The sequence below is a fragment of the Rhodocytophaga aerolata genome, from assembly GCF_030503435.1.
GTDB lineage: Bacteria > Bacteroidota > Bacteroidia > Cytophagales > 172606-1 > Rhodocytophaga > Rhodocytophaga aerolata.
This window is the reverse complement of the sequence record NZ_JAUKPO010000033.1, coordinates 1-57,671: the sequence shown is the minus strand read 5'-3', so window position 1 is coordinate 57,671 and position 57,671 is coordinate 1. Positions and strand designations below refer to the sequence as shown.

Annotated in this window: 45 protein-coding genes, 1 tRNA gene and 1 pseudogene (1 of these 47 running past the window's edge); 26 read left to right on the top strand and 21 right to left on the bottom strand. The window is 40.5% G+C overall.

Translation table 11 applies throughout. From position 1 onward, the window contains the following. The 3 genes from Q0590_RS30410 to Q0590_RS30400 all read left to right on the top strand — a co-directional run. Positions 1-778 carry the 3' portion of a bifunctional 5,10-methylenetetrahydrofolate dehydrogenase/5,10-methenyltetrahydrofolate cyclohydrolase gene (locus Q0590_RS30410; protein ID WP_302041425.1) on the top strand. It extends 107 nt beyond the left edge of the window, so 778 of the gene's 885 nt are visible here — the last part of the coding sequence; its start codon lies off the left edge, out of view; the stop codon is at positions 776-778. A gap of 194 nt (positions 779-972) precedes the next feature. Beyond that, positions 973-1,554: a 7-carboxy-7-deazaguanine synthase QueE gene (locus Q0590_RS30405; protein WP_302041424.1), complete on the top strand. Its 582-nt coding sequence runs from the start codon at positions 973-975 to the stop codon at positions 1,552-1,554. Positions 1,555-1,609: 55 nt separating this feature from the next. After that, positions 1,610-3,535, top strand: coding sequence for an OmpA family protein (locus tag Q0590_RS30400; protein WP_302041423.1), 1,926 nt, complete (start codon positions 1,610-1,612; stop codon positions 3,533-3,535). Between the two features lie 6 nt (positions 3,536-3,541). On the opposite strand, the gene Q0590_RS30395 is transcribed toward Q0590_RS30400, so the two are convergent. Then, positions 3,542-3,715 carry a hypothetical protein gene (locus Q0590_RS30395; RefSeq protein WP_302041422.1) on the bottom strand — a complete coding sequence of 58 codons (174 nt, stop codon included), beginning with the start codon at positions 3,713-3,715 and terminating at the stop codon, positions 3,542-3,544. 144 nt (positions 3,716-3,859) lie between these two features. On the opposite strand from Q0590_RS30395, the gene Q0590_RS30390 reads away from it, so the two are divergent. The 9 genes from Q0590_RS30390 (at position 3,860) to Q0590_RS30350 (ending at position 13,695) form a co-directional block, all read left to right on the top strand. Beyond that, the gene (locus Q0590_RS30390; protein ID WP_302041421.1) at positions 3,860-4,570 is read left to right on the top strand and encodes a hypothetical protein; all 711 of its coding nucleotides are present in this window, start codon (positions 3,860-3,862) and stop codon (positions 4,568-4,570) included. Positions 4,571-5,062: 492 nt separating this feature from the next. After that, positions 5,063-6,484 (top strand): anthranilate synthase component I family protein, encoded by a 1,422-nt coding sequence (locus Q0590_RS30385; RefSeq protein WP_302041420.1) that lies wholly within the window; start codon positions 5,063-5,065, stop codon positions 6,482-6,484. 27 nt (positions 6,485-6,511) lie between these two features. Then, a complete protein-coding gene (locus tag Q0590_RS30380; RefSeq protein WP_302041419.1) occupies positions 6,512-7,870 on the top strand; it encodes a TrpB-like pyridoxal phosphate-dependent enzyme in 1,359 nt (452 codons plus the stop codon). A gap of 45 nt (positions 7,871-7,915) precedes the next feature. Continuing rightward, a complete protein-coding gene (locus Q0590_RS30375) occupies positions 7,916-8,491 on the top strand; it encodes an anthranilate synthase component II (protein ID WP_302041418.1) in 576 nt (191 codons plus the stop codon). 60 nt (positions 8,492-8,551) lie between these two features. Then, positions 8,552-9,538, top strand: coding sequence for an anthranilate phosphoribosyltransferase (gene trpD / locus Q0590_RS30370; protein ID WP_302041417.1), 987 nt, complete (start codon positions 8,552-8,554; stop codon positions 9,536-9,538). Between the two features lie 70 nt (positions 9,539-9,608). After that, complete coding sequence (gene trpC, locus Q0590_RS30365; RefSeq protein ID WP_302041416.1) at positions 9,609-10,403, top strand: indole-3-glycerol phosphate synthase TrpC; 795 nt, start codon at positions 9,609-9,611, stop codon at positions 10,401-10,403. A 217-nt stretch (positions 10,404-10,620) separates the two neighbouring features. After that, on the top strand, positions 10,621-11,268 hold the full coding sequence (locus Q0590_RS30360; protein ID WP_302041415.1) for a phosphoribosylanthranilate isomerase: 648 nt from the start codon (positions 10,621-10,623) through the stop codon (positions 11,266-11,268). A 199-nt stretch (positions 11,269-11,467) separates the two neighbouring features. Next, on the top strand, positions 11,468-12,670 hold the full coding sequence (trpB, locus tag Q0590_RS30355; protein ID WP_302041414.1) for a tryptophan synthase subunit beta: 1,203 nt from the start codon (positions 11,468-11,470) through the stop codon (positions 12,668-12,670). A 149-nt stretch (positions 12,671-12,819) separates the two neighbouring features. After that, positions 12,820-13,695 carry a LytR/AlgR family response regulator transcription factor gene (locus Q0590_RS30350; protein WP_302041413.1) on the top strand — a complete coding sequence of 292 codons (876 nt, stop codon included), beginning with the start codon at positions 12,820-12,822 and terminating at the stop codon, positions 13,693-13,695. Positions 13,696-13,863: 168 nt separating this feature from the next. On the opposite strand, the pseudogene Q0590_RS30345 reads toward Q0590_RS30350, so the two are convergent. Continuing rightward, positions 13,864-14,639 (bottom strand): annotated as a pseudogene (locus Q0590_RS30345) (IS5 family transposase). Positions 14,640-14,717: 78 nt separating this feature from the next. Between Q0590_RS30345 and Q0590_RS30340 the strand changes: the two are divergent. The 3 genes from Q0590_RS30340 (at position 14,718) to Q0590_RS30330 (ending at position 18,062) form a co-directional block, all read left to right on the top strand. Continuing rightward, positions 14,718-15,992, top strand: coding sequence for a TraB/GumN family protein (locus Q0590_RS30340; protein ID WP_302041412.1), 1,275 nt, complete (start codon positions 14,718-14,720; stop codon positions 15,990-15,992). Between the two features lie 123 nt (positions 15,993-16,115). Next, the gene (locus Q0590_RS30335) at positions 16,116-17,111 is read left to right on the top strand and encodes an ABC transporter substrate-binding protein (RefSeq protein WP_302041411.1); all 996 of its coding nucleotides are present in this window, start codon (positions 16,116-16,118) and stop codon (positions 17,109-17,111) included. Between the two features lie 69 nt (positions 17,112-17,180). Beyond that, positions 17,181-18,062, top strand: coding sequence for an inositol oxygenase family protein (locus tag Q0590_RS30330; RefSeq protein ID WP_302041410.1), 882 nt, complete (start codon positions 17,181-17,183; stop codon positions 18,060-18,062). A 60-nt stretch (positions 18,063-18,122) separates the two neighbouring features. Here Q0590_RS30330 and Q0590_RS30325 read toward each other — a convergent pair whose 3' ends face one another. Beyond that, a complete protein-coding gene (locus tag Q0590_RS30325) occupies positions 18,123-19,211 on the bottom strand; it encodes an SPL family radical SAM protein (protein WP_302041409.1) in 1,089 nt (362 codons plus the stop codon). Between the two features lie 318 nt (positions 19,212-19,529). Here Q0590_RS30325 and Q0590_RS30320 point away from each other — a divergent pair, with 318 nt between their 5' ends. Then, positions 19,530-21,152 carry an ABC-F family ATP-binding cassette domain-containing protein gene (locus Q0590_RS30320; protein ID WP_302041408.1) on the top strand — a complete coding sequence of 541 codons (1,623 nt, stop codon included), beginning with the start codon at positions 19,530-19,532 and terminating at the stop codon, positions 21,150-21,152. Positions 21,153-21,628: 476 nt separating this feature from the next. Further along, complete coding sequence (locus Q0590_RS30315) at positions 21,629-21,982, top strand: T9SS type A sorting domain-containing protein (protein WP_302041407.1); 354 nt, start codon at positions 21,629-21,631, stop codon at positions 21,980-21,982. Positions 21,983-22,077: 95 nt separating this feature from the next. Here Q0590_RS30315 and Q0590_RS30310 read toward each other — a convergent pair whose 3' ends face one another. Next, positions 22,078-23,010, bottom strand: a complete 933-nt coding sequence (locus Q0590_RS30310; protein WP_302041406.1) for a Ppx/GppA phosphatase family protein — start codon at positions 23,008-23,010, stop codon at positions 22,078-22,080. 111 nt (positions 23,011-23,121) lie between these two features. On the opposite strand from Q0590_RS30310, the gene Q0590_RS30305 reads away from it, so the two are divergent. Together Q0590_RS30305 and Q0590_RS30300 are read left to right on the top strand one after the other, a co-directional pair. Continuing rightward, complete coding sequence (locus Q0590_RS30305; RefSeq protein WP_302041405.1) at positions 23,122-24,687, top strand: acyl-CoA carboxylase subunit beta; 1,566 nt, start codon at positions 23,122-23,124, stop codon at positions 24,685-24,687. 60 nt (positions 24,688-24,747) lie between these two features. Beyond that, complete coding sequence (locus tag Q0590_RS30300) at positions 24,748-25,983, top strand: BaiN/RdsA family NAD(P)/FAD-dependent oxidoreductase (RefSeq protein WP_302041404.1); 1,236 nt, start codon at positions 24,748-24,750, stop codon at positions 25,981-25,983. Between the two features lie 58 nt (positions 25,984-26,041). On the opposite strand, the gene Q0590_RS30295 is transcribed toward Q0590_RS30300, so the two are convergent. Continuing rightward, positions 26,042-26,737: a YiaD family glycine zipper/OmpA-like lipoprotein gene (locus tag Q0590_RS30295; RefSeq protein ID WP_302041403.1), complete on the bottom strand. Its 696-nt coding sequence runs from the start codon at positions 26,735-26,737 to the stop codon at positions 26,042-26,044. A gap of 216 nt (positions 26,738-26,953) precedes the next feature. Here Q0590_RS30295 and Q0590_RS30290 point away from each other — a divergent pair, with 216 nt between their 5' ends. Continuing rightward, the gene (locus Q0590_RS30290; protein ID WP_302041402.1) at positions 26,954-27,691 is read left to right on the top strand and encodes a PPK2 family polyphosphate kinase; all 738 of its coding nucleotides are present in this window, start codon (positions 26,954-26,956) and stop codon (positions 27,689-27,691) included. 88 nt (positions 27,692-27,779) lie between these two features. Here Q0590_RS30290 and Q0590_RS30285 read toward each other — a convergent pair whose 3' ends face one another. From Q0590_RS30285 to Q0590_RS30265, 5 genes are all read right to left on the bottom strand, one after another. Next, positions 27,780-28,229, bottom strand: coding sequence for a MarR family winged helix-turn-helix transcriptional regulator (locus Q0590_RS30285; protein ID WP_302041401.1), 450 nt, complete (start codon positions 28,227-28,229; stop codon positions 27,780-27,782). Between the two features lie 74 nt (positions 28,230-28,303). Beyond that, the gene (locus tag Q0590_RS30280) at positions 28,304-28,648 is read right to left on the bottom strand and encodes a tRNA-binding protein (protein ID WP_302041400.1); all 345 of its coding nucleotides are present in this window, start codon (positions 28,646-28,648) and stop codon (positions 28,304-28,306) included. An 84-nt stretch (positions 28,649-28,732) separates the two neighbouring features. After that, positions 28,733-29,026: a hypothetical protein gene (locus Q0590_RS30275; RefSeq protein ID WP_302041399.1), complete on the bottom strand. Its 294-nt coding sequence runs from the start codon at positions 29,024-29,026 to the stop codon at positions 28,733-28,735. Between the two features lie 457 nt (positions 29,027-29,483). Then, on the bottom strand, positions 29,484-33,137 hold the full coding sequence (locus Q0590_RS30270; RefSeq protein WP_302041398.1) for an AAA family ATPase: 3,654 nt from the start codon (positions 33,135-33,137) through the stop codon (positions 29,484-29,486). 121 nt (positions 33,138-33,258) lie between these two features. Next, positions 33,259-34,491, bottom strand: a complete 1,233-nt coding sequence (locus tag Q0590_RS30265; RefSeq protein ID WP_302041397.1) for an exonuclease SbcCD subunit D C-terminal domain-containing protein — start codon at positions 34,489-34,491, stop codon at positions 33,259-33,261. Between the two features lie 237 nt (positions 34,492-34,728). On the opposite strand from Q0590_RS30265, the gene Q0590_RS30260 reads away from it, so the two are divergent. Continuing rightward, positions 34,729-35,214, top strand: coding sequence for a siphovirus Gp157 family protein (locus Q0590_RS30260; RefSeq protein WP_302041396.1), 486 nt, complete (start codon positions 34,729-34,731; stop codon positions 35,212-35,214). Between the two features lie 63 nt (positions 35,215-35,277). Here the strand turns inward: Q0590_RS30260 and Q0590_RS30255 are convergent, their stop codons facing one another. Continuing rightward, positions 35,278-39,198 (bottom strand): S8 family serine peptidase, encoded by a 3,921-nt coding sequence (locus Q0590_RS30255; RefSeq protein ID WP_302041395.1) that lies wholly within the window; start codon positions 39,196-39,198, stop codon positions 35,278-35,280. 146 nt (positions 39,199-39,344) lie between these two features. Between Q0590_RS30255 and Q0590_RS30250 the strand changes: the two genes are divergently transcribed. The 3 genes from Q0590_RS30250 (at position 39,345) to Q0590_RS30240 (ending at position 41,760) form a co-directional block, all read left to right on the top strand. Further along, positions 39,345-40,724 (top strand): UDP-N-acetylmuramate--L-alanine ligase, encoded by a 1,380-nt coding sequence (locus Q0590_RS30250; protein ID WP_302041394.1) that lies wholly within the window; start codon positions 39,345-39,347, stop codon positions 40,722-40,724. A 77-nt stretch (positions 40,725-40,801) separates the two neighbouring features. Next, positions 40,802-41,614 (top strand): 3'-5' exonuclease, encoded by an 813-nt coding sequence (locus Q0590_RS30245; RefSeq protein ID WP_302041393.1) that lies wholly within the window; start codon positions 40,802-40,804, stop codon positions 41,612-41,614. 74 nt (positions 41,615-41,688) lie between these two features. Further along, positions 41,689-41,760 (top strand) — tRNA-Arg (locus Q0590_RS30240). Between the two features lie 205 nt (positions 41,761-41,965). Here Q0590_RS30240 and Q0590_RS30235 read toward each other — a convergent pair. Then, on the bottom strand, positions 41,966-42,748 hold the full coding sequence (locus Q0590_RS30235; RefSeq protein WP_302041392.1) for a hypothetical protein: 783 nt from the start codon (positions 42,746-42,748) through the stop codon (positions 41,966-41,968). Positions 42,749-43,627: 879 nt separating this feature from the next. Here Q0590_RS30235 and Q0590_RS30230 point away from each other — a divergent pair. Next, on the top strand, positions 43,628-44,338 hold the full coding sequence (locus Q0590_RS30230) for a hypothetical protein (protein ID WP_302041391.1): 711 nt from the start codon (positions 43,628-43,630) through the stop codon (positions 44,336-44,338). Positions 44,339-44,409: 71 nt separating this feature from the next. Here Q0590_RS30230 and Q0590_RS30225 read toward each other — a convergent pair whose 3' ends face one another. The 5 genes from Q0590_RS30225 to Q0590_RS30205 form a co-directional block, all read right to left on the bottom strand. Then, positions 44,410-45,279 carry a hypothetical protein gene (locus Q0590_RS30225; RefSeq protein WP_302041390.1) on the bottom strand — a complete coding sequence of 290 codons (870 nt, stop codon included), beginning with the start codon at positions 45,277-45,279 and terminating at the stop codon, positions 44,410-44,412. Next, complete coding sequence (locus Q0590_RS30220) at positions 45,276-45,452, bottom strand: hypothetical protein (protein WP_302041389.1); 177 nt, start codon at positions 45,450-45,452, stop codon at positions 45,276-45,278. Before Q0590_RS30220 ends, Q0590_RS30225 begins: the two co-directional genes overlap by 4 nt. Continuing rightward, positions 45,452-46,549, bottom strand: coding sequence for a toxic anion resistance protein (locus Q0590_RS30215; RefSeq protein ID WP_302041388.1), 1,098 nt, complete (start codon positions 46,547-46,549; stop codon positions 45,452-45,454). The genes Q0590_RS30220 and Q0590_RS30215 overlap by 1 nt, the downstream gene beginning before the upstream one ends. A gap of 5 nt (positions 46,550-46,554) precedes the next feature. Beyond that, positions 46,555-46,917 (bottom strand): hypothetical protein, encoded by a 363-nt coding sequence (locus tag Q0590_RS30210; RefSeq protein ID WP_302041387.1) that lies wholly within the window; start codon positions 46,915-46,917, stop codon positions 46,555-46,557. 312 nt (positions 46,918-47,229) lie between these two features. Continuing rightward, positions 47,230-49,323 carry an outer membrane protein assembly factor BamB family protein gene (locus Q0590_RS30205; protein WP_436714351.1) on the bottom strand — a complete coding sequence of 698 codons (2,094 nt, stop codon included), beginning with the start codon at positions 49,321-49,323 and terminating at the stop codon, positions 47,230-47,232. 103 nt (positions 49,324-49,426) lie between these two features. On the opposite strand from Q0590_RS30205, the gene Q0590_RS30200 reads away from it, so the two are divergent. After that, positions 49,427-49,714, top strand: a complete 288-nt coding sequence (locus Q0590_RS30200; RefSeq protein ID WP_302041386.1) for an acylphosphatase — start codon at positions 49,427-49,429, stop codon at positions 49,712-49,714. Positions 49,715-49,762: 48 nt separating this feature from the next. Here the strand turns inward: Q0590_RS30200 and Q0590_RS30195 are convergent, their stop codons facing one another. From Q0590_RS30195 to Q0590_RS30180, 4 genes are all read right to left on the bottom strand, one after another. After that, the gene (locus Q0590_RS30195; RefSeq protein WP_302041385.1) at positions 49,763-50,944 is read right to left on the bottom strand and encodes a Gfo/Idh/MocA family protein; all 1,182 of its coding nucleotides are present in this window, start codon (positions 50,942-50,944) and stop codon (positions 49,763-49,765) included. Between the two features lie 80 nt (positions 50,945-51,024). Beyond that, a complete protein-coding gene (locus Q0590_RS30190) occupies positions 51,025-52,125 on the bottom strand; it encodes a Gfo/Idh/MocA family protein (protein WP_302041384.1) in 1,101 nt (366 codons plus the stop codon). Between the two features lie 208 nt (positions 52,126-52,333). Next, positions 52,334-55,441 (bottom strand): carbohydrate-binding domain-containing protein, encoded by a 3,108-nt coding sequence (locus Q0590_RS30185; RefSeq protein ID WP_302041383.1) that lies wholly within the window; start codon positions 55,439-55,441, stop codon positions 52,334-52,336. Positions 55,442-55,992: 551 nt separating this feature from the next. Further along, complete coding sequence (locus Q0590_RS30180) at positions 55,993-57,525, bottom strand: PorP/SprF family type IX secretion system membrane protein (protein ID WP_302041382.1); 1,533 nt, start codon at positions 57,523-57,525, stop codon at positions 55,993-55,995. Between the last annotated feature and the right edge of the window lie 146 nt (positions 57,526-57,671).

The window sequence follows — 57,671 nt, the reverse complement described above, 5'->3', positions numbered from 1 at the left end:
AGCCGTTCTCGTTGGCAACGATGGAGCCAGCGAAACATATGTAAACCACAAAGTAAAAGATTGTGAGGAGGTTGGCTTCCGGTCGTCCCTGTACCGCTACGAGGCATCTATTTCTGAAGACGAACTGCTGCAAATTGTGGATGCCATAAACCAGGATGCGGAAGTAGATGGACTAATTGTACAACTGCCTCTTCCTAAGCACATTTCTGTAGATAAAATAATTGCCAAAATATTACCTGAAAAAGATGTGGATGGTTTTCACCCGGTTAACTTGGGCCGGATGGTGAAAGGATGGCCTGCCTATATGCCAGCAACCCCTAATGGCATTGTTGAATTGATTAGAAGAAATAGTATTGACACGGCTGGCAAACATTGTGTAGTGATTGGGCGAAGCCAGATTGTAGGATTACCGATCAGTATACTCATGGGGCGCAACGGTTATCCCGGCAACTGTACAGTTACTTTATGTCATAGTAAAACAAATGATATACCCGCCGTAACCAGGCAGGCAGATATACTGATTGCTGCCATTGGCATACCAGGTTTTGTAAAAGGTGATATGGTGAAACAAGGGGCAGTTGTTATAGATGTAGGAACTACCCGTGTCACAGATGCCACAAAAAAAGCCGGTTTTAGTTTAAAGGGGGATGTTTTATACGATGAAGTTTTCGACAAATGCAGCTATATAACCCCAGTACCCGGAGGTGTTGGCCCTATGACCAGAGCATCTTTACTTCAGAATACCTTATTGGCTGCACAAAAGAAGGTGTATGTATGAGGAATGATTAGTGACGAATGAATAATTTTAATTCTTACTCATTCGTCAGTATTCAACAGGAAACTCTGTTGATTTTTAATTCTTGAGAAGGAATTTTTACTAGTTAATTTTATGTTCCAATATAAGTGAATAGCATACATAATCCATTGACCAATTCAATTCTAGTACCTACGCAAGCGACAACCTTGCCTTTAATGGAGGCTTTCTATACCATTCAAGGGGAGGGGTTCTATCAGGGAAATGCCGCCTATTTTATCAGGTTAGGTGGCTGTGATGTAGGGTGCCATTGGTGTGATGTAAAAGAATCGTGGGATATGGATGCACACCCCAAAGTAGAAATAAAGCAAATTGTGGAGGAAGCAGCGAAGTATCCTGGGCGTATGGCTGTCGTAACTGGCGGAGAACCACTTATGCACAACCTGGATTTGCTTTGCGAAACCTTGCATACCTATGGTTTCCGAAACAATATTGAAACCTCTGGTGCGTATCCGCTTTCCGGCAAATGGGACTGGATTTGTTTTTCACCTAAAAAATTCAAAGTTCCTCATCAGGGAATTTATGCCCAAGCTCATGAGTTGAAGGTAATTATCTATAACAAAAGTGATTTTGCCTGGGCTGAAGATTTTGCTGACCGGATGAATCCGGCATGTAAGCTTTTTCTGCAACCCGAATGGAGCCGTTCTAAAGAAATGCTTCCTCTGATTGTGGAGTACATCAAAAGCAACCCGAAATGGGAGGTATCTTTGCAGATACATAAGTATATGAATATTCCTTAGTTGTATATTTATAAATGGGTAGTTAGCAAAACTATCTTTTTATTAGCCATTCAGCATGCACAAAAAATATCTTCTTTATCTATGCCTTAGCTGGATACTTTATATTCCGGTTTTCGCCCAGAACACTTCACCAGCTATTTCTGACAAAGCCCGCAAATACTACGAACAGGCCGAACCCTTGATGCTTGCCCGCAAATTCGATCAGGCCATTGCCGTATTAAACAAGGCTGTAGAAAAAGAACCAGCGTATGCAGAAGCATACTACCGGCTTGGAAATATTCACGAACTGTTACAGAATGATACCAAGGCGCAGGAAAATTATGCCAGGAGTGTAGAACTAAAACCCAATCATAAACCGTTTATAGCTGCTTATTATGCCTTGGGGAACATTGCCCTGCGCAAAGGTGAGTATGAACAGGCCAAAAATTATTATGAAAGTTTTATAGAATTGAAACCTGCCCGCCCTGCCCAATTTGCCGAAGCCAGGCGTAATTTAGCTAACTGCCTTTTTGCCTTGGAAGCCAAAAAACATCCGTTGCCATTCAGTCCCAAACCTTTGAGCAAAACAGTCAATAAGTTTGCTTTGCAATATTTTCCTGTACTTACGGCTGATCAACAAACCTTGATCTTTACGGCCCGCGACACACTGGCTACCAACGATGACGAAAATTTGTATGTAAGCTACCTGAAAAATGGCGAGTGGACTTCACCTGTTTCTTTATCTACTGGTATAAATACGCCTGAAAATGAAGGCACTTGCAGTATTTCAGCCGATGGACGTACGCTTGTTTTTACCTCTTGCAAAGGTCGGGAAAGTTTTGGTAGCTGCGATCTGTTTGTTACCTATAAAGTAGGGGATGACTGGAGTATGCCTATTAATTTGGGCGGAAAAGTTAATACCTCTTCCTGGGAATCGCAGCCTTCTCTGTCGGCTGATGGACGGACGCTGTATTTTACTTCTGACAGGCGTGGAGGCTATGGAAAACGGGATATCTGGATGAGTCAGATGGGCGAAGATGGAGTTTGGGGCGTAGCGGCTAACCTGGGTACGGAAGTAAATACCCCGGATGATGATTTGTCTCCCTTTATCCATGTGAATGGTGCGACATTATTCTTCTCCTCTAAAGGACATCTGGGGCTTGGAGGGTTTGATTTATTTGCCACAGAAAGAACAGGCCAAAATACCTGGGCCAGGCCAAAAAATCTTGGCTTTCCTATTAATACACATGATGACCAGGTATCTTTATTTGTCACTGCCGATGGAAAAAAAGGCTATTATTCCCACGAAGAAAAACGGGGAAGACAATACCTGAGCAGTATTCTGCATGAATTTGACATTCCTGAGCAGATTGCCGTAGCCCATACCAGTAATTATCTGAAAGGTACGGTGTATGATGCCAAAACCAAGCAACGCATAGGAGCTAAAATTGAGTTATTCAACTTGAATACCGGTAATATGGATGCGCTCATGCAGGCTGACCGTAAAACCGGCGAATACCTGACTGTACTCACGCAGGGCTCCTCTTATGCATTGTATGTAAATAAAGAAGGCTATTTATTTAAAAGCCTGTATTTTGATGTAAACCAGAAGAAGGAATTTGAGCCATTGGTGTTAGATGTATACTTAGAGCCTGTCAGGTCAGGAGCAAAAGATATCTTAAATAACCTGTTCTTTGCCACCGGGGAGTACAAGCTGGAAGATAAATCTAAAACGGAACTGGACAAGCTGGTGAAATTCCTGAACGAAAACAAAACCCTTCGTATGGAAATATCCGGCCATACGGATGATGTAGGAAAAGATGCCGATAATATGGAGCTTTCTAAAAAAAGGGCTAAGAGTGTATATGATTATTTAGTAAGTGCCGGCATCCAGGAGAGCCGGCTTACCTTTGCGGGTTATGGCGAAACACAATTTGTAGCGCCCAATACATCAGATAAAAACAGGCAGCTCAATCGAAGAATCGAATTTAAAGTGCTGTAAGGGCTTTTATCTGCGGATCTTATTAAAAATCCAGAATACAAGCAGAATTACCAGTACAAGGCCGATAAGCCCTGTCCACATGCCGGCTTCAAAAATACCTCCTACCACATCGCAACTTGTCAGAGAAAAGGTAAGGAGAAAAGCAAGCAGAAAATTTATTAATAAGTTATTGTATTTCATGTTTTTGCAAGTTTGAGTTAAATAAATAAGAATACGGTTTCTTACGCAGAATCCTGTAATAAGTTTATTTCCCATCATCGAGTAAAAGGCCTTAAGAAGGAAACAACCTTAGTTTTTAGTATATTTATTCCCAATTCTGAAGACATGAAAAAACACATTCTCTATGCAGGCTTGCTCCTTTCTATTGACTTAAACGCACAATCAGTTTCCAGTGGACTTGATGCTCAAACTAATATAGATGCGCTTGGTACAGACAATCTGAATGGGATGGTCAGGAAATTCGATACACGTTATGAAGGGGTTAGAGGAACACCTTACCTGGTCAATTACTGGAATAATGGCACAATTGTGTTAAAAGGCGGCAAAAAGCTATCCGAAGTTCCTGTAAAAGTCGACTTGTTTGGTTACGAAATTATTTCCAAACGTGTGTCTGGCGATTCTATTATTGTAAAGGCTGCTACCATTGATAAAGTTATGCTAACAGATGTTTTAACCGGGCAAGTACATACCTTTAAAAAATGGGCAGATTTAGGAATGGCAAAAGCCGGCTATGCTGATATCATGTATGATGGGAAATATCTGCTAATAGCCGACCGCAAAAAAACACTAGTCAAAGCTAATTATCAGGGTGGCTATAGTGCTAATCGGCCCTACGATGAATTTATTGACGAGGTGAGTTTTTTTGTGAAAAAGCCAGACCAGAATCTGGAAAAAATAAAGCTTAGCAGAAAAGCTATTCTGGAAGTATTTCCAGACCATCAGGCTGAACTTAAATCATTTATCTCCAAAAATCAGATTGATTTCCGTGAAGTGAGCCAGGTAATAAAAATCTTCCATTTTTACGATACCTTGTAACCATCACTTGATGGTAAATAAAAAAGCTTGCTTCATAAGGCAAGCTTTTTTATTTATTGTGAGTTGTAATCTGTCTTTTCTGCCCATCGGTTATTTCCAATAAAGACAATGGTTTATACCCATTAATTAAATATTAACACATTAAAAATTCAGCTATAGTGCCATTAGATGCATAATCGTATTTAAGAGATAAAAGAAATGAGTAAATTTTTTTTGTAAATACTTTCCATTTGTTTGTTGTATTCAAATAGAGTGATATATTTGCTAAAATTTAATTGAAAATGATAAATCAGATACACAATACTGCATGGTGGTGGCGCATTACGGAACCCGTGGTGTGAACTTGCCTATTGTGTAAATCAATATAACAAAAGAGAGGCTTGCTGTTCACACAGTGAGCCTTTTTTGTTCCTGAATTTTTATGTCTTACACCAGTTTTTCAATAACATACCTCTACCACCCAATTAGCATATATAAACCTGTACCAATCCTATGGCGTTTACTCTGAAAACAACCTATAAAAAATTACTGGCCGATACAGTAACTCCTGTAAGCATTTATCTGAAACTAAGAGACAAGTTTATCAATAGCATTTTATTGGAAAGTTCCGATTATCATGGCAACGAAAATAGCTATTCATACATTTGTTGCCAGCCTATTGCCCGCTTCGAACTTTCCGATCATACCCTAACTCAGCAATTTCCGGATGGTAGCCTTGTAAAACAAGCCGTTACAGAAAGACACCAAGTTGTGGCAGCATTAGAAAATTTCTGTAAGCAGTTTCATACCGAAGAGCATCGTTTCCCCTTCATAAACAATGGTATATTTGGGTACATAGCCTACAATTCCGTACAGTTTTTTGAAGATATCGAGTTAAGAGATCGCAAAACAGAGGAGAATGCCATACCAGACATGATTTATCAGGTATTTAAGTATGTGATGGTTATTAATCACTTTAAGAACGAACTTTACATATTTGAACATGCGCCCGAATCCAGTCAGGTAGAGGCAAGTACCGAAGGAATAGACTACATCATCTCTCTTATACAAAATAAGAATTTTCCTTCCTACACGTTTCATCTCCAGGACGAAGAAACTACAAACCTGACTGATCAAGAATTTTTAGATGTTATTGCTTCCGGAAAATACCATTGTCAGGTTGGCGATGTATTCCAGATTGTACTTTCCCGCCGCTTTTCCAGAAAATTCACTGGTGATGAGTTTAATGTATACCGGGCACTGCGGTCTGTCAATCCCTCTCCTTACCTGTTTTACTTTGATTTTGGCAGTTTTAAAATATTTGGTTCCTCACCGGAAGCACAGATTACCATACAAAACCGGAAAGCCACCATTTATCCAATTGCCGGTACTTTCCGCCGCACAGGCAATGATGTGGAAGATGCTGAACTAGCCCAGAAACTATACGACGATCCGAAGGAAAATGCGGAACATGTAATGCTGGTGGATCTGGCACGTAATGATTTAAGCCGTAACGGGAGGCACGTGAATGTAGATACGTTTAAGGAAATCCAGTATTATTCTCATGTTATACATCTGGTTTCCAAGGTGAGCAGCACCATGGATGAAAAATCTTCAACTGTACAAATGGTAGCTGATACGTTTCCGGCCGGTACTTTATCCGGTGCACCCAAACACCGGGCTATGCAGTTGATTGACAAATATGAACCTACGAACCGCGGGTATTATGGCGGTTGTATTGGATTTATGGGCTTCAATGGTAACTTTAACCATGCCATTATGATCCGTTCATTTTTAAGTAAAAACAATACCTTATATTACCAAGCCGGTGCTGGTGTCGTTGCCAAATCAGTGATTGAAAGTGAACTGCAGGAGGTAACGAATAAATTAGGGGCTCTCCGGAAAGCCCTGGAAATGGCTACCGAAATAAAATAAATGATCTTTACCTAACTATACAAAACCATGGAACGCAAGATTATACTTTCTGAAAAAGAGATGCCAGAGTATTGGTACAACATCGTGGCCGATATGCCAAACAAGCCGTTGCCACCATTGCATCCTGGTACCAAGCAACCCATTGGCCCTGAAACCCTAGCCCCCTTATTTCCCATGGAGTTAATAAAACAGGAAGTAAGTACTGAAAAGTGGATAGACATACCAGAAGAAGTGCGGGATATTTACACTTTATGGCGGCCCACTCCGCTGTACAGGGCATATAATCTGGAAAAAGCCTTGGATACGCCTGCTAAAATTTATTATAAATACGAAGGCGTAAGTCCTGCTGGTTCACACAAACCGAATACGGCCGTGCCTCAGGCATATTACAATAAACAAGAGGGAGTAAAAAAGATATCCACAGAAACTGGAGCAGGTCAGTGGGGCACGGCTCTAAGTTTTGCTTGCCAGCTGTTTGGCATTGAATGCGAGGTGTATATGGTAAAAGTTAGTTATAACCAGAAACCCTACCGCCGCATTGTGATGAATACCTATGGCGCCAAAGTACATGCGTCTCCCTCTGAACTAACTCAGGCCGGAAAACAGATTCTTTCTCAAAACCCTGATTCTCCAGGTAGTTTAGGTATTGCTATTTCAGAAGCAGTGGAAGTGGCAGCCAATGATCCAGGGACTAAATATGCCTTAGGCAGTGTATTGAATCATGTGTTAATGCACCAGACCATCATTGGTTTAGAAGCGCTAAAGCAGATGGAAAAAGCAGGCGACTTGCCTGATATCGTAATAGCTCCCTTTGGCGGAGGATCTAATTTTGCTGGTATCTCCTTTCCCTTCCTGCGATTGAATTTTGAAGAAGGCAAAAGCATCCGGTGTATTGCTAGTGAGCCTGCTTCCTGCCCGAAGCTTACCCGTGGTGTGTTCCGCTACGATTTTGGTGATACGGTAGGAATGACCCCCTTAATTCCCATGTATACCTTAGGTCATAACTTTGTGCCCTCTCCGATACATGCCGGAGGATTGCGGTACCATGGAGCTGGAGCCATTGTGAGTCAATTACTGAAAGATCAATTGATAGAGGCCCGTTCACATTTCCAGAAAGAATGTTTTGAAGCCGGATTATTATTTGCCCGTACCGAAGGAATTGTACCTGCGCCAGAAGCTAACCATGGCCTGGCGACTGTTATTCAGGAAGCGAAACAAGCCAAAGAAGAAGGCAAAACCAAAACGATTCTTTTTAACCTTTGCGGACATGGTAACTTTGATATGGCAGCTTATGAGGCATATTTATCAGGTAAACTGGTAGACGAAGAACTTACATCCGACCAAATAGAAAAATCCATAGCCCAGATAGATCATCTGCAAGTTTAAAGCAAAGTCGGAATTTCCCGGCTTTCGACAACGAGTATTACTGTTATGAAAATTTTAGTTTTAGACAATTACGATTCATTTACTTATAACCTGGTCCATCTGCTGAAAGAATTAGGAGATGACCTGGAGATTGAAGTTCACCGGAATGATAAAATTTCGCTGGAGGAAGTAGAAAAATTCGACAAAATTCTATTATCTCCCGGGCCAGGCCTGCCATCTGATGCCGGAATTATGCCTGCCCTAATTAAAAAATATGCTCCAACCAAAAGTATATTAGGCATTTGCCTGGGGCATCAGGGAATTTCTGAGATATTTGGTGCGAAGCTGGAGAACATGCAAGAGGTTTTGCATGGCGTAGCTACCCCTGCAATTGTGCAGTCTGCTGAGGAAGTATTATTCAAAAATATTCCTGCATCCTTCAATACCTGCCGTTACCACTCCTGGACTGTAGTACCAGAGTCTGTTCCCACTGCTGAATTGGAGGTAACCGCTGTTGATTCCAATGGAAAAGTAATGGCAATCCGACATAAACAATTCGATGTAAAAGGGTTGCAATTTCATCCGGAATCTATTTTGACTGAACATGGCAAACAGATGATAAAAAACTGGCTCGATAGCTGAGTATATGCAAGCTGACACCAAACTAATAAATTGAATACCTAACATTTGAACATTCAATCTATGAAAGAAATCCTCAATCATTTGTTTGAGTACAAAACCCTTACAAAAGACCAGGCAAGAACGGTACTTACAGATATTACCCAGGGGAATTATACGCATGTACAGATTGCTTCCTTCCTGACTGTGTATATGATGCGTAGCATCACCGTTGCAGAGCTCGAAGGTTTCCGGGATGCTATGCTGGAACAATGCCTGGCCTTAGATTTTTCTGCCTATGATCCTATGGATGTTTGTGGCACTGGTGGAGATGGAAAAAACACCTTTAATATCTCAACCTTAGCCTCTTTTGTAGTGGCAGGTGCAGGGCAAAGGGTCGTAAAACATGGCAATTATGCGGTGTCTTCTACCTGCGGATCATCTACAGTCATGGAATATCTGGGTTACAAGTTTACCAATGACAAAGACATACTCCGCCGGAAGATAGAAGAAGCCGGTATCTGTTTTTTACATGCCCCTTTATTTCATCCGGCGATGAAATATGTAGCTCCGGTAAGGAAAGAACTAGGTGTAAAAACCTTTTTCAATATGTTAGGACCTATGGTGAATCCTGCTTTTCCGCAAAAGCAAATGGTAGGCGTTTTTAGCCTGGAACTTGCCCGCTTGTATGCCTACTTATATCAGCAGACAACCAAGCAGTTTGCCATTGTACATGCCTTAGATGGCTACGATGAAATTTCGCTGACAGGTAATTTTAAAATGATTTCTACCAAAAAAGAGCAAGTATTAAGTCCGGATCAATTAGGTTTGCCAACAGTAGCTGCCAGTGATTTATTTGGGGGGGAAACTGTAGAAGAAGCTGCCAGAATTTTTACCGACGTATTGCAGGGTAGAGGGACGCTTGCTCAAAATTCTGCTGTAATTGCCAATGCAGCCATGGCTTTGTACGGAGCTAATCCGGCAATTAGCTTGGAAGAGGCAATAGCTACTGCCAGAGAAAGCCTGGAAAGTAAAAAAGCCCTCCGTAGCTTCGAAAAATTGATGGTATAAATTATTGATTTACTTGTAGATAATTAATGTAATACTCTCTAAACCTTATTCATACAGGCACATATATTCCATGAACATTCTAGATCAGATTGTAGCCCACAAACAAAAAGAAGTAGCCGAGCGGAAAAGTCTTTATCCGGTAAAGCTGCTGGAAAAAAGTATCTATTTTGAATCACAGCCTGTATCGCTGAAAAAATATTTATTACGTCCTGATAAGGTAGGCATAATTGCAGAGTTTAAGCGGAAATCTCCTTCTAAAGGAATGATTAACCCCTATGTGGCCGTGGAACGGACGTCGGTTGGGTATATGCAGGCAGGAGCCTCTGCACTTTCTATTCTTACGGATACGGCTTTTTTTGGCGGAAAGAATGAGGATTTAATCACCGCCCGCAAATTTAACTTTTGTCCCATCCTGCGAAAAGATTTCACGATTGATGAATATCAGATTATTGAAGCAAAATCCATTGGGGCCGATGCCATTTTGCTGATTGCCGCCATTCTTTCTCCGGAGCAAATACGTTCATTAGCAGCTGTTGCCAAATCTCTGAAAATGGAAGTATTGCTGGAAGTGCATGATCAGCAGGAATTGGAACGTAGCCTTACACCCGATGTAGATGCGTTAGGCGTGAATAACCGGAATCTCAAAGATTTTACAGTAGATATAAATCTGTCTAAGACCTTAGCACCCATTATTCCAGACGACTTTGTGAAAGTATCTGAAAGTGGCATTTCTGAGGCCGAAACGGTAGCTGATCTGGCTACTTATGGATACAAAGGATTTCTGATGGGCGAAACATTCATGAAAAACAGCCGTCCGGAAAAAGCCTGTGCGGCATTCATCGACCGATTGAGAGTGTTGATTTAACTGCACCTGCCTGGAATAAGTGATAATCTGTTGGTTGCCTTAACAATCAAAAACCTTGATAATCCAGGATTAGCTATATTTGCTACTAATGGATGCTGTTTTGACTTTGTTAAGAGGATGTTTGTATGAAATTGTAGTTTTGTGATGAAAAATGATATTTTTTTTATAACTTTATAACGGAGTTATCGACAATATATCTCAAGTAAACCTTTCAACTATGACAAAACTGAAAGTTTGTGGGATGCGGAATAAAGAAAATATCCAATCCCTTCTGGAAGTGCAGCCGGATTATATGGGTTTCATCTTTTATGAGAAATCGCCCAGGTTTGTTGGCGAAGAACTGGATGCCGATTTCTTACTTTCATTTCCCCGGAGTGTAAAAAAAGTTGGTGTATTTGTAAATGCACATCCTGATTTTATACTCAAGAATGTAAAGAAGTATGGACTGGAACTGGTACAACTACATGGAAATGAAACACCTGAAGTTTGCAGGGGTTTGCGAAGCCGGGGGCTTACTATCATAAAAGCATTTGCCCTTGATAACAATTTTAACTTTGCCAGGCTGAATAACTACAAAAGCTTCTGCGATTACTTTCTGTTCGACACCAAAAGTGAATCGTATGGCGGTACAGGCCAGGCATTTAACTGGGATATATTAAAAAATTACGATAACGAAAAACCTTTCTTTTTGAGTGGGGGAATCAGTCCGGTACATGTGGAGATGATTACAGAACTGAAGGGAATGAATATGCATGCGGTAGATATCAACAGTTTATTTGAAAACGAACCTGGCAGCAAAGACGTTGAAAAGATAAAAGTATTTGCCAAGCAACTCCGCCAAGCTTTTCAAGTTCCCCATGTATAAAAGTTAATCCATAGCCTATTTGTCTGTACTTTTACAAGTGTCATTTAAACTAAATGAATTATATTCATCAATAGCCCTTTTGTTGCAAACTTTTGTAAGTTGCAGGCTGTTGAACCAATAATACCCATACGATGCCTATACATTTGCCTCGAGAGATATTATCAACCTATTCTTATATATTTTACCCTGATTTGCTTTCATGGATCATACTTTAGAAAAAAGTGCTTTTGCTGTAGATGAAAAAGGATATTATGGCCTTTTTGGTGGAGCATATATACCAGAAATGCTATATCCAAATGTGGAAGAGTTGCGACAAAACTACCTTTCTATCATCAGCCAGCCAGATTTTCAGCAAGAGTTTCAAAATTTACTTTCCGAATATGTAGGCCGGCCTACACCGCTGTATTTTGCCAAGCGGTTGTCCGAAAAATACCAGACTCAAATCTACCTGAAGCGGGAAGATCTTTGCCATACTGGGGCGCATAAAGTAAATAATACAATTGGCCAGATATTGATTGCCCGCAAACTTGGTAAAAAACGGATTGTAGCTGAGACCGGTGCTGGCCAACATGGAGTAGCCACCGCAACTGTTTGTGCCTTGATGGGATTGGAATGTATCGTATACATGGGTAAACTGGATATGGAACGCCAGAAACCCAATGTGGAACGCATGCATATGCTGGGAGCAAAAGTGATTGCTGCTACCTGTGGCAGCCAGACGTTAAAAGATGCCACCAATGAAGCAATGCGCCATTGGATAAATAACCCAACCGATACACATTATATTATAGGTTCTGTGGTTGGTCCACATCCTTATCCAGATATGGTGACCCGTTTTCAGTCGGTCATTAGTGAAGAAATCCGCAAACAGCTTACAGAGAAATTTGGCAACCCCAATCCGGACTATGTTCTGGCATGTGTAGGGGGAGGAAGTAATGCCGCCGGCGCATTTTATCATTTTCTGGATGAACCAGAGGTAAAATTAATTGCACTGGAAGCGGCCGGGCAGGGTGTCAGCAGCGGACATTCGGCAGCTACGACGGCTCTGGGTAAACCAGGTGTATTACATGGAAGCAAAACTATTCTGATGCAAACCGACGACGGTCAGGTAACGGAGCCTTACTCTATTTCGGCAGGTTTGGATTACCCAGGGATAGGACCCATTCATGCCCATTTGTTTGAGAGTGGCCGTGCCCAGTTTTATAGTGTTACGGATGAAGAAGCTTTACAAGCTGGCTTGCTGCTTAGCCGCATGGAAGGAATTATTCCTGCCCTGGAGTCTGCTCATGCGTTAGCTTATCTGGAGAAATTACATGCAAAACCCAATGATATTGTAGTAGTAAATCTTTCTGGAAGAGGCGATAAAGACTTAGCTACCTATAGTAAAGCTTTAAGCTTATAAATTAACGTTTTACTTACTTAAAGAACGTATTTGAAATGCGCACAAAGGGAAAGTATCTCTCTTTTTGCGCATTTTATATGATATAGCTAATTTGTTGAATAAAATAGCAACCCATACTCCTTGCAAATAAGTTTATTGCCGGCTAACCTATGTTTCGTTTTCTTCAGCAACCATATCCTGTCAATGACTCAGCATTAGTAAGGTCGGTTGTACAGGCCTTACTCGTTGGTATTTTCGTTGCCTTTGTATTAATTATTTTCCAACCCTTTGGGGCTTACAACTGGCAACATGCCTACAAACTGTTGATCTTGTCAGGATACGGTCTGGTAGCTTCTCTTACAACCTTCTTGAATTTTTATGTTTTAATGCAGCTTTTTCCATCCCTGTTTATTGAAAAAAAATGGACAGTCTGGAAAGAGATTATCTGGAATGTAGTGCCAATTGTTTTGGGTGGATTTTTATGTACGGTGTATGGCTACCTAATAGGAGCTATGCCCTTTACCTTTACGCAAGTAAGCTACATGATGTCGGTGGTGTTTCTGGTAGGTTTATTTCCTGCCATTATCATGGTATTACTTAATTATGTATACCTTATCCGTAAATATGCTGTGCAACCACCGGCTGAACAAATACCCCATCCTATAGAAAATCTGCCAAAGGACGAGGTTATTACCCAGAATCAATTGATCCAACTAGTTTCGGAAAATGAGAAAGACAAGTTAGTTGTGCCGGCACATGAGTTATTGTTTATAGAAGCCAGCGACAATTACTGCACAGTTGTATATGTAGCAGAAGGAAAGGTAAACAAAATGCTTTTGAGGAGTAGCTTGAGCCGGCTGGAAAGTCAAATCCATACACCACAGATTGTCCGGTGTCACCGTTCCTACATCGCCAATTTTCAACGGATACAATCCGTATCTGGCAACGCACAAGGATATAAACTTCATTTTGAACACACCGATTACGTAGTACCAGTTGCCAGATCGTACTCGGCTGAGCTAAAGCCTTACTTTGTACTTGCCTAACGGCCCCTGGGCTTTGTTAATGGCCCCTGGTAGCAGCCATATACCCCAAATTATGGCATTTCAGCCCTTTTTCCGGCAGCAGATTTATAGGAAATATACTTTTGAGAAAAAGAATTTTCTGTATCTCTATGAAAAAAATTATCAAAAAAACAATTCTGTTTCTAGAAGCTATCTCATAAATGGTTTAAGCAAAATCATCATAGAAGCTAGTAGCACAAAGGCTTTGTAGTTCTCTTCCTTGTATTCGTACCGGACTACGCATCTTCGGTAGTTGAACAGCCAGGCGAAAAACCGCTCCACTTTCCAGCGCCGTTTGTAACGGCGAAGCTTTCTACCATCTTGAGTCTTTTTCTTCTTACGGTTGCTTCGATGAGGAGCAATCATTTCGATACCCTGCTGCTTAAGTTCTTCATCCAGTAGGTCAGAGTCATAAGCTTTATCTCCAATAAGTCGTTGGGGAAGTGCTTCAATGAATCGCTCTTCCAGCACCTTTTCTACCAATTTTACTTCGTGGGGAGATGCTGATTGGACTGTGAGAGATAGTATAACACCACCAGCATCTGTGATTGCCATGATCTTGGTGCCCTTGCCTCGTTTAGTCTTGCCCACAAAAGCGCCCCCTTTTTGGCCATGCAGAATGAGCCATCAATAAAACATTCGCTCAAGTCCACATCGCCTCTTTCTTGAAGATCTCGTGCCAGTGTTTCCACTACTTTCTGCATCACGCCCTGCTCTCGCCATTGCTGAAAACGGCGATGACAGGTCTGATAAGGCGGATAACTTGCCGGTAGATGACTCCACTGAGCACCCGTTTTTAAAATCCACAAAATGCCATCTAGCACCTCTCTTTTGTCTCGCCAGGGACGACCTTTGCCATCTGCTCTTTTAGCTCCCTCAGGAATCAAATCCTTAATTTTCTCCCATTGCGTATCAGTTAACTTCATAACCAATAAACACTTTCCTATACTATATCATCCCCATTTATGAGATAGCTTCTAGTTAGTATTCCATTCGTTCTGCTGGTGCTGGGTATTTTTGGCTATCTATTATTTGCCTTACTAGCGGTTGGTGGCGAAAGTTCTGTTCATCAGGCTTACCTGCAGCAGCATAAACAGGAAATTAATTTATCTGCTGAAGATGAATTTAGTTTGTTTGACAGTGCTTTTTACCAAAATCAGATTTTTATACTGGCCGAAGTACATGGCTTTGCTGCGCCTCAAGAGCTGGATTATAGGTTGCTCAAGCACTTAAATCAGCAAACCGGTCTCCGGTATTATTTGGCTGAAGTAGATTATAGTCAGGCGCATTTTCTTAATCAATATCTGCAAACAGGCGATGAGCCACTATTATCCTATGTATTTCAGACGTGGGTAAAAATGAATGCGCAATGGGGCAATAAAAATTACTACAACAAACTGAAAAAGATATACCAGTTGAATCAACAACTGCCTGAAGAGCGCCGGATTTCCATTGTTGGGGTAGATAAAATTCAGGATATTGCCGTAACTAACCAGTTCCTCCGGGAAATTATTGGCAAACCCACTTATGCAATCCTCAACCCCAACGGATTCGATACACTGCATACCTACCTGGAAACAGATACAATTAGTCTTCAGCAATATGGCCTGTTCAGCCAATCCCTGCTATCCTCTATCCAACAAGATTCCACGTTCAGCTCTTTACCGGATACAGAAAAGTTTGATTTGCTGCATGTACTGAGAAACATCTCTTATTTTGCCCAGCCCTCTCCACGTGACAGCATTATGTATATCAATCTCCAGGCTGTAGTTAAGGAAAAACATCTGGAACATGAGAAAATGTATGGTTTATGGGGCTACGGGCATACCTTGCCTAGTACATTTAATGGCAGAAAATCTTTTGTTCATTTCCTGAAAGAAAACATTCACTTTTCAGGTAAAGTACTAGCCATGAACACATTTGCCATTGATAGTGAAAATATGATTCCGGCACGTAGCATGCCTGAATGGCTTACAAAAACTGAAATCCCGGACAAAAAACTATCCTATATCAGCACAACCTGGGTAAACAGCAATGGTCCTCTGGCTTTTGTAAAAGGAATAAAAGATTTACAAGCCACTAGCAGAGAAAATACCATTACTTTATTTCAGATGGATGGGAATAATTCTCCGTATAAAAATTCTTCTCTCTTAATTAATACCAGAGTGCCTATTCCCGGCCAGACAATCATACCCGATCGGGAAGATCTTACCATTGCTGAGGCGTTTCCTTATGTTTTTCTTATCAGAAATTCTGCTGCCCTTCAGCCTCTGGAATAGCTAACAGCCTGCCACATTTAGCAATTGAAAAAGCTACTATGACTTCTTTTGTAAAAATTACAAGTAAATACTGGATAATTTAAAGTTAGGTTTATATATTATGGAATCATAGAACTTATTCAGATGCGTACACTACTTTTCTACTTAATGCTTGCCATTTATCTGCAAGCATGTAACCACTCAGCCAGCCAGACGGAAAATGCACAAGCAGATGCTAATACAGATAATATTCAGATTGCTGTGATACCCAAAGGGACCACCCATACGTACTGGAATAGTGTACATGCTGGTGCTTCCAAAGCAGCTAAAGAATTAGGTGTAACCATTCATTGGCAAGGCCCCTTAAAAGAAGACGACCGGCAAGTACAAATTCAGACCGTACAAAACTTTGTGAGCCGCGGTGTGGATGCCATTGCATTGGCTCCGTTGGATTCCCGCAGTTTAATTCCTTCCGTAAAGTCAGCCAGAAACAGGCATATTCCCGTAATAATTTTTGATTCCGACCTGGGGTCTGATGAGTATGAAAGTTTTGTAGCAACCGATAATGTAGAAGGTGGCCGTTTGAGTGCTAAAAGACTGGTAGAAGCAATGGGTGGCAAAGGGAAAGTGATTTTACTTCGGTATGCTGAAGGCTCAGCCAGTACAACTCACCGGGAAGAGGGTTTTCTGAAAGGGATGAAGGAGTATGGAAAAAATATGCAGATTGTTTCCTCTAACCAATATGCAGGGGTAACCATCGAGAAAGCCTTACAAGTAGCACAAAATCTGCTGAACCGGTATCCGGATGTGGAGGGAGTTTTCTGTGCCAATGAAACATCTGCCCAGGCCATGTTGCGGGCATTACAAATGGCCAACAAAGCCGGGAAAGTAAAATTAGTCGGTTTTGACGCCAACGAAACATTAGTGAATGCATTAAAAAAGGGAGACGTGCACGGGTTGGCTTTGCAAGATCCGTTTGTGATGGGTTATCTGGCTGTGGCAACCGCTACGCAGGCAATCCGGGGTGAGCGGTACGAAAAACGGATAGATACTGGTGTGCAGATGGTAACTCAGGATAATATGAATGACGAAAAAATAAAAGCATTGCTGTACCCGGAGATAGAAAAATGGCTGCAATAAAAAAAGTTGAGCCACTGATTATCAGATATTCTAGAACTTAGTAACTTGTGATAAATTACATCATTTTATATGGAACCAAACAAAAAATATACAGAAAAAGAAATGAATCCGCTTCATAGTCTGGAGGATTGGGAGGAAGATATATTAGTAAGATATCCGGAAAATGAGGCACCAGGAAAGGCCAAAGAAGAGTACCGAAATTATGATAATCCAGAGAGAGATACCGTACGGGAGTTTTACAGATTGAATCACAAATACCAGACGTATGATTTTGTACGTGAGAAAGAGAAAGAGTTTCTGAAGTTTGATAAAAAAGAAATGCCGGTATGGTCTGCGTTAGAATACCTGAATACATTGATTGATGATTCTGACCCGGATATAGACCTGGATCAGTTGCAGCATTTACTTCAAACCTCTGAAGCCATCCGTGCAGATGGCCACCCTGACTGGTTTGTGCTCACTGGTTTTCTGCATGACATGGGCAAAGTTCTTTGCTTATTTGGAGAGCCTCAATGGGCGGTAGTAGGCGATACCTTTCCAGTAGGCTGCCAGTTTTCAGATAGAATTGTGTATCCGGAGTTTTTCAAAGACAATCCCGATTCATACAACCAGCAGTTTAATACTAAATATGGGGTGTATGAGCCTAACTGCGGCTTACGCAATGTACATATGTCCTGGGGGCACGATGAGTATTTGTATCACATGGTAAAAGATTACCTTCCCGAGCCAGCCTTGTACATGATTCGTTACCATTCTTTCTATGCTCAGCACCGGGAAAGTGCCTATGAACATCTGATGGATGACCATGACCGGGAAATGTTTCAATGGGTAAAAAAATTTAATCCGTACGACTTGTATTCTAAAAACCCTAAACCCCCGGTGGTAGCCGAGTTAAAACCTTACTACCAGGAGTTAATAGCTAAATATTTACCTGCTACATTAAAAATGTAACAAAACAAAAAAGGCAGCCCGTTGAAGCTGCCTTTTTTGTTTAAATGAATTACCTATAATTTAGGTCCAGTACAGGATAGGTGCTTTTGGAAAACGCAGCGCTAGTTGATTTTCAAAAAACTTCCGCAGGTTTTTCATGGTATCTGCTGAATACACAAACTTCTGTCCTCCAAACTTGTTATATTTTACCGACCTGTTTGCCTCATTCATATCCAGGCTGGTATTCGGATACCACTCCAGCAACACATCTTTGGAACCTGGCGTAAACCGGTGGCTGATCAACTCAAACGTCAGATCACAATCAAATTCCAACGTTTCCTGGATTCTGTTTAACAAATCAATATAATGCATTTGCCAATCTGGTATGGGCATAATAGGGGCCAGAACTATACCTACAGGATAGCTGCCTCCACCCTGCGAATGGGGTAAGGCTAATTTGCGTAGCGCGGCTAAACGGGCTGATATAGAAGCTGTACCTCCTTCCAGACGTTTAGCTACAACTTCTGCATTCAAACTGATCCGGCAACGGGTATTTCCAAAATGTGGCAAATCCAATAAGCTATCTACCTGACTATATTTGGTTACCCACCGCAGTTGGGCGTTTTTCTGCGAACCAAAATGTCGTATACTCGCAGATAAACTGCCCGTAAGATGTTCTATACTGAGTGGGTCGGTGTAGCAACTGGCCTCAAAAGTAGTTCGTTTCCCAGGTTTATGATAAGCAAAGGTGTTATCCAGGATAGATGGCAGGTTAGCAAATACACGTACGACCGGCGGACCCTGTAAACTACCAGCCAGATAACAATATTGACAATGGGCCGGGCAACCTTCAGCCAGATGAAATTGAAAATCGGCGGAAGGAGGAATAGGTTGCAATCTGAATGCACTCGGCGGTGCTACAACAACAGCCATCGTTTGTTTGGCAAGTTGATAGGTTTCCCGTTCACTCTCCCCGCGTATACCAGTTAAGCGGTTGCTCTTTAACAATTCCACTGGAAGTTGTAATTTGCTTACCCGTTCGTAAATCTGTTGCCCAAAAGGTTGCTCTAAGGCAGCAGGCGTAAATAATACCTGCTTAGGCTTCCACAAACGGGAGGAGCGGTTGTCAATATTAACTGGAGTATCTTCAAGAATAGCAGATAATGACATAATTTGTATTTTTAAGAGATAAGCTGGTAAAAGAAAATAGTGGCTAATAGACTTAGAATTGTAGATTACTAAGTGATTTGCCTAACTATTCTTTCTTAGGATAACACATAAATAGTATAAATGCTTCCTCATTAATTATATTTTTTTAATATTTTATAAAAATAATCAGCTTATTTTTATCCAACACAAGGGAAACTTGTTTAAGCAAATACTTGTAATATATACTTAACTCAAGTAGCTGTTAAAAAACGATTTACAGATTATTTCCTATTTTTGCAGCCTGATCCAAACCTATCACTTTAAAGAAAAAGCGTATTCATGATAAGTACATCTAATGTTACCCTACGTTACGGAAAGCGAACACTTTTTGAGGACGTTAATATAAAATTTACACCTGGCAACTGTTATGGCCTTATTGGGGCTAATGGTGCCGGGAAATCCACTTTTTTAAAAATATTATCCGGAGAGATTGATCCGCAGTCTGGCCTGGTACAGATTAGTCCCGGAGAACGCATGGCGGTGTTACGGCAAAATCAATCAGCCTTTGATGAGTTTCCTGTGCTGCAAACAGTGATTATGGGCCATACCCGCTTATGGGATATTATGCGGGAAAAAGATGAAATTTATGCGAAGGCTGATTTTTCTGAAGCCGATGGCGTAAAAGCCTCTGAACTGGAAAGTGAGTTTGCCGACATGAATGGCTGGAATGCTGAGTATGAAGCAGCCGAGCTATTGAGCGGCCTGGGCGTGAAAGAAGAAATACACCACTCATTAATGAAAGACATATCCGGGAATGACAAAGTACGGGTACTTTTAGCGCAGGCCTTGTTCGGAAATCCGGATATTCTGTTGTTAGATGAGCCTACCAACAACCTGGATGTAGAATCTATTATGTGGCTGGAGAATTTTCTGGCTGATTTTAAAAATACGGTAATTGTAGTATCTCACGACCGTCACTTCCTGGACCAGGTATGTACGCATATTGCCGACCTGGATTTTGGTAAGATTCAGCTCTACGCCGGAAATTATTCTTTCTGGTACGAATCCAGCCAGTTGGCAGCCAAGCAGAAACTGGATGCCAATAAGAAGGTGGAAGATAAACGCAAAGAATTACAGGAATTTATCCAGCGTTTCAGTGCCAATGCTTCCAAATCCAAGCAGGCTACCTCCCGGCAGAAATTACTGGAAAAATTAACGTTGGATGACATTAAACCCTCTTCCAGAAAGTATCCGGCAATTATGTTTAAACAGGAACGGGAAGCAGGCGATCAACTGCTGCAGGTAGAAAATCTTGGCAAAAGCCTGGAGGGCGTTCCATTGTTTCGTAAGGTTTCTTTTACAGTAAATAAGGGAGATAAAATTGCTTTCTTAAGCAAAGAAAGCCTGGCGATTTCTGCCTTTTTCGATGTTCTCATGGGAGAGAAGAAAGCAGACAAAGGTGAGTACAAGTGGGGAGTTACTACCTCGCAAGCCTATTTTCCTATAGAAAATTCTAAATTCTTCAACGTTGATTTAAATCTGGTAGACTGGCTGCGGCAATTTTCTGTAGAAAAAGATGAAAGTTTTATCCGCGGCTTTTTAGGCAGAATGCTGTTTTCCGGCGAGGAATCATTAAAGAAAGCGCATGTATTATCCGGAGGTGAAAAAGTAAGGTGTATGTTATCAAAGATGATGTTGCAGAGCGCCAATGTACTCGTGCTGGATGAACCAACCAACCACTTAGATCTGGAATCTATTACAGCCCTGAACAATGCGCTAAAAGATTTCAAAGGGACAATACTCTTTACGTCGCATGATCATCAGTTTGTACAAACAGTAGCTAACCGTATCATTGAGATTACACCTAATGGCATACTGGATAAACTAATGACTTATGATGAATACCTGGCAGATGATTATATCAAACAGCAACGTCAGAGTATGTACAATGTATTGGTATAATTGTTTTTAGGCATAAAGTCAGAATTATTGAAATAAATAAGCCGTAAAGGTGGTTTTTACAGTTTGTAATTTTGTAATATTTCCTTCATGAGAAATAAAATTTTATACATCGGTCAATTTATTAATAAATGTTCTACTATTTAGCTGTAAGTGTAAGAACTGTAGAATAATATTTTGTTTTTGCCATTTACTTAGGTAATTAACCATTTGTCTATACTACAAGTCCTTTATACAAAGGGCTTTTTTATTGCCTTATTGGGTATATATATTTGTACTATTACAAGTTTTTGATCTTAATATACCTAAAATAAAGTTGGTCTTGTTCAATTTTAGCGATTCTGTGCACAGATGTATGAATTAGTGGGAAATGCGTCAGTTTGCTGCAGAACTATGTAATAAATTTGTAGTGTAAATAATTCAAGTAGAGAGCACTACACCAAAGAATAAGCAACCAACTCAATTTAATAAATAAAAGAATGAAGAATCTTATCGTAATTTTTATCCTATTGGTTTTCTCAGCAAATACCTATGCTATTCCGGCTAATTTGCTAGATAAAGGCAAAAAGAAAAAACAACAAAAAGTAGCAACTGCGCTGATGGCGGTTGTAGAAGAAGAACCAGTAAATGATCTGTTTAACGTGCTTGCCGGCAACAAGTCGGAAGTAAATGTTAAAGTATTTGATATTTCTGGTAGAATCGTATTTGAAAAGAAAGTAAATATCGAAAGTATTTTGAGCAATAAATACAAAATAGAAGAATTGCCAAAAAGAAGTGTATTCGTTATGCTTCATAACAACACCGCATACTTTTTCCAGGAAGAAGCTAAGTAAGTTTACTTCCGAGGATAAGAAATAAAAATCCTAATCAGTATTTTATAATTTTCTCTTCAGATATCCTGGGTTCTATGGACTCAGGATATTTTTCATTATAGGTATACAGCTAATAGGCCTTCTTTTAGAGCATATGCTGAAACCCGGATTTTGGTAATATCATACTGGCTTACTAGCAGTTGTACTATGCAGGAAGCCACTACGATCATATCTACCCGCATTTCTAACATGCCAGGTATAGTCAACCGTTCCTCTTTGTTTTTTGTAAGCAACTGTTCATAAATTTCCATAAAATCTTGTAAGGGCAACTCAAATTCAGTTTTCATAAGATCTTTGGTGAGGGTATGTCGCTTAAAATATATGTCAAGCAGGGTTTCAAAAGCCCCCGAAGCTCCAATGAGTGTGTGAGGAGCATATTGATGCACAGCATTGGTCAGAGGAATTAACTGTTCCAGCAGATATTCTTGCAGTTTCATTACCGACACAACCGCAATAGGATCAGTATGCATAAACCGGTCTAACAGCCGTTGTGCGCCTATTTCAAAACTTTGCTTCCATAAAATGCCTTTCTGGTTGCAGATGATACACTCTACACTGCCGCCTCCTATATCAATGATTAAGGAGTTTTCCTCGCCAAGCTCCATAGATGACCGTACACCCAAATAGATAAGTTCAGCTTCTTCCTCTCCTGAAATAGTATTAACCTGTATGCCTGTCTGTGTAAATATATCGGCGAGCAACGCTTGTCCATTAGAAGCATTGCGGATAGCACTAGTTGCTGTAGCAAATACATTTCCGGGCAGCACACCATACTCATCCAGCTTTTGCCGGAAACCTTGTAAGCCTTGCAAGGCTCGCTGATACGCTTCTTCCGTTAAAATACCTTTGCTGATGCCACCCTTGCCTATTTTGGCCACAAATTGCTCTGCATACAAAGTGCTGAAACCGGAGGGGGCATTTTTTTTGGCTATTAACAGATGAAAGGTATTAGTGCCCATATCAATTACCGCCACTGATGTATTCTTCATAAGGATAAGGTAGATTCTCCAATTGAACTGCCAATTTATACGACAGTCTTATCGGTTAATGGTTGAAATGTATATATTTGAAGTAGTAAAAATACTATTCTTTAGAGATACATGGAGCCAAACACACCTACACACCAAGATAAATTTGCCATTCTCGATAAAAAAAACCAGGAAGCGTTACTAGGCGGAGGCCAGGTACGCATTGAAGCACAACACAAAAAGGGCAAACTTACTGCCCGTGAACGTATTCAGCTCCTGCTGGATGAAGGTTCTTTTGAAGAAATCGGCAAATTCGTGATGCACCGGAGCCGGGATTTCGGTCTGGATAAAGAGCATTATCTGGGAGATGGGGTCGTAACCGGCTATGGCACGGTAAATGGCCGGCTCATCTATGTATATGCACAGGATTTTACTGTTTTTGGAGGAGCCTTATCAGAAACGCATGCCGAAAAGATTTGTAAAATTATGGATCTGGCTATGAAAAATGGAGCCCCGGTTATTGGACTAAATGATTCTGGAGGTGCCCGTATTCAGGAAGGAGTCATTTCATTAGCCGGCTATGCCGAAATTTTTTACCGCAACACCAGAGCTTCAGGAGTAATTCCCCAGATTTCCGCCATTATGGGGCCTTGTGCAGGGGGTGCCGTGTATTCGCCAGCCATCACAGATTTTATACTAATGGTAGAAAATACGTCATATATGTTTGTTACCGGGCCAAATGTAGTAAAAACGGTTACGCATGAAAACGTAACTTCTGAAGAATTAGGTGGTGCCAGTACGCATAGCACCAAAAGTGGTGTTACGCATTTTGCCTGCGCTAACGAAGTAGAGTGCCTGAATTTTGTAAAAAAATTGCTAAGTTATGTTCCTCAAAACTGTGAGGAAGATGCACCGTCTATTGCTTACGTGCCTTCGGGCAGTGAATTGCGTCCGGAGTTAGACAGCATAATTCCATTAAATCCCAATCAGCCATACGATATACGGGAGGTAGTGGAGAAAGTAATTGATGAAGATAGCTTTTTCGAAGTGCATAAAAATTTTGCTGAAAATATTGTAGTTGGTTTTGCCAGAATTGGTGGCAGAAGTATAGGCGTTATTGGCAACCAACCGGCCGTATTAGCAGGTGTATTGGATATAAATGCCAGTACCAAAGCTGCCCGCTTCGTCCGTTTCTGCGATAGTTTCAATATTCCTTTGCTCATATTTGAAGATGTACCCGGATTTCTGCCTGGAACAGACCAGGAATGGAATGGCATTATAACCAATGGAGCCAAGTTATTGTATGCTTTCAGTGAGGCTACCGTGCCACGCATCACAGTTATTACCCGCAAAGCCTATGGAGGTGCCTACGATGTGATGAACTCCAAGCATATTGGTGCGGATATGAACTATGCCTGGCCAACGGCAGAAATTGCTGTAATGGGAGCCAAGGGTGCAGCCGAAATTATTTTTAAACGGGAGATTGCCGAAGCCGAAACTCCAGAGGCTAAACTACAGGAAAAAGTAGATCAATACACTGATAAATTCGCTAATCCCTACAGGGCAGCTTTTAGAGGCTATATTGACGAGGTAATTTACCCCAGGGAAACACGGCAAAAATTGATAAGAGCCTTTAAAATGCTCGAAAACAAAGTAGACAGCCTGCCCAGAAAAAAACATGGAAATATACCTTTGTAGCCAGGAGTTTTTTCAAGGTTGGCTTTGTTGTTCTGGTATCGTTTTTCGCTTGACATTTGTATGAAGGTAGTTGTGATCGGAGGAGGAGCTGCCGGGTTTTTTGGAGCAATTACTTGTGCTCAGCAGCATCCGCACTGTGAGGTAATTCTTCTTGAAAAAAGTAATAAAGTATTAGCTAAAGTCCGGATCTCCGGAGGCGGACGGTGTAATGTTACCCATGCGTGTTTCCATACCGGGCAACTGGCAAAATTTTATCCCAGAGGGAGTAAAACGATGCTATCAACGTTGCAACAGTTCGATGCAAAAGATACGGTAAGCTGGTTTGAGTCGAGAGGGGTAAAACTGAAAACCGAACCGGACGGACGGATGTTCCCAGTGACGGATTCTTCCCAAACCGTGATTGATTGTCTTTGGGGGGAAGCCAGAAGGCTGGGGATTGATATTAAAACCAGTACAGGTGTAGCTTCAATTAAGCCCTTGCATATGTCTGATAATGAGCCTACCCGGTTCTTACTTACACTCTATAATGAAGAAAAAATTGAATGCGATAAAGTACTGATTGCTACTGGTGGAAACCCTAACGAGGCAGCTTATGAGTGGTTGACAGTTGGCAAACATTCTTTGAAAAGCCCGGTACCTTCCTTATTCACATTTAATACGCCAGCTTCCTATCTGCTTGATCTGTCAGGTGTATCGGTACAACAAACCATTGTAAAAGTGGCTGGAACCAAGCTTACCCAGAGTGGGCCTCTTTTAATTACCCATTGGGGATTCAGTGGCCCAGCTGTTTTGAAGTTGTCTGCCTGGGGAGCTAGAGAATTACATGAATTAAATTACCGCTTTACATTACTAATCAACTGGTTACCTGAATATAATGAGGAAACCCTGCGGAATGACTTGCTCACATATAAACAAAACAACTCTAAAAAATTAGTAGCTACACAGGCCTTGTTTAACTTACCATTCCGGTTATGGCAGCGGTTCACACAACGGGCAGAAATTGGCGAGCAAGTTCGCTGGGCTGATCTGCCTAAAAAAAACATGAACAAACTAATTGATCTGCTTAGTAGAGGAAGTTTTGAAGTGGATGGGAAAAGTACTTTTAAAGAAGAGTTTGTTACCTGTGGGGGAGTAGCCTTGGAAAATATTAACTGGCAAACCATGGAAAGTAACGTATGCAAAGGGCTATTCTATGCAGGAGAAGTCCTGGATATTGATGGGGTAACCGGAGGATTTAATTTTCAGAATGCCTGGACTACTGGGTATATTGCCGGCAAAAATATAGGCATAAAATAAAACTAGCGCATCCATTAGATGCGCTAGTTTTGTTTTAAAGCAATTAAATTTTCTCAGGTTATTCGTTTAGATTCACGCCTTCAATTTTACCTTCTTGCGCTTCTTCTTTTAAATCTTCATCGGCTAAAATAATCACTTCTACCCGGCGATTTTCCTGACGGCCTGCTTCAGAGTCGTTAGAGGCAATCGGTTGATTTAAGCCATATCCTTTGGTAGTTAAACGGGCACCTTTAACACCCATTTCCTGTAAGCGTTTTTCTACAGCTCTCGCACGTCTTTCAGATAATTTCTGATTGTATTCTTCAGCACCTTTGTTATCTGTGTGTCCTTCGATCAGGATTTCTGTTTTTTCGTACTTTTTCAGCACTTCTGCCATTTTTGCCAGGTTCTGTTCAGAGGCTGCATTTAACCGGTCTGAGTCGAAGCCAAAAAGGATTCCGGAGTCAAATTTAACCCGGATGCCTTCGCCAACCCGTTCTACTACTGCACCATCTACATCATTTTCTATTTCTTTCGCTTGCTTATCCATATACCGGCCAATTAATGCTCCGGCTGCGCCACCAACAGCAGCACCAATAATGGCACCACCTGCTGTATTACCTGTTCTGTTACCAATAATGCCACCAAGCACTGCACCAGAGCCGGCGCCAATAGCGCCACCTTTAGTAGTCTTACTTGCATTACAACTAGCAAAAAAGAATAGGATGGCTAAACAGAAAGCTAAAAGTCCATTTAGTTTTATTACGTTTTTCATAGCTCAATATAATTTTATTAATGGTTTGTAAAGATATATACTGTAATTTCCGGGATTAGGTTTACGCGTCTACCTGTTTCCACGCTTTTGCACTTAATAAAAGCTTTCAAAAATGACCTTAGAATAATCGTGCCAGAATTATTTTTCTTTTATGTGTCTATTTACGTTAAGAGGAAAATATGTTGCCTGAGAATTTCATAAAACGTAAAGAAATATATGAAACTAGCTACTATTCAAACTAAAGCGCCATCCTCTTTGGACAAAGAAACCATTCGGGAGAAGACACAAGACCTGTTGAATGACTTAAAAGAGTTGCAGGATGTATTTTATGCCTTGAAAAAGAATAGCCTCTTGGTTGTTTTACAAGGGCTGGATGCATCGGGCAAAGATGGAGCCATAAAAAAAGTTTTTACCGGTGTAAATCCAATGGGGTGTACCGTGAAACCCTTTAAAGTACCTACAGCTGATGAAGCTTCTCATGATTTTCTTTGGCGTGTTCATCAACACACGCCTGCAAAAGGAATGATCCAGATATTTAACCGGTCTCATTATGAAGACGTATTAGTGCCCAGGGTAGAAAAATTTGTTAACCGGACTACGATAAAAAAGCGGTATGACCATATTAATAACTTTGAACAGTTGCTTACCGATTCAGGTACTATCATACTTAAGTTCTTTTTATATGTTTCAGAAGAAGAGCAACTGAAACGCATCCAGGAGCGGATTACTAACCCCAAGAAACATTGGAAGTATGATCCAAGCGACCTAACTACTACGCAGAAACGCGACCTATATCTGGAAGCATATGAAGAGATTTTTGAGCATTGCGGACCCAATCTGCCCTGGACGATTGTTCCTTCGGATCAGAACTGGTATAAAGAATATGTTATAGCAAAAACTATTGTAGAAACGTTAAAGAACCTGGACCTGCATTATCCCGGTAAACAACACTAATCCAGATGATAGGGCAAGCAGGCGCCCATGAGAGTTAGTAGATAAATACTATAGAGAAACAGGTAAAATATGGCAGTAGTAGATGATATTATCCCCGGAGTTTATCTAATACGGCATTTACCAGCGCTGCTTCTTCGCCAGTAATCTGGTTTAGGTCTCTTTGTATATGTTCGTCAGTTACATCGAGTTTGGCCAAAAGATCAAGCCCTTTTTGCGTAATCTTAACATTAACTGCCCTGCGATCTTCCGGACATTCGCAGCGGTCTACTAGCTGCTTTTGCTTAAGTTTTTCTACTAACCTGGATGCATTAGAGTTTTTATCGAGCATGCGTTCTGTCAGCAAGGTTACTGTAGCACTATTAGGATATTGCCCACGGAGGATGCGCAAAATATTATACTGCTGCGGCGATACGCCAAATGGTTTTAACCGCTGCGTATTTTTTAAATTTAACCAGCTAGCTGTATAGATGATATTTAAATATAGCTTCTGAAACTCATTCTGGAACTTACTTTGCTGGATCTCTTTTTCTAATTTCATCTGAATAATTCCTTTGTTCTTAGTGTGTATACATGAAATGTAGACACATAGTTTCTTCTGCTAATTCCGCTGCTCTAGGCTATAGGTAATCCGTTAGGAACCTGTCTTTCTGGTTGAAGCACTACAATTTCGCCGTTATGGGAAACAACGCCTAAAACCAGGCACTCCGAGAAAAAATTAGCTATTTGCTTGGGAGGAAAATTGGTTACAGCAATAATCTGTTTATTCAGCAAATCTTCTTTTGTATACACTCTTGTAAGTTGGGCACTGGATTTTTTAATACCTATTTCTCCAAAATCTATAGTCAGTTGGTAGGCAGGTTTACGAGCCGCAGGAAAGTCAGCAATATGAATAACAGTTCCAACCCGGATTTCGATTTTAGAAAAATCATCCCAGGTTATATTTTTGGGAAAAGACATAAAAAAACTACAGAGGAAATAGCTGTAGAATATGAAAGGAAAATGAAATTAACTCACAAAAAAAAGCACAAATCCAGAAAGGACTTATGCTCCTAATTGGTGACGTTTGTTTTCGATAAGTCCATGATAATACTCCAGGTCGTCCTTCAACTGGAACCGAACCATGTATTCTAACGAGGTTCTGCAAAGCAATTGATTTACCTCTTCTATCTTACTTTCCAGATCTTGGATTTCTTGCATAAGGGTTATTCTGGCAGACTGGTCGGCAGTCAATTCAGTAGAAGTGGATGCGGTTACTGGCATATTTTTTTTTATGAAATCAACAGCCTCTCCAAATGGTAGTGCTCCTGATGTAGATTGTTCTGTGCTCCGTATCATAGTTAAACTAATGATGATTTTTACTACATACGTAACAAATATGATAAAAAGTTTCGATATTTGGAAGCTCCGTAAAAAATAAATATTTGGGTATGGAGGAAGTGCAATGTTTGGCTTTTAACCGATCTTTGTTACTTTATGTTTGGCTTTTGATCAACTTTAAATAAAGATTATCTAGCCAATCTAGTTGTATGCGGGAGAATATGCTGGTAAAAAGGTTGTTTCGATTTTTTTGTACTTTTATAATGTATTATTTTGCCATATCCAGAAAAGATACTTATTTGTCGTAAGATCATCCGATGCTTTTTAGAAATATACATTTTGCCCTCGTTTGCTAAAATTATATCCTATATGAGTATAGTACTATTCTTAAAACACAAGCCTTAGCAGATAACCGCTCTTACAGAAATAAACTTTAAACTCTGATTAAAAAACAACCAAAAAGGTACATGAAGTTTTAGCTGATTATTTCAATTTTACTCACACCGCTCGATTGTTTGGTTACCTGTATTTGCGTAGTAATGCGTTCTTTTAACGCGTCAACATGCGAGATGATCCCAATCATTTTACCGGTCGCCTGCAAGTTTTCTAGGGTAGTAATAGCTACATCTAATGCCTGAGGATCTAGTGTTCCAAACCCTTCGTCAATAAATAAGGAATCTATACGGGTTTTATTACCGGCAAGGTCAGATAAGCCTAGTGCCAGCGCTAAACTTACCAGAAAAGTTTCACCGCCAGATAAGGTTTTCATGCTCCGGATATTATCTGCCTGGTAGCGGTCTATTATTTCCAGATCGAGGTCGGTGTGGGGTTTACGCCGTATATGGTAGCGGGGATTTAATTTTTCGAGATACCGGTTGGCTAGAAACACCAGCCGGGCTAAAGTTAGGCCTTGGGCGAAAATATTAAACTCAGCTCCGGTAGCCGAACCAATCATATCGGAAAGTATCTTCCAGCGGTTAAATTCCTTTCTGAATTTGTCTATATCTTGTACGATGGTCTGGTGTATAGCAACTAAATGTTCGTTTTCCTGCAAACTCTGCTCAGTGCGGGCTGTCTGCGAAATTAGGTTTTCTTTTTCATGCTGTAAGGTGGAGAAGGTTTCTTTCAGTTCTTCTAACCCCGCCTCCGTTAGTTCTTTTGCGCCTTGATCTTTAAGTTCGCGTTCAGTCTGGGCGTAAGCTCCTTTTAAGCCGTTAATCCGTTCTTCTATAGCTTCTTTTTGATTTTTTATCTGTACTTCTGTAGACCGGTCAAGTATGCTGGCGGTAAAATGCAGGATATCGGTAAATCCATATTGATGCAGTTCTTCCTGAAATTTTGCTTGTTGTTGGACGAGTACAGTATGGTTTTGCTGAAGCGTCAATTCTTTATCCTGAAGTTGCTGTTTTTTTATAGATAATTGTTCATGCTGTTGTGATAGGGCTTGTTCATCGTCTTTCAGTTGAGTCTCGTATTGTTTAATTAACCCAGACAACCGTTCTTTCTCCTGCAAAACGTGCTTGTCGCCAAATAGCTGTCTTCTTTCTTCGCGTATCTTTCTTCCATGTGATTCCAAAACATCTAAGTCAATTTTTTGCTTAAATAGCTCTTGTTCTGTTTTAGTTATCAAGGTATTTACCTTCTCCAGTTCAAGCTTTACTTGATATATTTTTTCGGTAATTTCCTTTTCTTCCTGTAGCCGCTGTTGGTAGGCAACAGAACGGGTTTTTAACGTAAGCAACCAGCTATCATATAGTGTTTCTGAAGGTATATCTGTATGATAGGCACTTAGCATCTTAGCAAGCCTGGTTTGTTGTGCCTGGCGGCTTTCAGAGATTTTGTCAATGGCTTGCCGTGCTCTTTGCAAGTTTTCCTCTGAGTTACTGAAGTGTATGCTAAGTTCTTGTTGCCGTTTGTCGAGTTGCTGAAGCGTTACTTGAAGCTGATCGTACTGCTCCTTAAACTGAGTACGAATTTTTACTTTATCTTTATAGGAAGCTAAAACCTGTTGAAGCCGTTGTTGCTCAGCTGTGTTATCTGAAAGTTTTTGCCCAAGCACCTGGAGGTTTTGTATCTGGTTCTCTTCGTGTAATTGCTGATTAATAGCCTCATAGAGCTTCTCTAAGTTAGCTACTTCCAGACTTATATTTTTTAGGTCCTTCTGGTAGGTAAGCCGATTTATTTCTGTAATATTCAATTCTCTAGCCGCTTCTTCAACCTGTTTGCGCAATTGTTCCAGCAACGTTTTTTGTTTGTCGCGTTGCCATTGTGTCTGATTAATCTCAATCGGGTGGTTGTTTGAAACAAACGGATGATCCAGTGAGCCACACAAAGGGCATGCGTCTCCTGGGATTAATTGAGTTCTGGCAGCTTCGTAATTCAGGATCAGGCTCTCAGTCTCATACAGTTTCTGCAGTGTTTCCAGATGGGCTTGTGCCTGAGATTCTTTCTCTTTTAATAAGCGGAGCGTAGCGGTCTGCTCTGTAAAAAGCTTTTCATTTACTGGAATTTCCTGCTGTAGTAACAGCAACTTGTCATATTTTTGTACATACTCCTTCGCATACATTAGCTGGTTTTGCCGGTGAATGTACTCTTGCACCAGTTGTTGCGATTTTTTTTCTAACTCCTCAGGATCAGTTTTGTCTAGTAGCAGGCTAATATCTTTATCTAGCTCTTTTAACTGCCCTTCTTTCCACTTCACAGATTTTAGTAACTGGCTAACTTCCGTTTCCAGGTGTGCTAATTCTTCCGAAAAAGTTTTTTGTTGCTGTTGAATGGTGGCTAGTTCTGTAGATTTTTCTTGTATTTCATTGGCAGCTGTATATAGCGCCTGAATATTCTGCTCTAGTAAGCCAAGTTCCTTTTCCAGGCAGGCATCCTGTGCATGGTTTTGAATATACGCCTGAATCTGTTGCTGTTTCAGCAACAATTCCTCAAAGATATGCTGGCATTGAGCTGATTTCTGCTGTAGTATTTGTAAGTCGTTACAACCCTGCAGGTATTCATTTTTTTGTTTTTTGAACTGTTCCTGTAAGTTTACTAACTCCTTATCCAGATCATTGGCTTGCTCGAGAAGGGGGAGTGTGTTTTCCCATTCGTTTTTGGCCTTTTTTAATTGAAGCTGGGAGGTTTGCAGTAGCTTTTGTTTTTCTTCTTTCTGACTTGCCAGATGGGGTAGCGACTTAGAGAGGTGTAGTACTTCTTCTTCCAGTTTCCTGGCGTTGGATTCAAGTAAGGTTACTTCCCTGTACAACGGTTGTAAGGGGATGGTTTGTAAATGGGTATGGTATCTTTCAAAATCGTGGGTGTATGTACTTTTAACTTTTTGCGCCTGTTCCAGCTCAAATTTTAATTGAACAGTTTTCTTCCGCAATGTTTCCATGGTTTCCAGCCATTGCATTTGCAATGTAAGCCTTTCCATTTCTTGATTTAAGGCGGTAATTGCTTCTTTGTTGGCTAAGATCTGCTGTTTATACTGTTCAATTTGTTCTGGCGTCAGTAGTTTAGCGTTGTCTAGCTGAGTCTCTAATTGCTCTAATCGTTGTTTTTTTTCTTTTTGTTTTTCAAAAGCCTTTTTGGATAACTGTGTATAAATGGCTGTTCCGGTAATTTTTTCTAGTAATTCGCCCCGCGTTTTTTCATCTGCTTTCAAAAAAGCAGCAAAGTCTCCTTGAGCAAGCATTACCGAACGTAAGAAACGAAAATAATCCAGGCCGGTAATTTCGGTTACTTTATTAATGACTTCTGTTTTTTTGGATTCCAGAATAACATCAGCCACCACATCAATCAGTTCCATTTTAGGTTGCTGTATCTCCCCATCAATTTTACCCCGGCTCCGGTGAATAGACCATTTAGACCGGTATACTTTCTCCTTCACACTAAATTCTACTTCTGCCAAACAATCAGATGTGTGGTAGCTCATAATCTCAAAAGGACTATCGCGGTTGAAGCGGGGTGCCCAGCCGTATAAAGCCAGGGTTATCGCATCTAGTATCGAACTTTTTCCTGCACCAGTAGGGCCTGTAATGGCAAACAAACCAGAATCTGCAAACGGACTTTTATTGAATGCTATATAATGCTCACCTTTTAATGAATTAATATTTTTTAACCGGACACTTAGAATTTTCATTAAGCAAAAAACAGAGAATTGCGAATAATCAGAATACTTAGGGATAAATTATATGCAAGCACTTGCACAAACCGACGTCTAAAATGACTGTGGGAAATAATTAATAGTCAGTTTCAATGTATTAGTCATGGTTTTCTTCCATTTCAGATAGTAACTCCTTAAAAGCTCCTAGAACATCTGGATACCCATCTAGATCGAACTTTTCGCTTTCGCATTTTTTCCGGAATACTTCTTCAGGCTTTAGCTCATTCAGGGCTTTGTCCTGACCCAATTGTTCGTCCAGACTCAAATGCTGATGGGTATAAATTGCCTGCGTTTTTAAAACAGTTACAGGTCGGTTTTTTACCAGTTCGTTTACTTTCTGGGTAATGTAAGGCTCATACTGGTCTAATTCTACTTTTACTTCTGCCCATATTTTCATATTGTTTCTACCTTCGCCCAGTGATTGTATCTGATGAGCAATCTGGGTGAAATTTCCCTTCAATCGGACTAACTGGCGCCATGCAGGTACGGTAATCTCTTCAATTCCATGCATGTGGTTGTTCTCAAACTCAAGGAGCAACACTACTTTTTTGTCGGAGAACTCACTAAAACTAAGCGGAATAGGCGAACCTGCGTAGCGGATGTTATTTTGTGCATTTACCATCTGGGGGCGGTGCAAATGCCCCAGCGCAATATAATCAAACTCGGTGGGAAATTCATCTGCCCGTATTTGCCCTAAGTTTCCGATATGAATATCCCGTTCGCTTTTGTCGGTAGTATCCGAGAAGGTACCTCCGGCGGCATATAAATGCCCGGTAGCGAGAATAGGGAAGGGTTGGGCTTTGTATGGCATAATGCAATCGGCAAGGCTCCGGTAACGCCGGATAATACCCTCTTTAATTCGCTGTTCGATATCGGCATAGCTTTCGCCGGTTATGGCTTGCCTGATGTCGCGGTCGCGTAGAAAGGGCACGGCGCATACCACCGTTTGAATAATTTCTTTCCGGTCTTTTACTACAATTACTTCATCTATGCAATTTTCATGGGCTTTGCCAACTATATGAATATTGAAATACTTAAGTATGTCTTTTGGTGCATTCAGTGTTCCGTAAGAATCGTGGTTACCACCAATGATAATAATATCTCTACAACAAGTCTTAATGAGTTGCCGGAGAAATTCATAATATTGGGAAAGTGCTAAATGCGTAGGATTGGCTGTATCAAAAATATCTCCGGCTACAATTAATAAATCTACTTTCTGGTTATCAATGGTTGTAAGTAGCCAGTCTAAAAAAAGCTGATGTTCTTCGTGGCGGTCGTTGTCATGCAGGCGGTGTCCGATGTGCCAGTCAGAAGTATGTAAAATTCGCATATGGGTATCAGGGGTTAGCATCCGGCTTCAGAGTATCGGCAACTTCATAGTTTCAACACATCCGAACTTTATCCACAAACAGAAACCAGACTAGCTACAAAGTAATAAGTTTTGTGCATAAAACGAGTAGAAAAAGGGATAATAATTTTCTGCCATGGGAATGAAAAATTGCCCTTTATTGTTATAAATACAGTGATTTTCAGTAGAAAAAAGCAATTTTAGACCCATACGTATCGCATGAAAACATTATTGAACATTCGCCAGGAGTACACGAGTATTTTACAGGAAATAGAGCAGAACGAAGGAGAACTGACACCAGAGATGGAAGATGCTTTAGCTATAAATGCACAGGAATTGTCAGAGAAAAGTCTGGCGTATGTGGAGTTTATGGGCAACCTGAATGCACAAAATAACCGGATAGAAGAGGAGATCAAGCGCCTGCAAAACTTAAAACGAAAGAATACCCAGGTATTGGATTTTTTACAAAAAGGGCTTGTTCAAGCAGTTAATGAATTTGGTACCATCCGCACCGGCACCTACACCATTGGTGTGCGGCACAGTGAAGAATGTGTGATTGAAGACTCCGACAAAGTACCAGAAAAGTTTAAAACAGTAAAGATGGAAGTACAAGTAGATAAACTGGCTGTAAAAAAAGCAATTAAAGCCGGGGAAAATGTGCCTGGAGCCCATGTGCAGGGAAATCAGCACCCTGTTGTCCGGTAATTTTTAAATGGTATATCTTACCAGAATGCCGCATAGTTTCATTGAAGCTATGCGGCATTTTACTTACTGAAGCAGTAGTTTTTTTGTAATAACTCTCCCGTCAGCCTTTATTTGTACCACATATGGCCCCCGTGCAAAGCCGGCTACGTCTATGATAACTTGACTACCATGCATCCTAGTTTGATACACCTGTTGCCCTAATACGTTGATTAGTATAACTTCTGAGGTAGACTTAGTAAATGCATCTGATACTAGTAGTGTAATCTTACCCAAGGCAGGGTTGGGAAACAGGTTAGCTAACCGATTGATGTCTTTTTCCAATCCGGTGGTTTGAGTTACAATTATTTTTTGAGCATATATACTTTGGCAGCCTTCATTGTTCCGGGAAACAAGCGTAATGGTATACTCTCCCGGCAAGGCATACAGGTGTGCGGGATTTTTTTCAGTACTTATTTCGCCATCTCCAAAGGTCCATAGCCATTGCGTGGCGTCTTTACTTTTATCTGTTAATTGTAGTTGCTGCAACAGCCGCAGGTCTAGTGTGTCAGCGGAAGATTCAAATTTTGCTGTATGATTACTTACCAGTACAGTAACTTTTACTGGTTCACTTTCTAAAAGAAAATCAGTGTTTGTTACAAAGAACACAGTATCGTTTCGGAGACTTCCCAGGTTAAATGTTGATCCACTGGCAATGGGTGTAGTGAAGGGCAGGCTGGCATATACATGAAAATTGGTTCCATTAGTCGGCGAGATAATTAATGGTTCTCCATTGCAAAGTAGTTTATCTGATACAACTGGAGGTAAACTTTTTATGCCATTTACCACCAGCACTTCTTTCTGTAAACTGTCTCTACAGCCAATCTTATTTTCAGTGACAAGTTTTATGGTATACTTACCAGGGTGTGTGTATTGATGGGTAGGATTCTGCTGGTCACTGGTAGAATTATCGCCAAAATACCACTTCCATCTGGTGGCTTCAGTACTATTGTCGGTTAGTTGTACTTTATCTCCTTCATATAGACCAAGAGTATCTTTTGACATATTGAATGAAGTAGCATGGCTAAGGGCTTTTACTTGAACAGCAACAGGCTCACTTTCATATAAGGAATCAATACTGGTAATGTAATAGGAGCTGTCGGTTGTTGCTTTACCTAATGGAAAGGTACTTCCGGTAGCAACAGGTTCAGTAAGGGGCAACGAAGTATATAAGTTGAAGTTGCGACCATTTTGAGGAATAATGGTTGCCTCATCATCTTTGCAGACTTCCACTTGGGTAATTACCGGCAATGGACTGGTTTTTAATTGCGTAAACTTAGTAAAAGCTTTAGCGGCACTGGCTTGTAGGTCAGCCAGGTTGTCTCCAGCCAGGAAAGCAAAGGCTACTATTCTGGTTTCCCCAGGTTTTAAATTAGTTACTTGGGCAGAAACTGTTTGTTGCACATCCGAGGCTCCTGCTGTCGATTGTTTCTGGAATATTCCACTGGAGAGGCAAGTGTATTTTTTTTCTGAAGTAAACTGAAAATCATTTATCAGGCTAATACCTGTTTTATGATCTATGATATAACAATTGGCTGTTTGTGTAGTCAGTAACTGTACGCCTGCATATATATTTTGAGCATTCTGATTATACATATAACATAGCTTATTTGCCTCATCCCAAGTGGCCATATTGCTTGCCGAGCCCTGGATATCAAAGTTTGCCGAAATGCCTGCATATACGCTGCTAATCTCGGCTTTTGTACTATTGGTGATCTGATATTCTAGGATAATGAATTTGTCATCGTGCCAAGTATAACTCCGTTGAGCCACTGTTACCCCAATCGGATTAGGATTTTTACTTTTCACGGTATCAACCAATGTATTTCTGACCTCTATATCTTTTGCCGTAGAGGAGAAAGAATCAAAATGTTTACTAGAAGTAAAGTGATTGTCTTTTCCGATTTCCCAGTTTAGTCGTGAGTTGCCATAATAAAAGTTCTGGAAAGGCTGATTCATGATACTATTCGACACTTGTGTTGGGCCGGTGCCCAGTAACAGACCTCCTTCAAAAAGCAGGTTGTTCCCTTTGTATACAAAACCGGAGCCTTTTTGTGTCCAGCCCAGAAAATCGTCGTTAAAGCCGAATCGGCCGGTGTTGCCAAGCGTTAGAGAGACCTGGTTATTCTGAATAGTTAGATAGTCGGGATTAATGATGACTTTAAAATAGGTTGTATAGCTGAACGATCCATCCATTAGCACTAGTTTGAAGATTGCTTGTGTACTAGCGGCCAGTCCTTTGTCTACTTTCACTTGAAAAGCATTGGTAAGATTATTTACCGAGTTACCTTGTGTCAGGGGAGTGAAAGAAACTGCAGGTTTTGTTATGGTTACTCCTTTTGTTGAACTACTTAATTGTACGTGCAAGTTATTAAAATTGCCATACAGGCTTTTTAAATATAAAGCAATAGAAGCACTGTCGCCACTCAGCAGGAAGGGCTGTCTTTGTTGGTTGCTAATGATAAATTTCTCCAGCGCAATAGCTTGCATACTTGCTTCATCGGTCAGGGCTTTATAGATATTCAGGCGGCCACGACCTAGCTTACCTACATAGTCCGGATTTGAGGCATCAATGTTATCGGCGGTTGCCAGAAGCCTGTTTTTTACCTCCATTGCCGAAAGGCCCGGAAATTTTGACCGGACTAGTGCAGCAGCAGCAGATACTTGCGGGGCAGCCATAGAGGTACCAGACCGTGCATCATAGTAATACGTATACGAGGAGTTAGCATCGGCTGGATTGTAATAGGAAGAGGTAAGAATGTATTCACTAGGTGCACAGATATCTACTTTATCATTATAGTTAGAACCAATCGCCGGATCGTAACTTTGCCATCTCTGATCCCGGTTTTCATAATCAGTACCGGCTACCGAAATCACTTTATCATACGAAGCAGGCCAGTACAGCACTTCATTGTTATCATTGCCGGCAGCCGCCACAATCACAACATCCAGACTATCCACTACAAAATTTATTACCTCTTCTTCATACTGCGAATATACTCCAGGTCTTCCCCACGATAAATTTATTACTTTACTTCCATGTTTAGCTGCATACAAAAGGCCGGCATAGCCATAAAAAACACTGTAATAATTTACGCCATCTGTGCGTATACCTTCTCCCTTCACTGGCATAAATTTGCATTTTAACCCAGTACCAGCTATTCCTTTTCCATTATCAGCCACTGCCGCTGCAATGCCGCTAGTCCAGGTGCCATGCACGCCATTGCCTGTAGCCGGATACAGGTTGTTATTATTATCCCCTACATTCCATCCAGCATAATTATCAATATAACCATCTTTATCGTTATCTTTCCCATCCACCGGATCAGCTAAGTTGTATTGAATGTTGGCTGCCAGGTCTTCATGAACCGGAATAAACCCATAATCTACCACGCCAATGGTTACAGCAGGATTTCCTTTTTCTAGTGCCCAGGCCTCAAACGCTTTAATTTCAGATAGATAGTATTGCCCATTCGCATGTGCCTGAGGATCATTTGGAGTATAAACATCGAGTGGAAAGTGTTGATAAACCGGTTCTGCATACACTACATCCGGCTGACTTTTTAATAGTTCAATAGCTTTCATCAGATCAGCTTTGGAGTCCAGTTCAATCTGGTAGATCAAGGATAAACCGGGTTTCTTTCTGGCACCCAGCAGATTCTTTAATTTATTGTTCGTACTGGTGGTATAGTCGTCAGGATGTAGTTTGTGGGTTTTTCTTACGCCTAACTGTTTAAAAGCGGCATATTTCGAACGAAAAGATGCGTCATCTGTGCGGTAACCTTTAGTAGTGACTGGTGATCGGAACTTAACAATCAGTTGATTAGGCAGGTATAAATTTGTAGTGCTAGGGCTATGTCCATTGTTTGTAACCTGCGCCTGTAAAAAAATGGGCAATAGGCAGCAGTAAATACACGTACTTATTCTGAGAAGTATTTGTCTTTTCATACAAATCAAATATACCTGATGTATGACAGAATGAAAGTCTTAAGCTTTGAGAATGTAAGGCATGTAAGAGTTGGATGAAAATACTAATTTTATTTTCATGACTTCTAGTTTAAAATGTTTTATTTTTGAATTTCAAACTTCCAGATATGAATAATAATCAAGGACAAAGGGTACATTTTATTGCTATCGGAGGCAGTGCCATGCATAACCTGGCTATTGCTCTTCACCAAAAAGGATTACTTATTACCGGGTCGGACGACGAGATATATGAACCTTCTAAAAGCCGTTTACAAAAATATGGATTGCTACCTGAACAAATGGGCTGGTACCCTGAAAAATTAACTACCGATCTGGATGCAATTATTTTAGGTATGCATGCCCGGGCAGATAATCCTGAGTTACAAAAAGCAAAAGAACTGGGCATACCTGTCTATTCTTATCCGGAATATATTTATCAGCAAAGTATAGATAAGCAGCGTATTGTTATTGCCGGAAGTCATGGAAAAACCTCCATTACCTCTATGATCTTGCATGTGCTGAAATATTATAACCGCAAATTCGATTATATGGTTGGCGCCCAGATTGAAGGATTCGATACAATGGTTCAACTATCTGAAGATGCCCCCATTATTGTAATCGAAGGAGATGAGTACCTGTCGTCGCCGATAGATAGAAGGCCCAAATTTCTGCATTATAAACATCATATCGGACTAGTGAGCGGTATAGCCTGGGATCATATCAATGTGTATCCTACCTTCGAAGATTATGTAAAACAGTTTGATTTATTTGCCGATTCAACACCCAAAGGTGGTATTCTGATTTTTGATGAAACGGATGATCTGGTAACGGTTATTTGCCGCAAAGAACGTGAAGATGTAATGAGTCAGGAGTATCAGGCGCATAAACATAAAATAGAAAACGGACAGACGTTTCTGGTAACCGAGTTTGGTGATATTCCGATTGGGGTATTTGGCGAACATAACATGCGTAATTTGAATGGTGCCAGAACGGTTTTATCCAAAATAGGTATTAGCGATAAGCAGTTTTATGAGGCTATAAAAAGTTTCCGGGGAGCAGCAAACCGGCTGGAAGTTGTTGGAAAAAACAAGCAAACCGTAGTTTTCAAAGACTTTGCCCATGCTCCGTCCAAACTCGAAGCTACTACCAAAGCTGTAAAAGACCAGTTTCCTGACCGGCAATTAGTAGCTTGTATGGAACTGCATACGTTCAGTAGTTTAAATAAAGAATTTTTGAAGCAATACAAAGATACCTTCAACACAGCTGATCAGTCTGTAGTGTATTATAGCCCCAAAACCCTGGCTCATAAAAAAATGCCGGAATTATCGGAGGAGGATGTAAAAAAAGCTTTTAATAATAAAAACCTATTAGTATTTACCGACAATCAGGCATTACAGGAATTTCTGTACACCCAGGAATGGGCTAACAAAAATCTGTTGCTGATGAGTTCAGGCAATTACAATGGCCTGGATTTAAAACAACTAAGTAGTAATCTTTTAAACAAATAGTATACATTCATAAGTGTATACAGTCGATAGATCCTTCTAGCAGGTTTCTATCGACTGTATACACTTAACCATCGCTCATGCATCCTCTAAAACTAAAAAAACCTCTTGCTTTTTTTGATCTGGAAACTACCGGTACCAATGTTGTAACAGACCGTATCGTAGAGATTTGTATTGCCAAGGCAATGCCTAATGGCCAGTTGAATACCAAAACCTGGCGAATTAATCCGACAGTACCCATACCCCTGGAAACGAGCTTAATTCACGGTATATATGATGATGATATTAAGGATGCGCCAACTTTTAAAGAGGTAGCCAGACCTATCCATCAGTTTTTGGAAGGGGCTGACCTAGCCGGATTTAACATTATCCGGTTTGATGTTCCCATGATTGTAGAAGAGTTTCTGCGGGTGAATATGGAGTTTAATATGCAAAACCGTAAAATGGTAGATGCCCAGAAGATTTTTCATTTGATGGAGCCCCGAACCTTATCGGCGGCCTACCGGTTTTATTGCGGAAAAGAATTGATTGGTGCCCATAGTGCAGAAGTAGACACGCTGGCAACCTTTGAAGTATTATGTGCGCAGATTGCCAGATATGAGGGAGTGCTTCTAAACGATGACAAAGGCAAGGAGTTTCAGCCTGTAAAAAATGATGTACAAGCCCTGCATGACCTTACGGCTACTAAAATGGTAGACCTGGCCGGCAGGATGATTTTTAATGAGAAAGGGGAGGAGATATTCAACTTTGGGAAGCACAAGGACAGGTTAGTAACGGAGGTGTTGGAAAAAGAGCCTGCTTTTTACGACTGGATGATGAAAGGCGATTTTCCATTAGATACCAAACGTAAGTTGACAGAAATAAAATTGCGGAGCTTCAACCTGAAAAGATAGCATGCTGATAACCGTAAATTGTTTTCCTGAAAGTTTTAAAATACATTATTAATACATATTTTTGCCACCACATTGGCTCCATAGTTCAATGGATAGAATGTCAGATTCCGGTTCTGATGATCGGGGTTCGAATCCCTGTGGGGCCACAAACTAATTTAGAATCCCTTGTAAAAAAATTACAAGGGATTCTGTTTTTTGGAGCAATTGTATAACGTTTTTGCAAGCAAAATTGCTCGTATTATTAAATAGGTGAACATTTTACTATTGAAACTTTTAATAAGATATAAAAAGTCAAAGCAGAAAAGCCTTCCAAAATGGAAGGCTTTTCTGTTTTAGAGTAAGACAGCCTAATTACTTTGTACACGCATATTCATAAATAAGCCTATTATCTACTCCATTATTCAGTGGATATCCTTTTTCATTCAAAATCCAGTTATAGTTTCTATCAGTTTGATTATTAGCGTCTGCAATAAGTAGGTTCTTTCTGGATTCTGGAAGGTTTTTGCTCATTAACGGATTGGTAAAATCTTCCAGGAGAAAGGCCAATTTCTTTTGAATATCCATTATCCGGTTAGGGGTATTGGTGTAGGTATAGCCATAATCAAAAGAAAAACTGCTGGCATTGTCAATTTGCTGATAGGCTCTTATCAGATTGCCATTCTTAAAACAAAATGTTCTTCTATTGGTTGAAATTAATTCTGCATCTTCTGCATCTGACGTTTTAACTGTTTCATCAATTACAATTGTATCTACCTTATGGGTAAAATCATAAGTATGGTAAAATCCTTCGCTAAGAATAGACATATACTTTAATCTGCCAATGGAATCATAGGCATAATTCCGGGCAGGTATGTCTGCGCCATTGGTATACCACCGGATGACCTGATCTTTATCATTGTAAACAAAAAACTGAGATAATGTGTCAATACTATAGGCAGGGCCATAGATACGCGTGAGCTTACCTTCCTGATCATATATAAATTCTCTTTCCTCTTCCATTTTTATTCTGCAAGACGGAATAGGTTTAGTAGGATCAGTGGGTTTGATAAGTTCAAGAATTTTTTCGCAGCTAAAAAATGAGCAGCCGGCCAGTATGAAAAGCAGGTAGCTTTTCTTGAGCAAAAGCTTGTACATAAGTAATAGTGTTTTAGGTTGGTTACACAATATAAGAAAAATTGTAGGTAATAGCTTGTAATAGATCTACTTATCAATACCTATTTCAAACGGTTAAGCTATATGCTATACAAATTTCCAACAGATAAAACAGAGTGATAGTAGAAAAATGTATCTACTAAAAAGTTAAGCTGCATGGAATAAACAGTACAACTGAAAGAACCCACTCTGGCAGAAAATAAGCGCTGAACTTTTGTTAAATGATTAAAATGCTTTTTTCAGTATATTATTTTATACAATCAGCTGTTTAAATGATGACAAGATTCAATTGTGGTTACCCTAAAGAGGAAAAATAACTATACTGCTCACCTTTAAACTAAATTACCCATTATTAGGTATTGCATAAAGGAGTGCTTCTTCTTAACTTAAGCCAATAATTGTTTTTGAATAAGAATAATTTTTGTGAATGTAAACTGCTAGTTATCCCGGAAACTGTTTTATCTACTTTTTCTGAAATGTGGTAGTTCTTTCCATGTCAAGCAATAAACCAGTATATCTACAAACTTTTCAATTGAACATATGGCCACCACTAAAAATGAAAATTATAAAAGAATCAGTACGTATGCTCAAAGCCATTTATCCAATCAAATACGCATAGGGCATAGTTCCGGTAAAAAGAATCGTCCAAACGTATGGATGTTTGTTTTGCACGTTGTTATACAATTGTTGACAACTTTACTTACCCTACTGACCAAAAGAAAAAACAGGCTAAATCCATAAACCTACGTATACTTACCCATACTGATAGGAATCTGATGAAGAACATTTGTTAGCTACGTTTTGCAGCTGACAGATCTGTTTTGTTTATACACATTGCATATTACACGGCCCCTAACCTACATGAGAACCCATTTACGAAGGAGAAGAAGAAAAAGAAAAATTATCTGGAAAATTTTATTTGTGCTGTTAATTATTTCTGCTACAAGCTATGCACTAGTTGCCACCGGTATAATTGACTTGCAGATGCTGGGAATAAAGCCTCAGAAAAAGAAAGCAACAAGTGTTACACAAACAGATGCTAATATAGAAGAGCTACCAGAGGTAGATAGTACACAGCTTAAAATGCGCATGGAAGATGCCAAAATTGCGTATAGCAAGATACGTTTTGGCATGACCAAACGTGAAGTTCAGCAAGTATATGGCCACGCCACACAACAAATAGGTGAGTTTACCTACATCCTAACCCCCTTTTATACAAAAGAAGGCAAGCTTTATTCGTTACACATTAATAGCCAGTCTGAATATGTTACTCTGTTTGATACAACAGTAAAAAAGGCCTGGAAAAATTTGAAAGATATATTAGAAGCTAAGTATGGGGCAAGTGAAAAAAGTACCCGGTATCCGCTTTTTATTGAATTAAAAAACGATCAGTATCAATTTACAGATACATGGATTATAGAAAGTAAAAAAATTTCGTTGGGTATACAAGCAGAAAAGTCCAGGTATAGTGCAGCCGTAGTAATTACTGATTTAGTGATGCAGGCGAAAGTAAATGAAGAAGAAAGCAAAAAGACGTTAGAAGCAAAAGTACGGGCTGCGCAAGATTTTTAGCTATACAGGCTCGTAGGTGAGATGTTTTCGCGAAAATAAGTAACGCGAGCCAGTTTATCAGCTGGCTCACATTACACTGCGTTACTCAGGTATGGATTATTTCTGTAGATTTTTACCGGGAATATCCGGAAATCGTGCATGGTAAGGGCATACAAATAGTTGCGGAGATAAAATATCGGCACTGTTTCTTCCAACGCAGAAGACCGGCTATCGGGCTGTTTGACAATAGCGTTTCCCACATAATAAATATCTTTCATCCCGATTCGTTCTGCGATATACGCTTGAAAAGCATCTTTTTCCTGCTGAGTAGAAACAAAACTAATTTCATAGGCCACTTGCTTACCAGGCAGGTTTTCCTTCTGGTAAAATACTTTGGCTACCGTATTAATAAACACCTCCGGAATGGCTAATCTAGGTATTTCAGTACCAACAGCTAAGGCATGTACAGAAGATGTTTGCTTGTTGCGTTGCTTTACTTTTTCAACAATATCAAACAATTCCCCTTTTGTACCATTAGCAGGGGATTCAACCTGAGGAAGCGGCGCTTGGACAACTGGCTTTTTGGCTTCTATTACCTTTGCTTCTACCTCTAAAGCGTGAAAAGCGTTTTCCTTATGCCGCTGGTGTACATCAATAATTAAAGCATATGTGCTGATAAAATTATCTGTATTGCGGATATGAAACAATTCCAATTCATGCACCCTTTTTTTAGAAACCAGAAACCAGTGTATCTTTTTCGTTTTTTCGAGTACCAGTTTCAACTTGGCTTCATGTGGCGTTCCCTTGTATTTCTTTTGAAGATCCAGTAGCGTATTCAGCCGTTTGTTGGAATCTTTAATATAGTTTACCTCCTGCGGATCGAAACCAGTAGTCGATCCGATCACTTTTCTGTTGGAGGTAGATCCGTTTAAGCCAAATAAAGAACGAACAAACTGTATCATTTAGAAAGCAGGCGTTTCAGGTGCATAGTTTCTATCTCAACCTGCGTTTTTTCAGCATGTTTAACTTCTTCAAAAAAACTATCCAGGTTTTCGATATATAAGTCCAGAATTTCCTCCTGTTCAGCCGTTAGAACAGTTTCCTGAGGTATGTTTTTTTTACTATCTGCATCCATTATTCATTCTCAATTTTTTTAGATTTGCCTAAGGTACCTAAAATCTTGCTATTTAGTTCTTCCTGAATAATAGCTAGTTCTTTTACGGCTTCGGCTCTTTTCCGGCTGCCTTCCTCGGATATTTTAATAACGGCATCCAGCGTTTCAACCATATCTTTGTTAACCTTTTTCAACGTTTCCATGTCCACAATACCCCGTTCATTTTCCTGGGCAGCGGCTACTACGTTTGTTTTCAGCAGTTGAGAATTCTTTAAAAGCATTTCATTTGTAGTATCAGTCACTTTTTTCTGGATCTCTAATGCCTTCCGTTGTTTTTCCAGGCCCAATGCGATGGCCACCTGCTGACGCCATACAGGGATTACAGTAGCAATAGAATTCTGAATTTTCTGAGCCAGCACATCATTCGTTGTCTGAATCATGCGGATTTGAGGCATTGACTGGGTGGCAATGGTATGCGAAAGCGTAAAATCATGCACCTTTTTCTCCAGCCGTTCTTTGAATGAAACCATGTCGCTTAACCGCTGAACGGCCAGTTCATCATTGTTGCTGGACTCTACTTCCGCCTGCAATTGAGGAATGGTTACATTTTCTAGTTCTGCTATCTTCAGCTTACCTGCGGCTATAATCGCTCTGATCTCGTAAATGTACTCTACTGCCTGCTTGAACATTACCTCCAGGCTGGTAGAATCTTTTAACACACTTTGCCTGGTTCTTTCAAGCTTTACTACCACGTCATCAACATTTTCGGAGATAGAGTTATATTGGCTGGCGATTCTTTTAGACTTATCTACTACTTTATTCAGAAAAGGGATTCCACTAACCATCCGGGAAAACCCTTTAGGTTTATCTTCCTCATCTATCTTGATCATGTTGATCTGGGTAAGCAGTTCATTGATTGCCTCCCCAGCGTCCCCTGAATCTTTCACTTTTACTTTAGTCAGTAGTTCATTTGAGTAATACCCAAGCTTGCGCTGGGTTTCCACACCAAAGTTGCTTAATGTTTCAGGTTTAGCAGGATCAATCATTTTTGAAAGCTCCTGCGCTTTTTTCTGCACCATTTCCTGGTTTTCAGCTATCGTCACTTCTTTATTTTCCATGTTATTTATGCGCCTATTTGTTTGTTAGAATTACTGTTAAGAGAATGTAAATAATTTCTGATAGAGTTATGGCGTTCGGTGTTATCATACCACTCAATTTCTTCAAAGGGTAGGTACTCTCCCAGTAACCCATGAACTTCTGTCAGCAGGGCTTCGCCCTTCTTTGTCCGAAATTCCGGGTTCTTATAAAATGCACTTAAGTATTGAACTTTTACATGTCCATTTTTAGTAATAGCCAGTTCTTTTACTTCCACCGTTAATTCTGAAGATTGGTTATTATCGGAAACAATAGTCCGGTATACCCCTTTATTGCCTTCTTCCAGAACGGCTTTGCATTTTTCCTGTATTTCATTTAGTGCTTTACGCATCCTTTTATTTGGCTTTATTTTATTTCCATAGATATATCCTAAAAAGAAAGCCGATAATGCTGTTAGTATAAAAATAAACATTGATGTAACCTTAATAATTATATAAACTAATATACGAGAGAATAGGTCTAATATACGAGGAAATTATGACAGGTGGTAGAACATAGCCTGTTTGACATTGATTGAACTTGAAAACTGGTAATCCTCACCCAATTTGGGGTATACAGCAGCCGTTCACAAAGCGTATCTATTTGTTAAATCCAATCATATGCTTGTACACAGTTTGTCTACTTATTATTTAGGGTGTGAAGGCTACAAAGCAAAGGCTATATATTTATCGCCAGATTTTGTGTTAAGCTTGCCACCTCCGCAAGCTATCACAATATATTGTTTGCCATTTACCGAATAGGTGCTGGGTGTGGCGTAGCCTGCCGCAGGTAATGGATGCTGCCAGAGCATTTTACCGGTCTTTTTGTCGTAGCACCGTATTTGTTCATCCCGGCTGGAGGCAATAAATAATAGCCCACTTCCGGTAACAAGTGGCCCGCCATAATTATCGGTGCCGGTGGGTGGTATACCTTTGGCAGTTAATTCTTTGTATTCGCCAAGTGGTACCTGCCAGAGGTGCTCCCCGGAGTTTAAGTCAATAGCTGTGAGTGTACCCCAGGGTGGTGTACTTACCGGATAGCCCGCCCGGTCATACCAGCGGTTATAGCCCATGTGCTGAAAAAAGGGAACTGTTTTCTTCTGGCTTACCACCTCATCGGTTGGAATGTTATTCAAAATAAAATTGATGAGTGTTTTCTGTTGAGATTCTGCTAAGTGAGAGAAGGAAGGCATCATGCCTTTTCCTTTCATTAATACTTCTTGAATGGCCTTTCTGGAAAGTCTTTTGTTAATATTGATTAAAGAAGGGTAGGAACCATCATGGCTGCCTTGCCTGTCAGTTCCATGACAGGAGCCGCAGTGCTGTTGATATAACTGATTGGCAGTTAAAGTATGAGTATCCGGAGAGTTTATACGTTTTGTTAAGGAAGAATAGCTGGGTAATTGTTTGGCAGGTATATAGATAATTCCTTCCAAGTCAGTGGCGGCACCGCCCCATTGAGCTCCGCCGTCCGTTCCCGGAAATATAATGGTCATTTCTTCTGTTAATGGAATAAAAGGACTTCCGGTGCGGGCCTTTCGTAACCGGGCTAGTATCGAATCTTTGTCCGCTACCCATGGATTAATATCTTGTTCAGTGAAGGTCTGTTTTGTAAAAGGAGTGGGTTTGAGTGGCACTGGCTGAGTTGGGCTGGTAAATTCGCCTTCTACAGCGTCCTGACTAAAAGATTGTTCTTCAATGGGGAACAGCGGTTTGCCTGTAAGCCGGTCAAATACGAATACCTGCCCTTGTTTAGTTACTTGCGCTACAGCCTCTGTTTTTTTTCTCTGATGTATAACAGTGAGCAAATTAGGAGGTGCGGGCAAATCCCGGTCCCAGATATCGTGATGAACAAATTGAAAATGCCATAGTTTCTTTCCTGTCGCTGCATCCAAGGCGAGTAAACAATTTGCATATAGATTATCTCCTTTTCGGTTTCCTCCATGAAAATCATAGGCTGCTGAACCGGTTGGTGCAAATAGAATACCCCGCTTTCGGTCTATGGCCATACCTGCCCAGGAATTGGCACCCCCTAACCTCAGCCTAGGCTCGGCAGGAAACCAGGTTTCATAGCCGGGTTCGCCTGGCTTTGGTATGGTATGAAAAGTCCATACTTTTTTTCCTGTACGAATGTCATACGCACGAATATCTCCCAAGAGTGCCGTTTCGCCTTCAGACAGCCTAACCCCCACAATCACCAGATTTTTGTACACAGTAGCTGGCGTATTTAACCGTACATACTCATCGGCACCTGGCCGTTCTAAACCAGCTTTTAAGTCAATGCGTCCATGTAGGCCAAAGCTATCTATCAGTTTTCCGTTAGAAGCATCCAGGGCGTAAAGCCATTGTCCAGCGCCAAAGAGAATTCGTTTATCATTACCGTTGGCCCAATAGGTAACTCCCCGGCTGGTGGTTCCCCCATTGTCTGTTAGACTGGTTTTCCATTTTTCCTTGCCAGTAGCAGCATCCAAAGCGAAAGCCTGTGTATTGGCTGAAACACCATATAATATTCCCTCTATGATAATAGGATTACACTGCATCTGGCTACGGTTCCCGGTTGTGTCTGCTCCTCCAGAAGCATATTCCCAGGCTACTTTTACCTTACCCACATTTTCTTTTGTAATTTGCCGAAGGGGAGAATAATGACTTTGTTCGCCATTACCATTATATTCCGGCCAGTTAGAATCAGACTTTTTTTGATGCCGGGTTGAACTATCAAAAAAAAGAAACATGAAAAATGCACTGAAGAGATATTTCATACAGATTTTACAGGAGCTACTATTCTGAAATAACTCATTTTTTAGCTCATAATCAAACTTGCTTTTGCCAGCTTTACTACTATTTATAGACTCAGTGAAATCAATGAACCATCCTACTAAAAAACATATGGCTGTGCGCGTACTTGGAAAAGTGCAGGAAGTTTTTTTCAGAGCCAGCACCCAGCGGCAGGCAGCGTCTTTGGGCTTAACCGGCTTTGTGCAAAATGAAAAGGATGGGAGTGTTTATCTGGAGGCAGAAGGAGATGAAATGGCCCTGCGTCAATTACTTGCGTGGCTGCATCAGGGACCTGACCGGGCAAGAGTAACCCAAGTGGAGGTACACGAAACAGATGAACTCAAGGGATTTGCTACTTTCGAGCAGAAGAGATAAAAAAGTAGTCAGGTAATTGATTTTTAATCTCACCTGACTACCAACCCATTATGTATTTATTTTTAGTTGTTGCGCTTGTTTTTGAGCTTTCAAAGCTACTTCTGTGGCAAGAAAACAATGTTCCTGAGACATAGCTGTTTGTGTTCTGTTCAATACATCATCTACTAATTGTTTGCCATAGGGAAGTTCTTCTTGGCTGCAATCTATATATTGTGTGTTTTTATTATCTACCAGAAACAGGTGATTGCCTCCCGGTCGACCGGCAATATCAATATTTTTCCTCAGTTCGATATATCCTTCTGTTCCCAGGATAGTCAGCCTGCCATCTCCCCAGGTGTTGAGGCCATCTGGTGTAAACCAGTCTACCCGGATATAGCCTGTTCCTTTATCGCCCCGGATCACAACATCGCCAAAATCTTCGAAAAGCGGATATTGGGGATAATGTACATTTCCTACCTGAGAAGACACTATTTCTGCTTTCGTAGAACCTGTAAAAAATAAAAATTGATCGCATTGATGCGAACCAATATCACAAATAATCCCGCCAAACCGTTTGCGGTCGAAAAACCATTCCGGACGGCTCTTTAGATTTATCCGGTGTGGACCTAAGCCAATCGTCTGTATTACCTTACCAATGGCTCCTGCTTTTACCAGTTCGCCTGCTTTTACGGTAGCCCGGTTCTCTAAGCGTTCGCTATACATTATAGAGTAAATACGTCCAGTCTGTTTTTGCACTTTCCGTACTTGGTCCAGCTGTTCCAGACTGGTAATGCCTGGCTTGTCAACCATAAAATCTTTGCCATTCTTCATCACTTCTATGCCTAAAGGGGCACGTTCATCAGGAATAGAAGCGCTGACTACCAGTTGTATGGATTTGTCTTCCAGAATTTCTTTTTCTGAACGGGCTACTTTAGCATCTGGGTACCGTTTACTGAACGCTGCGGCCAGATCCGGTTCTTTTGCATAGAAGGATACCAACTGCCCGCCTCCTCTGATAACCGCTTCTACCTGCCCATAAATATGTCCATGGTTTAGTCCAATGGCTGAAAATTTAATGCGGGGAGTATCTGTTGATTTAGTGAGAATATTTGGAGCAGATAATGGTGTTAGACCTGTATTTGCAGAAGCCCGAACAGCTTCTGTTGGAATAGCCGATGTTATAATTATTCCAGCAGCTGTGGCTACGGATTCTTTGAGGAATTTCCGGCGATTGGGTTGTTTTTCGTTCATAAGATTTGATAGCCTGAAGGATAAATAGTATTGGATATCTTGGGTAATGAGCAACTTCTGGTTTCTACACCATTGCTTGTCTAGATTTTTACAGACTTTCCGCTTGCAGCCGATTTGTAAATGGCTTCCACAATCCGGATATCTCTCAACCCTTCTTCGCCTGGTACCAGCATGGGTTTGCCTTGCATGATAGCTAATGCATCATCATCCATCTGGTTGGCTTGCTGCCAGGGAACCTGGTAACTATGATTAATTTCGCCAAGCGGACTAGTACCTTTTACCCCTGCATAACTCTGATAAGGCGACATTTTAATATCTCCTTTCTCACACATGATATTCAGGTAATTGATGTTTTCGGCAAAACTTGTTTTAATATCAGCTAGTACTCCACCTGGAAATTCCAACTTGGCTTCGGTTGTTTCGTCCAAACCATTTTTATAAATCTGTGGCCGGGAAGTGGATGTTTTGGCAGAAACAACGGAAATAGGCTCCATGCCAGCTCCTAACCGGGCTCCCTGGATAGAATAAACGCCCATATCATACAATACCCCACCGCCCATTTCCTTCTTCTGCTTCCAGTGATCGGTACGGCTTTCCTGGTATCCGGCGCCACAGGTTACACTTTTTACCTTGCCTAATAATTTTTGCTTTACTATCCGGCGGTACTCTTGTGTATTAGGTTCGTGTTGTAACCGGTAGCCGATGGCCAGGGACTTTTTGTTCTTTTTACAAGCGTCTATCATTTCCTGGCACTCCTGTACACTAATGGCCATGGGCTTTTCGCACCAGACGTGTTTCCCTGCATTGGCAGCTTTTACCACGTATTCTTTATGCATTGAAGGTGGAAGAACCACATATATAACATCAATATCAAGGTTATTCGCTATCTGATTAAAATTCTGATAGTTATAAATATTTTTATCAGGGATATTGTATTTTTTCTTCCATTCCTCCGCTTTTGAAGGAGTGCCAGTTACAATACCTGCCAGGTAACAATGTTTCGTTTGTTGCAGGGCAGGTGCCAGCAAATCTGTACTATAATACCCAAGTCCTACCAGGGCAACACCTAAGCGGTTTTTTTGTTGTAAAGTAGCAGCCAGTAAACTATGGGGAGAAAATAAGGTAGCCGCGCTACCGAAAGCTAAGCTCTTTAAAATGTTTCTGCGGTTTGTATAGATCATGTTGGGTAGAATTAAGGGTGGCCAGATGCCATATCAAATAAATGCCAGCTATCTGTCAGTAGTCAAGCATGTGAATATAAAGCTTTCGGCTACTTAGTCAAATAATTTTGCAATTATTTGCACCCAGATGCAAGGTAATCATTTATATAAAAAAATGCCTAGCTATACACAAAGGTATAGCTAGGCATATATTGACTCTGAAACTAACTTATTCTTTAATTAATTTCTTCACTATTTCCTGTGTATTTGTACGTACTTTCACTAAATACATGCCTTCCGGAATAGCAGACAAGTCTAAATTTTTCTGAAGGATGCTTTCTGTGGACCTTAACATTTCTTCATAATAAAGTTTTCCAATAACATCGTACACAGCAATATATACTACGTCATCTGCCAGATCACTTTTGGTTAATTGCAGATTGAATTTGCCTTTAGTTGGATTGGGTGATACCTGTAGCCCGGAAATAATTTCTTGAGAGTTCTCTTCGCTGAAGTCTCCTCTGGCATTTGCACCATTGATGTTGAATACTAACCCGGCATCCCATGGAATTAATTCACGGCCAGACCGGATGTCTTTCCCATCCAATTCACCTTTGTCTAGAAATACATTGCTTCCTGTTGGCTTGTAAGTAGAATTATTGACTGCCAAAGATTTTACTGTCAAATTTCTGTCTTCATTTTTAATATTTGCATCATTGTCAAAGTGAACAGTAACCGTCCGGATGCTGCCGGGTGCTATTTTAGCAGTAAAAGTATATACTTTCTGAGAACCGGTGGTAGTGGCTTCACCTACTTTTGCTCCGTTTACCAACAGATTAAAATGGGCATACTGGCCACCTGCTTTCGATCCATAGGCAGTAACAGCAATTTTGCTGCTGCCAGAGGGTGATGGAGTAGAAGGGGGATTGGTTACCACAGGACCATTATCAGGAGCCTTGCCGGAAAGTTTGAATATTAACCCACCGTTCCAAGGCATAACCAGGTTTCCTTTTACTACATCTTTTCCGTCAATAGAGTTTTTATCATACGTGACATTACTACCTGTAGAAGGATAGGTTGCACCTCCTACTATAATAGATCTAACATATAAATCTCTGTCTTCCCGGCCGTGCACGCCATTATTATCAAAATGAACAATTACCGAATTGATTTCACTGCCTTTGAGAGTAGTATTAAACTTAAATGGCTTTTCAGTCCGGCTGTTGGCAAAAGCTTCTCCGATTTTTGTTCCATTCACTAATACATTAAAATGTGCATAAATACCTCCCGCTGGATTACTCCAGGCATTAATTGTGATAGCATTCGAGCCAGTGCCTGGATTTGGATTGTTGACTACCGGCGGTTCTTCTACCGGTGGCTCATTAACCGGTGGTTTATCCTGTGAAGGGGCTTTGCCAGAAAGCTTAAATATTAATCCACCATTCCAGGCAATAGTCTGAGTGCCCTTTTCCACATCTTTCCCATCCAGGGCACCTTTATCGTATGTAACATTGCTCCCTGTAGAAGGATAGGTTGCACTTCCTACTACAATAGACTTTACATACAAATTTCTGTCTTCCCGGCCATGTACGCCATTGTTATCGAAATGGATAATTATTGAGTTAATTTCGCTTGGTTTGAGCTTAGTACTGAAGCGATATTGCTTTTCGGAGCGGCTGTTGGCAAAAGCGTCGTCCAGTTTAATTCCATTGATTAACACGTTGAAATGGGCATATACTCCGGCAGCAGGAGTGCTCCAGGCATTTACTGTAATAGTCGTGTTTTCTCCCTCATGGTTAGTAGGACCTGAAGCAGGGGTAGGCGCATGGGTAGGTGGTGTTCCCGAACCTGTATAATACGGCCATACTTTGCCTTCCATTTGCCCGAACATAAAGAGTTTACCAGGATAAATGCCTCCTGCCCCAGACCAGCCACTGGTTGGTCCGGCGCTTGCCTGTTGATACGGATATTGGCGGGTACCTGAGTTTTTACGTAAGTATGCGTTTTTTATGTAATTATCTTTGTAGAAAACATTTCCTTGAGCAAACCATATATCGCTTACTACTTCCCAGCCGGGCATTATCCCATCAATCAGCTTGTGCTGTTTTCCTACATCCGAAGCAGATGTAGTAGCATATCGTTTTACAGATCCATCCAGGTATTGCAATAAGTTTTTAATAGTCAGTTGAATATTTTTATTGCCTCCTTCTGTACCAACTAAACCTTGAGAGGTAGAATAGCGGTACAATTCCATATCTCCGGCTCTGGCAAAATGATCTGCTACGTCCAGTGCCTGAGCTACACAAAAGGTTGCATATGCCCAGCCCAAATCTGGTTGACTGGAGGTCCACCGGTAGAACTCACTGATTATTCCATCTGGAAAGGTGCTAAACCGCAACCATTCTTTTACATAGAGTTTAGCACTATGTTTCAATGGAGTAATGTTTTGCTGTATTCCTACCAATGCATAGAACCTAACCATGGAACCTCTGCGGTTATTGTATACTTTTGCCAGATTTGAAATTTGCCTTCCGCCATAATGGCTGATTGCACTATACCTTTTAGCCCCACTATTATTTCCATACAGGGTTAGGGTATAATTTTCACTATTGCGGTCTACAAAGAATTTGTTAATATGCCGGTCTACCTCCCGTTGAAAATAAAAAGCAGCATTGGCAAACCACTTATCTAACTTAGCTCTTTCGTCTTGCGAAACCGTAGTTCGGATGTAATCATATCCAACCAATAGTCTGGACATCCATTCGGCAATAAAAAAGCCTGGGTTTATATCGTCTAAAACTCCTTCACACCAACGACTTTTATTAGAAAAATCAAGCAGCGAGTTGTTGGCATGTGCCAATAGTTCTTTACGAACAGCTTCACTGTATCGCTTATCGCTGGTGATCAGATAGGCAAATCCGGCATCTCTCATTTTCTCGCCACGTGTGCCAGGTTCTGCTGACCACCTAGGTACACAACCACCACCGGTATATGCACTCCAGCGGTCGGCAGAAGGATTAGCTACAAAATCATTGGCATTTTTTAAAATTCTGTCCCAGTCGCCAGGAGAATTTGCAGAAACATCATTCGTTTTTTGATAAGGGCCTGTTTTCTCCATATAGGCGGCCGTACGTGCCCTACTTCTCCAAATGTCTAACTCTTCCTGAGTTACATGTAGTCCAATACGTTTTTGAGCATATCCAGGAAAGATTGAAAAAAATACTGTAATAAGTGTTAATCCAGAGATAATAAGGAATTGGGTGTTTGGGGTAATTTTTTGGTGCAAACATAGAAGGCTACGTGCACCTCTGTGCAGAAGGGTAATAGGTTGATTCATAATGCAAAAGTTTAAAGTGTATATTCTTTAGGTTTATTTGTGGATAAACCTATATAATTCTATGTATTAATGGTAAGTTGTTTAACGTTCCACACTGATTTTACTAACTCATCATTAGTCAATCTGTAGTGAACAGAATTAAGGGATACTTTTTAAACAATCTTAATTTGTTACATCGGTTCTCTTGACCGATTGTATTATTATGGGCCGGAAAGCCTTTTTATACTGCTGGTTGAAGATTTACATGCTGGTGAAATGATATGCTGTAGAGTAAACTTTGATTTAATTAGTAAATCTTACGCTATGTCTAACATACAGTTCTGTAACTCAAAAGTAAGGAATCTATTGTATAAGATTTCTAAAATTCTAAAAAAATGTTTATTTATTACTATTTTATCATGAAAATGTCATAATAGTTATTGATTCTTAGCACATAATTGGTGAATTTAAACAGATTAAAAGTTCAAAAGGCAGGAGATATATTACAAAAAAGACCTCAAAACTACTTGAGGTCTTTTTTGAATACAAACAAATTCTACAGCACTACACTTTTACTCAACTGTTAATACCCAAGTATTGCCAAATCCTTTAAGTTTTCTGAGTTTGTCTCTTTCCTGGCGGGCTTTGGTAATATCTTGTGAAGAGAAAACATATGTATAGTAATAAAATGATTTAGAACTATAACCGTATTGGCAATCCATAAATCTGTCCGAGAGGGCTTCATGGTATTTAAAAGCATTATCAAAAATTCGGAAAGCACTTACAACAACATAATGGCCTTTGGTTAGTTCCAGTTTATTTTCTTTCTTTTGCTCAGCCACTTTTTCCTCTGGCTTAGTTGCTACTTCTCCATTATATTTTTTGATAGGATTGATTGACTCATCTGTTTCTGTATTGGGAACATTATTTGCAGGAGTAGCGGCTTGCCCTTTGGTCTGCTGGGTTGGCTGAATAGATTTATTTTGCTTACCCGTTTCAGTGGCTTTAGCAGGGGTAGAGTCTATACGTTGAGCAGGAGTATGTGTTGAAGTAGACTGGTTCGTTGCTGCCGGCAAGTTTGATAGCTGCTTCTCAACTTTTTCAGGTTCTACTTTCTTTAATTTTTCTGGGTTTATATTGTTTTCTTTGAAAGCCTGTTTTTCTCTTTCTACTTCTTTGCGTGCAACAGCATTATTTCCTAAAATGGCTGTTTTCTTAGGCTCTTTTTTAGGACCAAAACGCATATTTAACGTTAATTCATGCGAAGCGTTTGAGAAACCAATAGTTCTGGTGGGAGTAGTTTCATAAGCATACCCTAGACGTAGGTTGTTGCTAATTCTCACACCTGCAAAAGCTGCAGGGCCATTGTTCTGACGATATGAACCACCAAACCATATAAGATCTTTCAGATAGACCACTGCCGCTCCTTCAAACTGGCTGGGTAAACCTTCAGCAGTTTGGTAAATTACTTGAGGCTCCACAACCACAGCCCCTCTGGATAAAGAAAGCTTATAGGAAGCATTAAATAAAAAATGATCTAATCTTTTTACTTCTAAGTTGTTAAACTCATCCGCAAAGATCATGTTCTTAGAGAAAATTTTAGGTAAAGAAACCCCTATATTCAAATGCTTAAATTGATAGCTAACTCCTGCATTGCCATCAAAAAAAAATGCATTGTTGACAGCATTAGCAATAGCAGGGTCAGAAGAGTTTTCTACTCTCGAAATATCAATTCCATTCATTCCTACACCTCCAGAAATACCAGCTTTTAAAAACTGATCTTTACCTAGTTGTGCTCTGTATCCTACGGTAAAAACACTGCTTGTAGTAGATAAAATTCCTCTTTTATCATTGTATAGATTAACTCCATAAACCAGTTTCCCTTTTGTTGGCAGGTGTACACTTATTCGGGAAGTAACGGGTGCTCCCTCAATTCCTACCCATTGTCTTCTGTGAGTCATAAACACCTCAGTATACCCATTTGATCCTACATAGGCAGGATTATAAGCATAAGGATTCAGAAAAAACTGGCTTTGCAAAGGCAACTGCTGAGCAATTGCACTAAGCTGTATACATAGGAACCATAAGAATAATATCTTTTTCATAGGGATTGAGTTTATGTTTTCAAATTACCGGATGATAGTAACAGTACCTGATTTGATCGTTTCTTTACTGGATTTAATAACAAAGTAATAAGCTTCGGCCATCAAGGGCTTTCCCTGAAAAGTGCCATCCCAATTGTTTTGATAGG

What these genes read in the sequence shown, in the direction of transcription:
- trpC (WP_302041416.1), top strand. Translation starts at nt 9,609, where the DNA reads ATGAACATTCTAGATCAGATTGTAGCCCACAAACAAAAAGAAGTAGCC.
- Q0590_RS30245 (WP_302041393.1), top strand. Translation starts at nt 40,802, where the DNA reads ATGCATCCTCTAAAACTAAAAAAACCTCTTGCTTTTTTTGATCTGGAA.
- Q0590_RS30190 (WP_302041384.1), bottom strand. Translation starts at nt 52,125, where the DNA reads ATGATCTATACAAACCGCAGAAACATTTTAAAGAGCTTAGCTTTCGGT.
- Q0590_RS30315 (WP_302041407.1), top strand. Translation starts at nt 21,629, where the DNA reads ATGAAGAATCTTATCGTAATTTTTATCCTATTGGTTTTCTCAGCAAAT.
- trpB (WP_302041414.1), top strand. Translation starts at nt 11,468, where the DNA reads ATGGATCATACTTTAGAAAAAAGTGCTTTTGCTGTAGATGAAAAAGGA.
- Q0590_RS30390 (WP_302041421.1), top strand. Translation starts at nt 3,860, where the DNA reads ATGAAAAAACACATTCTCTATGCAGGCTTGCTCCTTTCTATTGACTTA.
- Q0590_RS30350 (WP_302041413.1), top strand. Translation starts at nt 12,820, where the DNA reads ATGTTTCGTTTTCTTCAGCAACCATATCCTGTCAATGACTCAGCATTA.
- Q0590_RS30275 (WP_302041399.1), bottom strand. Translation starts at nt 29,026, where the DNA reads ATGATACGGAGCACAGAACAATCTACATCAGGAGCACTACCATTTGGA.
- trpD (WP_302041417.1), top strand. Translation starts at nt 8,552, where the DNA reads ATGAAAGAAATCCTCAATCATTTGTTTGAGTACAAAACCCTTACAAAA.
- Q0590_RS30255 (WP_302041395.1), bottom strand. Translation starts at nt 39,198, where the DNA reads ATGAAAAGACAAATACTTCTCAGAATAAGTACGTGTATTTACTGCTGC.
- Q0590_RS30405 (WP_302041424.1), top strand. Translation starts at nt 973, where the DNA reads ATGGAGGCTTTCTATACCATTCAAGGGGAGGGGTTCTATCAGGGAAAT.
- Q0590_RS30300 (WP_302041404.1), top strand. Translation starts at nt 24,748, where the DNA reads ATGAAGGTAGTTGTGATCGGAGGAGGAGCTGCCGGGTTTTTTGGAGCA.
- Q0590_RS30295 (WP_302041403.1), bottom strand. Translation starts at nt 26,737, where the DNA reads ATGAAAAACGTAATAAAACTAAATGGACTTTTAGCTTTCTGTTTAGCC.
- Q0590_RS30235 (WP_302041392.1), bottom strand. Translation starts at nt 42,748, where the DNA reads ATGTACAAGCTTTTGCTCAAGAAAAGCTACCTGCTTTTCATACTGGCC.
- Q0590_RS30220 (WP_302041389.1), bottom strand. Translation starts at nt 45,452, where the DNA reads ATGGATGCAGATAGTAAAAAAAACATACCTCAGGAAACTGTTCTAACG.
- Q0590_RS30330 (WP_302041410.1), top strand. Translation starts at nt 17,181, where the DNA reads ATGGAACCAAACAAAAAATATACAGAAAAAGAAATGAATCCGCTTCAT.
- Q0590_RS30325 (WP_302041409.1), bottom strand. Translation starts at nt 19,211, where the DNA reads ATGTCATTATCTGCTATTCTTGAAGATACTCCAGTTAATATTGACAAC.
- Q0590_RS30280 (WP_302041400.1), bottom strand. Translation starts at nt 28,648, where the DNA reads ATGTCTTTTCCCAAAAATATAACCTGGGATGATTTTTCTAAAATCGAA.
- Q0590_RS30195 (WP_302041385.1), bottom strand. Translation starts at nt 50,944, where the DNA reads ATGAACGAAAAACAACCCAATCGCCGGAAATTCCTCAAAGAATCCGTA.
- Q0590_RS30200 (WP_302041386.1), top strand. Translation starts at nt 49,427, where the DNA reads ATGAACCATCCTACTAAAAAACATATGGCTGTGCGCGTACTTGGAAAA.
- Q0590_RS30395 (WP_302041422.1), bottom strand. Translation starts at nt 3,715, where the DNA reads ATGAAATACAATAACTTATTAATAAATTTTCTGCTTGCTTTTCTCCTT.
- Q0590_RS30335 (WP_302041411.1), top strand. Translation starts at nt 16,116, where the DNA reads ATGCGTACACTACTTTTCTACTTAATGCTTGCCATTTATCTGCAAGCA.
- Q0590_RS30180 (WP_302041382.1), bottom strand. Translation starts at nt 57,525, where the DNA reads ATGAAAAAGATATTATTCTTATGGTTCCTATGTATACAGCTTAGTGCA.
- Q0590_RS30285 (WP_302041401.1), bottom strand. Translation starts at nt 28,229, where the DNA reads ATGAAATTAGAAAAAGAGATCCAGCAAAGTAAGTTCCAGAATGAGTTT.
- Q0590_RS30310 (WP_302041406.1), bottom strand. Translation starts at nt 23,010, where the DNA reads ATGAAGAATACATCAGTGGCGGTAATTGATATGGGCACTAATACCTTT.
- Q0590_RS30205 (WP_436714351.1), bottom strand. Translation starts at nt 49,323, where the DNA reads ATGAAATATCTCTTCAGTGCATTTTTCATGTTTCTTTTTTTTGATAGT.
- Q0590_RS30250 (WP_302041394.1), top strand. Translation starts at nt 39,345, where the DNA reads ATGAATAATAATCAAGGACAAAGGGTACATTTTATTGCTATCGGAGGC.
- Q0590_RS30225 (WP_302041390.1), bottom strand. Translation starts at nt 45,279, where the DNA reads ATGATACAGTTTGTTCGTTCTTTATTTGGCTTAAACGGATCTACCTCC.
- Q0590_RS30265 (WP_302041397.1), bottom strand. Translation starts at nt 34,491, where the DNA reads ATGCGAATTTTACATACTTCTGACTGGCACATCGGACACCGCCTGCAT.
- Q0590_RS30385 (WP_302041420.1), top strand. Translation starts at nt 5,063, where the DNA reads ATGGCGTTTACTCTGAAAACAACCTATAAAAAATTACTGGCCGATACA.
- Q0590_RS30360 (WP_302041415.1), top strand. Translation starts at nt 10,621, where the DNA reads ATGACAAAACTGAAAGTTTGTGGGATGCGGAATAAAGAAAATATCCAA.
- Q0590_RS30270 (WP_302041398.1), bottom strand. Translation starts at nt 33,137, where the DNA reads ATGAAAATTCTAAGTGTCCGGTTAAAAAATATTAATTCATTAAAAGGT.
- Q0590_RS30380 (WP_302041419.1), top strand. Translation starts at nt 6,512, where the DNA reads ATGGAACGCAAGATTATACTTTCTGAAAAAGAGATGCCAGAGTATTGG.
- Q0590_RS30210 (WP_302041387.1), bottom strand. Translation starts at nt 46,917, where the DNA reads ATGCGTAAAGCACTAAATGAAATACAGGAAAAATGCAAAGCCGTTCTG.
- Q0590_RS30290 (WP_302041402.1), top strand. Translation starts at nt 26,954, where the DNA reads ATGAAACTAGCTACTATTCAAACTAAAGCGCCATCCTCTTTGGACAAA.
- Q0590_RS30320 (WP_302041408.1), top strand. Translation starts at nt 19,530, where the DNA reads ATGATAAGTACATCTAATGTTACCCTACGTTACGGAAAGCGAACACTT.
- Q0590_RS30215 (WP_302041388.1), bottom strand. Translation starts at nt 46,549, where the DNA reads ATGGAAAATAAAGAAGTGACGATAGCTGAAAACCAGGAAATGGTGCAG.
- Q0590_RS30185 (WP_302041383.1), bottom strand. Translation starts at nt 55,441, where the DNA reads ATGAATCAACCTATTACCCTTCTGCACAGAGGTGCACGTAGCCTTCTA.
- Q0590_RS30400 (WP_302041423.1), top strand. Translation starts at nt 1,610, where the DNA reads ATGCACAAAAAATATCTTCTTTATCTATGCCTTAGCTGGATACTTTAT.
- Q0590_RS30305 (WP_302041405.1), top strand. Translation starts at nt 23,122, where the DNA reads ATGGAGCCAAACACACCTACACACCAAGATAAATTTGCCATTCTCGAT.
- Q0590_RS30260 (WP_302041396.1), top strand. Translation starts at nt 34,729, where the DNA reads ATGAAAACATTATTGAACATTCGCCAGGAGTACACGAGTATTTTACAG.
- Q0590_RS30230 (WP_302041391.1), top strand. Translation starts at nt 43,628, where the DNA reads ATGAGAACCCATTTACGAAGGAGAAGAAGAAAAAGAAAAATTATCTGG.
- Q0590_RS30375 (WP_302041418.1), top strand. Translation starts at nt 7,916, where the DNA reads ATGAAAATTTTAGTTTTAGACAATTACGATTCATTTACTTATAACCTG.